32 protein-coding genes (1 of these 32 only partly in view) are annotated in these 41,820 nt (G+C 54.3%); 16 read left to right on the top strand and 16 right to left on the bottom strand.

What is annotated here, in order from left to right:
- Positions 1-59: 59 nt before the first annotated feature.
- The 3 genes from thiM to AM379_RS24035 are packed head-to-tail and all read left to right on the top strand — an operon-like array spanning position 60 to position 2,416.
- Positions 60-830 (top strand): hydroxyethylthiazole kinase, encoded by a 771-nt coding sequence (gene thiM / locus AM379_RS24045; protein ID WP_106504339.1) that lies wholly within the window; start codon positions 60-62, stop codon positions 828-830.
- On the top strand, positions 827-1,627 hold the full coding sequence (gene thiD / locus AM379_RS24040; protein ID WP_106504338.1) for a bifunctional hydroxymethylpyrimidine kinase/phosphomethylpyrimidine kinase: 801 nt from the start codon (positions 827-829) through the stop codon (positions 1,625-1,627). The genes thiM and thiD overlap by 4 nt, the downstream gene beginning before the upstream one ends.
- A 42-nt stretch (positions 1,628-1,669) precedes the next feature.
- Positions 1,670-2,416: a GntR family transcriptional regulator gene (locus AM379_RS24035; RefSeq protein ID WP_014170861.1), complete on the top strand. Its 747-nt coding sequence runs from the start codon at positions 1,670-1,672 to the stop codon at positions 2,414-2,416.
- Here AM379_RS24035 and AM379_RS24030 read toward each other — a convergent pair.
- The 3 genes from AM379_RS24030 to AM379_RS24020 are packed head-to-tail and all read right to left on the bottom strand — an operon-like array spanning position 2,390 to position 5,618.
- The gene (locus AM379_RS24030; protein WP_106504337.1) at positions 2,390-3,343 is read right to left on the bottom strand and encodes a PfkB family carbohydrate kinase; all 954 of its coding nucleotides are present in this window, start codon (positions 3,341-3,343) and stop codon (positions 2,390-2,392) included. The genes AM379_RS24035 and AM379_RS24030 overlap by 27 nt on opposite strands.
- Entirely contained in the window at positions 3,340-4,344 is a 1,005-nt protein-coding gene (locus AM379_RS24025) for an ADP-ribosylglycohydrolase family protein (RefSeq protein WP_020883237.1), read from the bottom strand. Before AM379_RS24025 ends, AM379_RS24030 begins: the two co-directional genes overlap by 4 nt.
- Positions 4,341-5,618 carry a nucleoside permease gene (locus tag AM379_RS24020; protein ID WP_106504336.1) on the bottom strand — a complete coding sequence of 426 codons (1,278 nt, stop codon included), beginning with the start codon at positions 5,616-5,618 and terminating at the stop codon, positions 4,341-4,343. The genes AM379_RS24025 and AM379_RS24020 overlap by 4 nt, the downstream gene beginning before the upstream one ends.
- Before the next feature lie 251 nt (positions 5,619-5,869).
- Between AM379_RS24020 and fbaB the strand changes: the two genes are divergently transcribed.
- On the top strand, positions 5,870-6,922 hold the full coding sequence (fbaB, locus tag AM379_RS24015; RefSeq protein ID WP_014170857.1) for a class I fructose-bisphosphate aldolase: 1,053 nt from the start codon (positions 5,870-5,872) through the stop codon (positions 6,920-6,922).
- A 54-nt stretch (positions 6,923-6,976) separates the two neighbouring features.
- Here the strand turns inward: fbaB and yegS are convergent, their stop codons facing one another.
- The 11 genes from yegS to AM379_RS23960 all read right to left on the bottom strand — a co-directional run bounded on the left by yegS (position 6,977) and on the right by AM379_RS23960 (position 22,982).
- Positions 6,977-7,876, bottom strand: a complete 900-nt coding sequence (gene yegS, locus AM379_RS24010; protein ID WP_106504335.1) for a lipid kinase YegS — start codon at positions 7,874-7,876, stop codon at positions 6,977-6,979.
- Positions 7,877-8,058: 182 nt separating this feature from the next.
- The gene (locus tag AM379_RS24005; protein ID WP_106504334.1) at positions 8,059-8,664 is read right to left on the bottom strand and encodes a hypothetical protein; all 606 of its coding nucleotides are present in this window, start codon (positions 8,662-8,664) and stop codon (positions 8,059-8,061) included.
- 7 nt (positions 8,665-8,671) lie between these two features.
- Positions 8,672-9,637: a hypothetical protein gene (locus AM379_RS24240; protein WP_181010273.1), complete on the bottom strand. Its 966-nt coding sequence runs from the start codon at positions 9,635-9,637 to the stop codon at positions 8,672-8,674.
- 417 nt (positions 9,638-10,054) lie between these two features.
- The gene (gene trhP, locus AM379_RS23995; protein ID WP_106504333.1) at positions 10,055-11,416 is read right to left on the bottom strand and encodes a prephenate-dependent tRNA uridine(34) hydroxylase TrhP; all 1,362 of its coding nucleotides are present in this window, start codon (positions 11,414-11,416) and stop codon (positions 10,055-10,057) included.
- 154 nt (positions 11,417-11,570) lie between these two features.
- Positions 11,571-11,903: a YegP family protein gene (locus AM379_RS23990; protein WP_014170853.1), complete on the bottom strand. Its 333-nt coding sequence runs from the start codon at positions 11,901-11,903 to the stop codon at positions 11,571-11,573.
- Between the two features lie 135 nt (positions 11,904-12,038).
- The gene (gene baeR, locus AM379_RS23985) at positions 12,039-12,761 is read right to left on the bottom strand and encodes a two-component system response regulator BaeR (RefSeq protein WP_014170852.1); all 723 of its coding nucleotides are present in this window, start codon (positions 12,759-12,761) and stop codon (positions 12,039-12,041) included.
- Complete coding sequence (baeS, locus tag AM379_RS23980; protein WP_020883244.1) at positions 12,758-14,161, bottom strand: two-component system sensor histidine kinase BaeS; 1,404 nt, start codon at positions 14,159-14,161, stop codon at positions 12,758-12,760. Before baeS ends, baeR begins: the two co-directional genes overlap by 4 nt.
- Complete coding sequence (locus AM379_RS23975) at positions 14,158-15,573, bottom strand: MFS transporter (protein ID WP_014170850.1); 1,416 nt, start codon at positions 15,571-15,573, stop codon at positions 14,158-14,160. The genes baeS and AM379_RS23975 overlap by 4 nt, the downstream gene beginning before the upstream one ends.
- Positions 15,574-18,651 (bottom strand): multidrug efflux RND transporter permease subunit MdtC, encoded by a 3,078-nt coding sequence (gene mdtC / locus AM379_RS23970; RefSeq protein ID WP_106504332.1) that lies wholly within the window; start codon positions 18,649-18,651, stop codon positions 15,574-15,576. It abuts the gene before it with no gap.
- The gene (locus AM379_RS23965) at positions 18,652-21,774 is read right to left on the bottom strand and encodes an MdtB/MuxB family multidrug efflux RND transporter permease subunit (RefSeq protein WP_063924754.1); all 3,123 of its coding nucleotides are present in this window, start codon (positions 21,772-21,774) and stop codon (positions 18,652-18,654) included. It abuts the gene before it with no gap.
- The gene (locus tag AM379_RS23960; RefSeq protein WP_106504331.1) at positions 21,774-22,982 is read right to left on the bottom strand and encodes an MdtA/MuxA family multidrug efflux RND transporter periplasmic adaptor subunit; all 1,209 of its coding nucleotides are present in this window, start codon (positions 22,980-22,982) and stop codon (positions 21,774-21,776) included. The genes AM379_RS23965 and AM379_RS23960 overlap by 1 nt, the downstream gene beginning before the upstream one ends.
- 729 nt (positions 22,983-23,711) lie before the next feature.
- Between AM379_RS23960 and ecpA the strand changes: the two genes are divergently transcribed.
- The 8 genes from ecpA (at position 23,712) to AM379_RS23920 (ending at position 33,006) form a co-directional block, all read left to right on the top strand.
- Positions 23,712-24,296, top strand: coding sequence for a common pilus major fimbrillin subunit EcpA (ecpA, locus tag AM379_RS23955; protein ID WP_020883247.1), 585 nt, complete (start codon positions 23,712-23,714; stop codon positions 24,294-24,296).
- A gap of 51 nt (positions 24,297-24,347) precedes the next feature.
- Positions 24,348-25,025, top strand: a complete 678-nt coding sequence (locus AM379_RS23950) for a hypothetical protein (RefSeq protein ID WP_032680622.1) — start codon at positions 24,348-24,350, stop codon at positions 25,023-25,025.
- A 55-nt stretch (positions 25,026-25,080) separates the two neighbouring features.
- Entirely contained in the window at positions 25,081-27,573 is a 2,493-nt protein-coding gene (locus AM379_RS23945; RefSeq protein ID WP_106504330.1) for a TcfC E-set like domain-containing protein, read from the top strand.
- Between the two features lie 4 nt (positions 27,574-27,577).
- Positions 27,578-29,194, top strand: a complete 1,617-nt coding sequence (locus tag AM379_RS23940; protein ID WP_072255707.1) for a fimbrial protein — start codon at positions 27,578-27,580, stop codon at positions 29,192-29,194.
- Entirely contained in the window at positions 29,191-29,886 is a 696-nt protein-coding gene (locus AM379_RS23935) for a fimbrial protein (protein ID WP_106504329.1), read from the top strand. The genes AM379_RS23940 and AM379_RS23935 overlap by 4 nt, the downstream gene beginning before the upstream one ends.
- Positions 29,887-29,982: 96 nt before the next feature.
- Positions 29,983-30,711, top strand: a complete 729-nt coding sequence (locus tag AM379_RS23930) for a winged helix-turn-helix domain-containing protein (protein ID WP_014170839.1) — start codon at positions 29,983-29,985, stop codon at positions 30,709-30,711.
- Complete coding sequence (locus AM379_RS23925; protein ID WP_020883251.1) at positions 30,686-31,159, top strand: hypothetical protein; 474 nt, start codon at positions 30,686-30,688, stop codon at positions 31,157-31,159. The genes AM379_RS23930 and AM379_RS23925 overlap by 26 nt, the downstream gene beginning before the upstream one ends.
- Positions 31,160-31,518: 359 nt before the next feature.
- A complete protein-coding gene (locus AM379_RS23920; RefSeq protein WP_236900317.1) occupies positions 31,519-33,006 on the top strand; it encodes an EAL domain-containing protein in 1,488 nt (495 codons plus the stop codon).
- Between the two features lie 41 nt (positions 33,007-33,047).
- Here AM379_RS23920 and yegD read toward each other — a convergent pair whose 3' ends face one another.
- A complete protein-coding gene (yegD, locus tag AM379_RS23915; protein ID WP_106504327.1) occupies positions 33,048-34,400 on the bottom strand; it encodes a molecular chaperone in 1,353 nt (450 codons plus the stop codon).
- Between the two features lie 130 nt (positions 34,401-34,530).
- Between yegD and alkA the strand changes: the two genes are divergently transcribed.
- Positions 34,531-35,403 carry a DNA-3-methyladenine glycosylase 2 gene (gene alkA, locus AM379_RS23910; RefSeq protein ID WP_032681967.1) on the top strand — a complete coding sequence of 291 codons (873 nt, stop codon included), beginning with the start codon at positions 34,531-34,533 and terminating at the stop codon, positions 35,401-35,403.
- Here the strand turns inward: alkA and AM379_RS23905 are convergent.
- A complete protein-coding gene (locus AM379_RS23905; protein ID WP_025203681.1) occupies positions 35,368-38,697 on the bottom strand; it encodes a diguanylate cyclase in 3,330 nt (1,109 codons plus the stop codon). The two genes, alkA and AM379_RS23905, sit on opposite strands and share 36 nt — an antisense overlap.
- A 343-nt stretch (positions 38,698-39,040) precedes the next feature.
- Here AM379_RS23905 and udk point away from each other — a divergent pair, with 343 nt between their 5' ends.
- From udk to asmA, 3 genes are all read left to right on the top strand, one after another.
- The gene (udk, locus tag AM379_RS23900; protein ID WP_020883256.1) at positions 39,041-39,682 is read left to right on the top strand and encodes a uridine kinase; all 642 of its coding nucleotides are present in this window, start codon (positions 39,041-39,043) and stop codon (positions 39,680-39,682) included.
- Positions 39,683-39,773: 91 nt separating this feature from the next.
- Positions 39,774-40,355 (top strand): dCTP deaminase, encoded by a 582-nt coding sequence (gene dcd, locus AM379_RS23895; protein WP_020883257.1) that lies wholly within the window; start codon positions 39,774-39,776, stop codon positions 40,353-40,355.
- A gap of 22 nt (positions 40,356-40,377) precedes the next feature.
- Positions 40,378-41,820, top strand: partial view of an outer membrane assembly protein AsmA gene (asmA, locus tag AM379_RS23890; protein ID WP_025203682.1) — the 5' portion only. Its footprint extends 408 nt past the window's final position; only the first 1,443 of its 1,851 coding nucleotides appear in the window; its start codon is at positions 40,378-40,380; its stop codon lies beyond the right edge, outside the window.

Raw genomic sequence — 41,820 nt, 5'->3', positions numbered from 1 at the left:
GTAGGGAAGTCAGATGCCTTCCCGGTCATCGCTTCTTCACGCACGGCAGGAGCGATACCATGCAGCCTGACCTGCTCGATTTACACGTTTTACATCAGTTTCGAACCCGTTCCCCGCTTACCCACTGTATGACCAACGATGTGGTACAGACCTTTACGGCCAATGTGTTACTGGCGCTTGGCGCTTCTCCGGCTATGGTGATTGAAGCCGAAGAGGCCGAGCAGTTTGCCGCGCTCGCAGATGCCCTGCTGATAAACGTCGGGACGCTGACGGCGCCGCGCGCCCAGTCGATGCGCCGGGCGATTGAGAGAGCAGTGACAGCAGGGAAACCCTGGACGCTAGACCCGGTTGCCGTAGGGGCGCTGACGTTCCGCACCCGTTTTTGCCACCAAATTCTCGCCCTGAAACCGGCGGCCATTCGCGGCAATGCCTCGGAAATTCTCGCCCTTGCCGGGATGAGTGCGGGCGGGCGCGGCGTCGATACCACCGACACGGCGGCGGCTGCGCTGCCTGCCGCGCAGGCGCTGGCTCGCCAGACGAATGCCATTGTGGTGGTCACCGGTGAACGGGATTACGTCACCGACGGGCAACGCACCCGCACGGTCGTGGGCGGTGACCCGATGATGACCCGCGTGGTGGGAACGGGATGCGCGCTCTCGGCAGTCGTGGCGGCGAGCTGCTCGCTTCCCGGTGACCGGCTGGATAACATCGCCGCCGCCTGCGGATGGATGAAACGTGCCGGAACGGCGGCCGTCGCCCGGTCTGGTGGTCCCGGCAGTTTTGCCAGCGCGTTCCTCGACGCGCTCTACACTCTGGAGGAACGGGCATGAATCGGATTAACGCCCTTACCATTGCCGGTACCGACCCAAGCGGCGGCGCGGGCATTCAGGCTGATTTGAAAACTTTCTCCGCACTCGGGGCGTACGGCTGCTCGGTGATTACCGCGCTGGTGGCGCAAAATACGCGTGGCGTGCAGTCGGTTTACCGCATTGAGCCGGACTTTGTCGCCGCACAGCTGGATTCGGTTTTCAGCGATGTGCGAATCGACACCACCAAGATTGGGATGCTGGCCGAGACCGACATTGTTGAAGCGGTGGCAGAACGGCTTAAACGTTACCAGGTGCAAAACGTGGTGCTGGATACCGTGATGTTGGCAAAAAGCGGCGACCCGCTGCTGTCCGCCTCCGCCGTCGAGACGCTGCGAAATAAGCTGCTGCCGCAGGTTGCGCTTATCACGCCTAATCTGCCTGAAGCCGCTGCGCTGCTGGATGCGCCGCACGCGCAGAATGAGCGCGAAATGAAAGAGCAGGGGAATGCGCTCCTGGCGATGGGCTGCGGCGCCGTGCTGATGAAAGGCGGTCATCTTGATGATGAAGAAAGCCCTGACTGGTTGTTTACCCACGACGGTGCGCTGCGTTTCACGGCCCCGCGGGTACAGACCAAAAACACCCACGGGACCGGCTGCACGCTCTCTGCCGCGCTGGCGGCTTTGCGCCCCCGTCGTGACAACTGGGGGGAGACGGTCCGCGACGCTAAAATCTGGCTCTCCGAAGCGCTGGCAAAAGCCGATACTCTCGAGGTTGGTCACGGTATTGGTCCGGTACACCATTTTCATGCCTGGTGGTAAGCCGTATACTGGCAACACACACCAGGCCTGAGAAAAACAGAGATGGAACAAGCGCATACCCGGCTAATCGACCAACTGAATGAACGCATTGCCGCCCCGGACAACACGCCGCTGTATCTGAAATTTGCCGAAACGGTAAAAAACGCGGTACGCAACGGGGTGCTGGAGCATGGGAATATACTGCCCGGCGAGCGCGATCTCAGTCAGTTAACCGGCGTGTCGCGCATTACCGTGCGCAAAGCGATGCAGGCTCTGGAAGCCGAGGGCGTAGTGACGCGTGCCCGCGGCTACGGGACGCAAATCAATAACATCTTTGAATACTCGCTCAAGGAAGCGCGCGGTTTTTCTCAGCAGGTGGTGCTGCGCGGCAAAAAGCCCAACACGCTGTGGGTGAATAAACGGGTGGTGAAATGCCCGGAAGAGGTGGCCAGCCAGCTGTCAGTGCCGCCGGAGAGCGAGGTCTTTTTGCTTAAGCGCATCCGCTATGTGGATGATGACGCCGTATCGATTGAGGAGTCCTGGGTGCCGGTAGGGTTGATTCACGATCCGGATGCAATTGGGATTTCCCTGTATGACTACTTCCGTAGCCAGAATATCTTCCCGCAACGCACCCGCTCACGCGTCAGTGCCCGCATGCCGGACAGCGAGTTTCAGACGCATATCCGCATGGATGACAAAATCCCGGTGCTGGTGATCAAGCAGGTTGCACTTGATCAGCAGAACCGGCCCATTGAGTTCAGCATCAGCTACTGCCGTAGCGATTTATACGTCTTTGTGTGCGAGGAGTAACGCCTCGCGCCCTGGCGCGCAGTCGCCGCCGCGGTGGCTAACGACCCAGGCCGCCACTGCATTGCCAAGCGTAACGGCATCAGCCAGCGACCATCCTGCCGCCAGCCCGGCAAGCGTGCCACCGGCGTGGCTGTCGCCCGCACCGATCGTGTCGACGACGGTTGCGGGAAACGCCGGAACGTAGCCCGATTTATCACCCTCAAACCAGGCGGCACCGTCTTTATCGTGGCGAATAATCAGCGCCGAACCAAAACGCTGTAGCCACTGCGGACCGAGTGTTTCAGCTTCCATGCCAAATCGTCCCGCTGCCATCTCCGCTTCCTGGCGATTAAGCGATACCATCGGCCTACAGGCCATGATCCGCGCCATCAGCGCATCAGGAATATCGGCAATGCGCGGCCCAAAGTCGATAAACGCGGTAACGTTTTCCAGGCCTTCCAGCCAGTCCGTCAGACGCTCTCCGCACGGTGACGCCAGCTGATAGCCTGAGAGGTAGACCAGGCTTTCAGGCAGCACGTGCAGCGCATCCAGCCAGCGCTGTTGCCACTGGTTCTCCACGCCGCTAAACGACATAAAGGTCCGCTCACCGTCCGGTTCGACCAGCGCCAGACACCAGCCGTTGTCGCCCGTTTCTACTTCGACGACGCTGTGCAGATCCTGTTTGGCCATGGCGTTACGGATGATGTCTGCCCACACTCCGTGGCCGACGGGGAGCGCGTTTTGCGCGGCGATCCCGAGCCGTTTCAGCGCAATAGCAATATTCAGCGCACAGCCGCCGATATTGACACCCTGTTGTTTGAGTTCGATATCACACCCGCGCCAGGGCAGGGCATAGGCGTCGGCGATCACGTCGATGACCGCGGCACCCAACACCGTGACCGGGCGAGTGGCGTGCAGTGTTTCAAGGCGTGCAGCAAAAGCACTCATACGCCCTCCCTTTGCTCCCGGAAGTGCAGCAGTTTTTCACAGTAGTGGTTAAAGTCGAGGCGGTTTACGGCGTCGAGTTCCTCCTTGTACGCCGGGTCAATCGCCTGTACGCCGTGAAGCGCACCGCAGATTGCCGTCGCCATCGCGCCGATGGTGTCCGTATCACCGCCGAGGTTGGCGCACAAAATGGCGCAGCGGTTCGGGTCGGTGCCTGCCAGTTCGACCATCGCAATCGCCGCTGGAACCGACTCAAGCGTGCTGGTGCCCGCGCCAATAAGCTGGTAAACCTGCTCGCTGGCGGAATCGATGCCGTTGGCTTCACGCACGGTCTTAAGGGCGAGCTCAATCCGTGCCGCCAGCGATGCGCTGAAGGTGGTTGTTTTCGCTTCCTGTGCGTAGCGGGCAATGCCTGGCAGGGCATCGACGATGTTCTGCCAGCGTTCACCGTCAATGGCACGCGACACTGCCCAGGCTATCACCACCGCGCCGGCAATCGCGAGGTCGGATTTATGGGTCGGGCTGGAGGCCAGCGCCACCTCTGCGACAAAGTGCTCCAGACGCGTGGCCGGCAGCAGGCAGCCCAGCGGAGAGGCGCGCATCGCCGCACCGTTGGTGACGCCGTTGTTTTCCAGTTCACTGACCGGCTTGCCGTCACGAATAGCGTTAAGCGCAATCTTCGATGTCGGACCTAACACATTCTTGTTAAACGCATCGAACGACTCCGCCCAGTGCAGAATATGTTTGCCGATAACATCTGCGTTGATCTGCCCGTCGCATTCGATAATCGCATCCGCCAGGCATAACGCCATTGACGTATCGTCGGTGAATTCTGCCTGCTTAAAATAGCAGGCGGCGTTATTTTCAGCCGGTCCGGGTAAAAAACGGTCGATCCAGCCGAAGTGCGCTTTGACGCGCTTTCTCGGCCAAAGCTCCGACGGCATGCCCATCGCATCCCCTAACGCTTGCCCGTAAAGGGCACCGAGAACACGTTCTTGTTTCATTTAACTTCCCCTCGTGTCAGCGCGGTATCGCTTTCAACCACCTCAATTGCGGTGATCTCTTTGTCCGATTCGCGGAAAAACAGCATAAACAGCACGGCGATCACGGCAATCATGATCCCTCCGAATGCCCACATTCCGGCCCAGTTGAAGGTCAACCCATTCACCGGCTCTTTGTATGCGAACATTTTTTCCATCATCACGCCGCCCAGGCGGTAACCTAACAGGCTACCAAACCCCTGACAGCACAGCGTAATCAGGCCTTGTGCGGCGGTGCGCATATGCACCGGCGCTTTTTTATCCACGTAGATATACGCGGTCACATAGTAGAAGTCGTAGCTCACGCCATGCAGCAGAATGCCGAGGAACAGCAGGGCATAGGTGAAGTACTGGTCGGCACCACCGTAAACAAAGAAGCCATAGCGGATGGCGGCGGTGAGCAGGCCCAGCAGCAAGACCTTCTTAATACCAAAGCGTTTGGTGAAGAACGGCAGCGCCAGCATAAAGAAGATTTCGGAGAACTGGCCGAGCGTCATCCAGCCGGTGGCGTTTTTCATCCCCACTTCGGTGAGATAGCCGTTGGCAAAGATGTAATAAAAGGCCAGCGGCATTGCGAACAGAAATGAGCAGAAGAAGAACACCAGGAAGTTTTTATCGCGCAGCAGGATCAGCGCATCCAGCCCCAGCATGACTTTGAAATCCATCTTGCCGGTACTCTTCGGCGGGGTGTTCGGCAGGAACAGCGCAAAGACACCGAGCAGGGCGGAGCTCCCCGCCGTCATCAGCAGCGGAATATTGGTATCGGAAATGTCGTTATAGCCCATCATCTGCGGCAGGAAACCGCACGCCAGTCCCGAGGCGATCCAGCCGAGGGTGCCCATCACGCGGATACGCGGGAAATCAGCCTCCACATCATCCACATTGGCGAAGGCAATACTGTTGGTCAGCGCAATGGTCGGCATATAGGTCAGGGAGTAAACCAGCAGCAGCGGGAAAAAGGTGCTGAACTGAGTTTGCTGTGCGGCGAAGTACATCACAATGGCACCGGCGAACATCAGTACGGCCAGTACTTTCTGCGCAGCGAAAAAGCGGTCGGTCAGTGAACCCACCAGAATGGGGGAGAGGATCGCGGCAATCGCGGTACAGGCATAAGACCAGCCAATTTCCCCGGCGGTAAAACCGCTTTTGCTCAGCCATAACCACAGCGGTACAAACCACGCGCCCCAGATAAACCATTCAACAAACATCATGAATGACAGTTGGACTTTCGTTTTCATTGTTTAATCCTGCATGTCAGAGAGGGTACGCCTTTAACATACCACTTAATAATACCTTTTAAATACCTTTGCGGTGATTGTTTGATCAATGTAACAGTTTTGTTGTACACGAATCGAGCCAGCAGATTGTGCTGAAAAAAAATGCAAATGCTGGAAAATCTGTTAAGTCGGTACCAGGCTTAGTCTGCCCATAACGCTATGGGTCTGGATAAACACTCACCGACATCACGTCGGGCTTACGGGAGCATCACATGACTGATATTGCGCAGTTGCTTGGCAAAGACGCCGACAGCCTTTTACAGCATCGTTGTATGACCATTCCAGCCGACCAGCTTTATCTGCCTGGCCACGATTACGTCGACCGCGTGATGGTTGATAACAACCGTCCGCCTGCGGTACTGCGAAATATGCAGACCCTCTATAATACCGGGCGACTGGGGGGAACCGGGTATCTTTCTATTCTGCCGGTTGACCAGGGCGTTGAGCACTCCGCGGGCGCCTCCTTTGCGGCGAACCCGCTGTATTTCGATCCGAAGAACATCGTCGAACTGGCGATAGAAGCGGGCTGTAACTGCGTGGCGTCCACCTATGGCGTACTGGCCTCCGTATCGCGTCGCTATGCCCACCGCATTCCATTCCTCGTCAAACTGAATCACAACGAAACCCTGAGCTACCCGACCGAATACGATCAGACGCTTTACGCCAGCGTAGAGCAGGCGTTCAATATGGGTGCGGTCGCGGTCGGGGCGACGATCTACTTTGGTTCTGAGCAGTCGCGTCGCCAGATTGAAGAAATTTCTGCTGCCTTCGAACGCGCGCATGAGCTGGGTATGGTCACCGTTCTGTGGGCGTATCTGCGTAACTCGGCATTCAAGAAAGACGGAGTGGACTACCACGTTTCTGCCGACCTGACCGGCCAGGCGAACCATCTGGCGGCAACCATTGGCGCGGATATCGTGAAGCAGAAGATGGCGGAAAATAACGGCGGTTATAAAGCGGTAAACTTCGGTTACACCGATGACCGGGTCTACAGCAAACTGACCAGTGAAAACCCTATCGATCTGGTGCGTTACCAGCTGGCGAACTGCTATATGGGACGTGCCGGGTTAATTAACTCCGGTGGTGCGGCGGGTGGCGACACCGATCTCTCCGACGCGGTGCGCACGGCGGTTATCAATAAGCGCGCGGGCGGTATGGGGCTGATCCTGGGCCGTAAGGCGTTTAAAAAATCGATGGCGGACGGCGTGAAGCTGATCAATGCCGTGCAGGATGTGTACCTGGACAGCAAAGTGACTATCGCTTAAGACTTTTTGTAAAACGCTGGCCGGGTCAGGCGTTACCGCCGCCCGGCCACACTGTCAACGCAGAAGCTGGCAGTCCGGTGGCAGCCGGCACTGTAGCGCGCCCGGTAACACCTCAATGCGGAACTGCTCCCCGCTCAGCGGCTCTCCGTCAAGATTAAACGTCATGCCGTGTGGGGTATTCACTTCAAACCACGCGGATTTACCGGCAATAATATTCGGGCTCTCCTCTGGCTGGGTCAGGGTGGTAAACAGCGCAGGCAGCAGGCCATCACCCGTGAAAATACGCAGCTGTAACTGACCATCATTGATCAGCGCCTCCGGGCATAACTGCTGTCCGCCACCGGCCTGACGGCCATTGCCGATACCAATCACCAGCGCATCACCCTGCCACTGAAAGTTCTCGCCGTGAATCTCACAGCGGTCCGGCTTCAGGGTATCCATGCGCATCAGGCCATGGATCAGATACGAGACGCCGCCCAGCGCTGCCTTCAGCTTTTCAGGGGTTTCGCTGGTAATGCGCGTCCCGAATCCACCGGTCGCCATATTGATAAAACAGGTTTTTTCATTCACCTGAGCAATATCCACGGCGGTGGCTTTGCCGAGGATAGCCAGCTGCAGGGCTTTTCCCAGTTCTTCGGGGATGCCGGCGCTGGTGGCGAAATCGTTGGCCGTACCGAGCGGCAAAATGCCCATCACCGGGCGGTCGGTTGCGGGAAGATCTATCAGAGCGCCAGCAATTTCATTAATGGTGCCATCGCCCCCGCCAGAAATAATGGTTTCGACCCCGAGCTTCCGACCTTCGTCGATATAGCGTGCCGCATCACCTTTTTCCCACGTCACTCGCACGTGTATACGCGCACCGTCTTCACGCAAATCCGTCACTGCCTGGCGCAACAAATCGTTGCCCGCACTTTTGCCATTGAGAATCAATAAACTGTCTGGATAGATTGCCATCCGCGCTGCTCCCTTTTTTAGCGTTAGTAAGAGTGTATAGCAGGGAGGAAAAAAGCGGGTAAGAACAGGATGAAAGGGAAAAAAAATAAGCCTGTGTAAAGGAGATTTTTCCCCCGTATAACGTAATCTGTGCCCGGTGTCGTTTACACTTTTTACGTCTGTCAATCAATGGGCTATTGCCCTCAACGTTTGAGTCGCGACATTTGCCTTGTCTCTATTTTCAGCTGTTTACGCCAAATCCGATTATGTAGCGTTAGGGCGATTGAACGGTAAAAGAGTGATGTATTCATCCACACGACATTCATGCAGAAAAATCCCAACCCTAAAAAAGAGGTTATTTGCGGGGTGTAATTCTCAACAGAGCCGAATAAAAGTGAACTCCACGTCCAGATAAAATAAACGATGCTCATCAGTCCAGTCATCGTGATAACGGAAATATGCGCTTTAAATCCAGCCAAGGACCCCCGAGCAGTCAGAAACATAGTACTCATCGCAATCATGCAATACGCCACTGCTGCAAGAAATACACCCATCATGACTTTAAATTCGGGTAAGCCGAGCAGGCGAAATAGTAATATCCAGACAGAAACTTGTAGCATAGCGTAGCAAAAAATGGCGAGTAACATACTGATAGCCAAGGGAATGCCTGTCATATGTACACCTACAGGAACGCCAAACTGATCTTTTAAGCCATCTTTTAAAGACTCAAGCCGTTGGAGATCGTCAGTCGCCATTTGACTTGTGATCACAGTACTTAATGCCAGGCTCTTCTTGATGTATTTTATCATGCTCAGGTCAATAACTTCCTGTAAATGAAAAAGACTGGATCAAACCAAAAACGTATTTTCCAGATTGTGTAATATTCTGAGGATTCCTGATTGTACCCGAGACCGCACTTCCAACAAAAGCTGAGGAGTTGGAAATGGCATTCAACAGCTCACGCTGTAAGAGCAACTGCAGCGCTTCCGATGGGTAACGTTTAGGGTAAACCCCAGCTTTCATCGCTGCTTTAACACCTGAATTCGAGATGCCGGGATTTCGGATGCGAATAATTTCCTCCGTTAACCTCGTGCGGTCCTCTCGGCTCATTTTTTGTAATAAAGAGAGTAAACTTTCAGACGTCGAGCGATTAAGAAGGCGGTAGGTCAATACCGCGCTTTTTAGACCCGCAGCGGCCCCAGCAAGTGAAATCGCATCCAGAGCGGTATTGGTTGCAGTATACCATTCCTGGGAATCCATCCACGCTACATAGTCATTATGATTCATGGCAATAAGTGACAAGCGGCCAAGCCCGTTCGCACACTGAATTCCTGTTGCCACACCACCGGCGACAATCACGGCAGCAACAGCACCGGAAGAGCCTGCGGTGAGAGGAATGGCCATACCTGCGCCAGCAGCAAGTACGACAGTGAGAATGGCGGCTCCGCAAGAAATTGCCGTAGAACCGATTTCAGTCGCTAATGAAGGTGACTGAATCGTAGTCGTCGTTGCCTGGATGGCACTACTTGAGGAAGCATTTACTTTCGTGATGACTACATGGCTTACCGAGCTTTCGTTTGGTGTCGCAATCCGCCTTGAGGGCCTTACTAACCACTGACGCGCACCGTCTGAGTAGATGATCCCAACCTGGCTAAAGTTTCGGCTACAGTCCAGGTGACTGGCAAAATCGTTGAAATTAATATCGCCGCCGGAGGCAAGGCCCAGACTGCGTGCGAGTTCGTAATTCGGAATGTCCTTTGAAAACTGACCGGGGAATGTCATGTCGTCTCTCCGTCCATGTGAAAACGTATTGTGCTAAGAAATCAAGAGTAAAGGGCATGCTATGGTCGGGAATTAGGAATGCTCTGAATAACACTCCCGCCTACCAGATCCAATAATAGTTGTGATGAATATCATAGGTCCGTCCGATTTTCATGAACGGTATTCCGGCATACGTTATTGCGAATACACACCCTTCATATGGTGGGTCTATGCCATTGCATTCTTAATAAGTGGACTGAATTGTACAAAAAAATAAGCCCGCGTAAGGGAGATTACGCAGGCTAAGGAGGTGGTTCCTGGTACAGCTAGCATTTATGGGTTATGTTTTTCAGCGGGGGGATAATACCCGTATTGAACGAAGCGGTATGTGATCCGATTCTAAGAATTATCCCAGCGCGAAAAAATTTCCCTGCTTGACTATTTACTGTGCGGGTTACGGGTACTTTCACCGTTGAAATTACGCATCAGCAGCGCAAACTCCAGCTCCACTTCTTCGGGTACCGGCAGCCAGACGGTATGGCCGTTGCCTGGCGCCACGTCAATTGCTTCGCCTTTACCGTTTTCCAGATGTTCCAGGGTGAAGTTCATGTTGCCCTGCGGGGTCATCAACTCCAGGCTGTCGCCTTTGGTGAATTTGTTCTTCACCGCCACGGCGGCCAGCGAACCTTTGCGCTCACCGGTAAAATCACCGACAAACTGCTGGCGCTCGGAAACGGAATAGCCGTGTTCGTAGTTCTGGTAATCGTCATGGGTGTGACGACGCAGGAAGCCTTCGGTATAACCGCGATGCGCCAGGCCTTCCAGGGTTTCCAGCAGGCTGGTATCGAACGGTTTGCCAGCAGCGGCATCGTCGATGGCTTTACGGTACACCTGAGCAGTACGCGCGCAGTAGTAGTAGGACTTGGTACGGCCTTCAATTTTCAGGGAATGCACGCCCATCTGCGTCAGACGTTCAACGTGCGCAATCGCACGCAGGTCTTTGGAGTTCATGATGTAAGTGCCATGCTCGTCTTCAAAGGCGGTCATGTACTCACCCGGACGTTTGGCCTCTTCAATCATGAACACGCTATCAGTTGGCGCGCCGATGCCTAAGGTTGGCTCCACGTTGGTCACCGGGATCGGCTCATGTTTGTGGACGATATTGCCGATGTCGTCTTCTTTGCCTTCCTGAACGTTATATTCCCAGCGGCAGGCGTTGGTGCAGGTACCCTGGTTCGGGTCACGCTTGTTGATGTATCCCGAGAGCAGGCAGCGACCGGAGTAGGCCATGCACAGCGCGCCGTGAACGAAGATTTCGATTTCCATATCCGGCACCTGCGTGCGGATCTCTTCAATCTCTTCCAGCGAAAGTTCACGAGACAGAATGACGCGGGTCAGCCCCATCTGTTTCCAGAATTTCACCGTTGCCCAGTTAACGGCGTTGGCCTGAACGGAGAGGTGAATATCCATCTCCGGGAAGTTCTCCCGAACCAGCATGATTAAACCCGGGTCCGACATGATCAGCGCGTCCGGTCCCATATCAACCACCGGCTTCAGATCGCGGATGAACGTTTTCAGCTTGGCGTTATGCGGCGCAATGTTGACCACCACGTAGAATTTTTTGCCCAGGGCATGTGCTTCGTTAATGCCGAGCTGCAGGTTCTCGTGGTTGAATTCATTGTTACGCACGCGCAGCGAGTAGCGCGGCTGGCCAGCATAGACAGCGTCAGCGCCATAGGCGAAAGCGTAACGCATATTTTGCAGCGTTCCCGCCGGGGAAAGGAGTTCCGGTTTAAACATGTTTGTTCTCGTTCTGATGACAGGTCAGATCCGCATGCACCAGGTGCAGCGGTAAGGGGAGATCCCCCACTTTAAGGGCGGGCATTGTAGCGCTGAGGGACAGGGAGGTAAAGCGCCGGGTCGTACCATCGCTAACCCGGCCGGAGGCGTGTCGTCAGGTATTGTCTTTTACCGTCTGGCTTGAACCGTTAGTTTTGACCGACGCGATGCCTTTATCTCGCGACTGTTCCGAGGCATACATCTGGCTGCTGCCAATAACCTGATGATTCCCGGCCTTCAGATTGAAGTGGAATTTACCGTTGGTGGCCACTTTCTTCTCATAACGTTCATCAGAAGGGCTATTGGTGCGAACGGAGGCGATACCGTTTTCGGCGGAATTTTTGGTGGTGTAAAGCTCACTGGTCAGGATCGTTTCTCCGTTTCCTGCTTTGAGAACAAACCTGAACTGCCCATCACTGCTTTTGTTTAACTCGAACCAACCAGACATAGGAACTCCTTGAACGAAGTGGAATTATCTGCACCAGTTATCAATAAGCGAACCGGTAATGTGAGTATGGTTGATTCTTCGTTGCTTTCCAGAAATGAAAAACCCGCCAGCAGGCGGGTTCGGTAAGCTAAATGCTCAGGCTATCCTGCAGGCATCGGCTTCCCATCGGTAGCCCACGCCATACACCGCGCGGATAAATGACTGCTCCGCATCGAGCGCTTCCAGCTTGCGGCGCAGGTTTTTAATATGGCTGTCGATGGTACGGTCAGTCACGACGCGGTAATCATCATACAGACGGTTCAGCAGTTGCTCGCGGGAGAAGACCTTCCCCGGCTCGTGGGAGAGGGTTTTCAACAGGCGGAATTCGGCGGGGGTGAGATCCAGCAGCTTGCCGCGCCAGCTCGCCTGGAAACGGCTTTCATCGACGATAAGTGGGCTTTCCGCGTCCAGTACCTGCAGTTCACGATGGGGCTTACAGCGGCGCAGAATGGTTTTTACGCGCGCGACCACTTCACGCGGGCTGTATGGCTTGCAGATGTAATCATCCGCGCCAATTTCGAGGCCCAGCAGGCGGTCGATCTCTTCGATTTTCGCCGTCACCATCACCACCGGCACGTCTGAGAAGCGACGAATTTCCCGGCACAGGGTCAGGCCATCGGTTCCGGGGAGCATCAGATCCAGCAGGATCAGGTCCGGCGGCGTCTGGCGCACATAAGGCAGCACCTGATCGCCATGGCTGATAAGCGTGGGGGCATAGCTTGCCGCGCGTAAATAGTCGATCAGTAACTGCCCGAGCTTCGGCTCGTCTTCGACAATCAAAATGCGTGGCGTGTTTTCGTCAATCGGTAACTCGGTCATGCTTCTCTCGATAAATCCCGTTCCAGAGGTAACTCTACTGTAATGCTTACCCCGCCAAAAGGCGAATGGGCGGCGCGGATCGTGCCATTATGGGCCTCGACGATGTTAACGCAAATCGCCAGTCCCAGACCGGACCCGCCGCTGGCGCGATTGCGGGAGCCTTCGGTGCGATAAAATCGCTCAAACAGTTTTTCCAGCTGTGCATCCTGCACGCCGGGGGCGGAATCGGCAAAGGTCAGGGCAAAATGCCCGTTTTCTTGTTTGCCGGAAATATGCAGGCCACCGCCGCTGTCGGTGTAGCGCAGGCTATTTTCCAGCAGATTGTTGAACAGCTGCATCAGGCGGTCTTTGTCGCCAAACACCACGGCGCTGTCAGGCAGTGAGAGATCGATTTTCAGGTTGCGGCTGGCGAAACGTTCGCGGAAGGCACCGCTTACCACCTCCAGCACGTTTATCACATCGACGGGCGCTTTCTGATAGGCCAGCGCGCCTTCGTCCGACATGGAGAGCTGGTGGAGGTCATCGACCAGTTTGGTCAGCGTGCCCACTTCCGCCTGCAGCGAGGCCACCGATTCGGGAGTGAACTGACGCACGCCGTCCTGGATAGCTTCCAGTTCGCCGCGCAGCACCGCCAGCGGCGTGCGGAGTTCATGGGAAATATCGGCCATAAAATCGCGTCGCATCTGCTGGTTTTTTTCCAGGGTGCTGGCGAGCTGGTTAAAGTCCTGCGCCAGCTTGCCGAGTTCGTCCTGGCTACGGGTATCGACGCGGGTGGAGAAATCCCCGGCGGCCAGCTTATGCGTCCCTTCCACCAGCCGTTTAACCGGCGCGAGCAGACCGCGGGCCAGCGGGAAGGTCGCGAGCGCGGCCAGCAGGGTGGAGAGCGCGACAATCAACCAGCTGGTGCGGCGCTGCTGGCGATCAAAGTTGATATCGGTGTTGCGCGTCAGGCGTTCAACCGGCGAGGCGATCACCCAGCCGACGGTGGCGTTATTCACTGTGATCGCCCGCTTTGTGCCATCCGGCGGAATGGGCGCGCGCGGGCCAACCAGTACGCGCATATCCTGGTCTATCACCCAGAACTGGGTGCGCCAGCCGTGCGGCGGCATCCCGGGGCCCGGGCGATCGTCACCGGTATCATGCTCAAGCGAGCGCAGGATCTGGAATACGAAGCGGTCGTTATTGCGCAGAAAACGCCAGTTACCGTGCAGGGCATACTGATCGCTCAGCGCATCGCTCAGCCCCTGTAAACGCTGTTCATTTCCATGCTTGATGTAATCAATAAAACCCCGTTCGAAACTGACCCGCACGGCCCAGTGCATGGTGACCAGCAGCACGATACAGGTGGCAAATATCGCCACAAAGAGTTTACCGGTAATGCCCGGACGCCAGAATTTCATGGTGCACTCCTTTTGCCGTGTCGGATAACGACGTTCTTACGGGTATCATCCGGCACTCTGGCGAAGATGAACGCGGGCAGGGCGATAATCACCGCCATGCTGAGATAGGTATACAAAAAGACCTGATGGGCGACCGGCGTGTCGACGCTGAGATGATGCTGTCCGTACATGCCGAGCAGTAAACCGGCAAGGGTCACCCCTACGCTCATGGAGAGCTGCATGATCATCGACAGCAGGCTGTTTCCGCTACTCGCCAGGTCATCCGGGAGTGCTTTTAACGTCAGGGTATTCATTGATGAAAAGCGCACAGAGTTAATTATGCCCTGGCAGAACAGCACCAGCGGCAGCGCGTAGTACCAGCCCAGCAGCGCCACGGCCATAAACAGCAGGCTCACCAGGGCCAACCCAAGCGTCGCGGCAACCAGGACGTGGCGATAACCAAAACGGTTAACCACCTGCACCACGATGCGTTTCATTCCCATGCTGCCAAGTACCATCGGGATCATCATCAACCCGGCGTGAAACGGTGAAAATCCCATTCCAATCTGCAAAAAGACCGGCGTCATAAAGGGCAACATGCCGCTGCCGACGCGCCCGGCAAAGCTCCCGAACAGGCCCAGACGATAGGTGGGGTTTTTAAACAGATCGAGCGTGAACAACGCGCTCTCGTTACCTCTGGCATGCCAGAGGTACCACAGGATAGCGGTAATGCCGAGCGCCACCAGAAGGCCAAGCGTCAGGGCGGAAATCCCGAGGCCTTTTTGGCCATCAAGCGCGAGGGTGAGCATCGCCATCCCCGCCGCCAGCAGGATAAAACCCAGGAAATCAAAGCGCCGGGTCTGCATGGTGTAGTTAGGCATCAGCATCAGGGTGGCAATCGCGCCGATGATGCCCACCGGCAGGTTGATTAAGAAGATCCAGTGCCAGGAGGCATACTCCACCAGCACTCCGCCCAGCGCCGGGCCAAGCAGCGGGCCGACCTGGCCTGGCAGGGTGACGAAGGTCATCGCGGCCATATACTGCTCGCGGGGCACAATCTTCATCACCGTCAGCCGCCCGACAGGCACCATCATCGCCCCGCCAATGCCCTGTAACGCGCGGGCCATCACCAGTTGATCCAGCGTATTCGCCTGGGCGCAAAACAGCGAGCCTGTGGTAAACAGCACGATGGCGGTGAAAAAGATATTCCGCACGCCCACTTTGTCCGCCAGCCAGCCGCTGGCCGGAAGCATAACGGCCACCGTTAATACATAGGAGACAATCACCATATGCATATGCAGCGGACTCTCCCCCAGGCTTTTTGCCATCGAGGGGAGGGCGGTATTGACGATGGTTGTATCCAGCGACTGCATAAAGAAGCCGAAGGCGACAATCCACAGCTGCCAGCGTACGTGACGTGGGAGGTCGGTCATTTATTCGGTTACCATCGTTCTGTTTTTACGCGAAAAACGCACCCGCAGACGGTCAAAGAACAGATAGACCACCGGCGTGGTGTAGAGCGTCAGCAGCTGGCTCATCACCAGCCCCCCGACAATGGTGATCCCCAGCGGCTGGCGCAATTCTGAGCCGTCACCGCCGGAAATCACCAGCGGCAGCGCGCCAAACAGCGCCGCCAGCGTGGTCATCATGATCGGGCGAAAACGCAGCAGACAGGCCTGGAATATGGCCTCTTCTGGCGTCAGGTTGCCATTTCGCTGGGCGTCCAGCGCGAAGTCCACCATCATGATGGCGTTTTTCTTCACGATGCCAATTAACAGCATGATACCAATCAGCGCAATCAGGCTGAAGGGCGCGCCGAACAGCTCCAGCGCCAGCAGCGCCCCGACGCCCGCCGACGGCAGCGTGGAGAGAATGGTCAGCGGATGGACGTAGCTTTCATAAAGCACGCCCAGCACGATATAGACCGTCGCAATGGCGGCCAGAATCAAAATCACCTGCGAATTCATCGTCTCCTGGAACACCTGCGCGGTACCGGCAAAACTGCCGCGTACCGTGGACGGCACGCCAAGCTGGGTCATCGCACGGTTGATCGCATCGCTGGCCTCAGAGAGGGACGAACCGGCTGGCAGGTTAAAGGAGATGGTCGATGCCGCCGAAAGGCCCTGGTGGTTCACCGACAGCGGCGCGTTCGCCGGCTGCCAGCTGGCAAAGTAAGAGAGCGGGATCGCCTTACCGTCGTTATTAATCACAAACATGTTGTCCAGCGCGCTGATGTCCTGGGTGTAACGTGGGTCCACCTCCATCACCACCTTGTATTGGTTCATGGGCTGGTAGATGGTGGAAATCTCACGCTGGCCGAAGGCATTGTTCAGCAGGCTGTTGGCGGCATCGACGTTAATCCCCAGACGTGACATGGTTTCGCGATTGTAGGTCAGCGCCATTTCTGCGCCGTTGTCCTGCTGATCGGAGTTAACGTCCGCCAGCTGTGGCAGAGCGGCCAGCGCCTTGCGGATCTTAGGCTCCCACTCGCGCAGGGCGGCTAAATCGTCAGAGAGTAACGTGTATTGATAGCTGGCGTTAGCCTGACGCCCGCCGACGCGGATATCCTGAACGGCCATCAAAAACAGATTAGCGCCCGGCTCTTTGGCGAGCTTCACGCGCAGGCGGTCGATAACCTGCTGGGCGGTTTCATTGCGCTCGTCACGCGGCTTCAGGGTGATAAACATCATCCCGCTGTTCACCCGCGAACCGCCGGTAAAGCCGGTCACGTTATCTACCGCTTTATCTTCGCGGATGATCTTCATAAAGTCCTGCAGCTTGCCGCGCATGGCCTGAAACGAAATACTCTGGTCTGCCTGGATCCCGCCCATCAGCACCCCGGTGTCCTGCTCCGGGAAGAAGGTTTTCGGGATAGTAATGTACATCCAGACGTTGAGCACGATGGTGCCAATCAGCACCAGGCCGACAATGCGCGTATGCCTCAGCACCCACTTCAGGGACTTGCCATAGCTCTCTTGCATCGCCAGCAGGAAGCGACCAAACCCCTTACGGCGCGGCTGAGAGTGGGGCTTGCTGCGTTTTAACATCCAGCCGCACATCATCGGCGTGAGCGTGAGGGACACGATCAATGAAATACCGATGGCGACAGAAAGCGTGACGGCAAATTCCCGTAACAGCCGGCCAGGCAGGCCGCCCATCAGCAGTAACGGCAGGAACACCGCCACCAGCGACAGGCTCATCGACAGTACCGTAAAGCCCACTTCACGCGTTCCCTGCAGCGCGGCCTGCAACGGTTTCATCCCCGCCTCCAGATGGCGCGAGATGTTCTCCAGCACCACAATGGCGTCATCCACCACGAAGCCGGTGGCAATCGTCAGCGCCATCAGCGACAGGTTGTTAAGGCTAAATCCGCACAGATACATCGCCGCGAAGGTCCCTATCAGCGAGACAGGCACAGCCACCGCAGGGATCAGCGTGGCCCGGCCTGAACGCAGAAACAGGAAGACCACCAGAATCACCAGCGCAACGGAGATCACAAGCGTCTGCTCCACCTCTTCGAGCGAGGCGCGAATGGTGGGGGAACGATCCTGGGCAATCTGCAGATCGATTGCCGCCGGGATGGTCTGCTGGAGTTCCGGCAATCTCGCGCGGATACTGTTCACCGTCTCAATAATGTTGGCTTCCGGCAGCTTGCGGATCATCAGCAAAATGGCCGGTTTAGCGTTGGTCATCCCGGCATTGCGCACGTCCTGCACCGAGTCGGTGACGCTCGCGACATCGCTCAGGCGCACCGCCGCACCGTTGTTGTAGTGAATGATCAGCGGCTGGTATTCCGCAGCGGTTTTCAGCTCATCGTTAGTCTGGATTTGCCAGCGGTGGCTACTGTTCTCGATGGCCCCCTGCGGTTTGCGCACGTTTGCATTGCTGATGGCAGAGCGCACATCGTCCAGTGAAACACCCTGGTTAAACAGCGCCTGCGGGTTTAAGCCCACGCGCACGGCGGGCAGAGAGCTTCCGCCAACGCTGACATCACCCACGCCGTTAATCTGGGCGAGAGTCTGTGCCAGTTGGGTGGAGGCGAAATCGTACAGCTGCCCCTGCGAATAGGTGTCCGAGGTAAGCGTCAGGATCATGATCGGCGCATCGGACGGATTCGCTTTACGGTAGGTCGGACGGCCCGGCATCCCGCTCGGTAGCAGGTTCTGCGCGGCGTTGATCGCCGCCTGCACATCGCGCGCGGCGCCGTTAATATCCCGGTCGAAGCTGAATTCCAGAATGATGCGCGTGCTGCCAAGCGAGCTGCTGGAGGTCATCTCGTTGACCCCGGCAATTCGCCCGAGTGAACGTTCCAGCGGTGTGGCAACCGACGAGGCCATGGTTTCCGGTGATGCACCGGGCAGCGAGGCGCTGACCATGATCACCGGGAAATCCACCTGCGGCAGCGGGGCCACCGGCAGCAACCGGAAGCCCAGGACGCCGCACAGGGTGATGGCGAGTGAGAGTAAAATCGTCGCCACCGGGCGATAAATGAAGAGGGCGAAAAACTTCATTTACGCCTCCTCTTCACGTTTCGGGAAGCGGCTTTTCGTCCACAGCGCCAGACGGTCAAACAGCAGATAAATGACCGGCGTGGTGAACAGGGTCAGGACCTGGCTTACCAGCAGGCCACCGACCATACCAATCCCCAGCGGACGACGCAGCTCGGCACCAACACCGGTACTGAGCATCAGCGGCAGGGCACCTAGCAGGGCGGCGAGCGTGGTCATCAGGATCGGGCGAAAACGCAGCAGACAGGCCTGGAAAATTGCCTCACGCGGCGACATCCCCTGCTCGCGCTCGGCGGCAAGGGCAAAGTCGATCATCATGATGGCGTTTTTCTTCACGATCCCGATAAGCAGGATGATCCCAATGATGGCAATCACGTCCAGCTCGCTCCCCGCCAGCATCAATGCCAGCAGCGCCCCCACGCCCGCCGTTGGCAGGGTGGAGAGGATGGTAATGGGGTGAATGAAGCTTTCATACAGCACACCGAGCACGATATACATCGCCACCACGGCCGCGACAATCAGCCAGATGGTGTTGCCCAGCGCGGCCTGGAACGCCAGCGTGCTGCCCTGGAACTGGGTCTGAATATCAGACGGGAAGTTCAGCGTCTTCTCTGCGGCCAGAATGGACTCCACCGCTTCGCCCAGTGAATAACCGTCCGGTACGTTAAACGAGATGGTGGTGGACGGGAACTGATCCAGATGGTTAATCGACAGCGGTGTGTAGCGCTCTTCCACCGTCGCGATGGCGCTGAGGGGCACGATGCCCCCGTCTTTGCTGGTCAGGCGCACCGAATCGAGCGCGGCCAGGCCGGGCGTGTTTTCCGTGTTGTGTTCCAGCACCACGCGATACTGATTCGCCTGGGTATAGATGGTGGAGATCAGACGCTGACCGAATGCGTTATACAGCGCGTTATCCACGTCGGCCATGGTGATCCCAAGCCGGCTGGCGGTATCGCGGTTGACGTTCACATATGCCGCCAGCCCTTTGTCCTGCCAGTCGCTGCTGACGTCCGAGAGCTGCGGCAGGGCGTTGAGTTTATCCACCAGTTGCGGTACCCAGGTGCTGAGCGCATCAAGGGTGGTGGCCTGCAGCGTGAACTGGTACTGGGTACGGCTCACCTGGGTATCGATGGTTAAATCCTGAATCGGCTGGAGGTACAGCTCAATACCCGGCACGCGCGCCACGGCAGTTTGCAGGCGTTCGATCACCGTTTGCACGCGGTCGTCGCGATCGTCAAGCGGTTTAAGGTTGATCTGCAGGCGGGCACTGTTCAGCGACGGGTTGGTGCCATCGACACCGACATACGAGGTCAGGCTCTCTACTGCCGGATCTTTCATGATGATCTCTGACACCTGCTGCTGACGCTGCGCCATGTTAGCGAAGGAGACCGTCTGCGGTGCCTGAAGCGTGCCCTGGATAATGCCGTTGTCCTGAATCGGGAAGAAGCCTTTCGGGATGAAAATCCACAGCATAACGCTGAGCGCCAGCGTACCAAGCGCCACGCCAAGGGTTGCCCATGGATGGTTAAGCACTTTCGCCAGCACCCGTCCGTAAGCGGCAATAATGCGTTCGAACATCCGCTCAGAGGCGCGCGAGAAGCGGTTTTGCTTGCGCAGGGAGGCGTGGCTCAGCATACGGGCGCACATCATCGGCGTGAGGGTCAGTGACACCACGGCGGAAATCAGAATGGCGACGGCCAGCGTCACGGCAAATTCGCGGAACAAACGCCCGACGATATCGCCCATAAACAGCAGCGGGATCAGTACCGCAATCAGTGAGAAGGTGAGGGAGATAATGGTAAAGCCGATCTCGCCCGCCCCTTTCAGCGCCGCGGCTAACGGTTTTTCACCTTTTTCGATATAGCGCGAGATGTTCTCGATAACAACGATAGCGTCATCGACCACAAAGCCGGTGGCAATGGTAAGGGCCATCAGCGTCAGGTTGTTTATCGAAAAATCGAGGAACACCATGACGGCAAATGTTCCCACCAGTGAGAGCGGCACGGCGACGGCAGGAATGAGGGTCGCCGGCACGTTACGCAGGAACAGGTAGATGATCATCACCACCAGCGCAATCGCCAGCATCAGTTCAAACTGGGTGTCAGTCACGGACGCGCGAATATTGGTGGTCCGGTCAGACAGCACTTTCACGCTCACTGACCTGGGCAGGCTTTCAATCAGTTGCGGCAGCATAGTGCGAATGCTGTCTGCGGTTTCAATGATATTGGCACCCGGCTGGCGCTGGACGTTCATCACGATTGCCTGCTGTTTGTTGGCCCAGGCGCCGAGCCAGCTGTTTTCCGCACCTTGCTCAACGGTTGCCACATCGCCCAGACGCACCGGCGCACCGTTCTGGTACGCGACGATCAGCTGTCGATATTCATCCGCGGACTGCATTTGATCGTTCGCCGAGAGGGTGACGGCCCGGGTTGGGCCATCAAGCGAGCCTTTCGCCGAGTTGACGTTGGCATTACTGATGGCGCTGCGGATAGTTTCGCTGGTAAGGCCCAGCGCGGCAATGGCCTGGGCATTGAGCTTCACGCGCACCGCCGGACGTTGACCGCCGGCAAGCGTAACCAGCCCCACGCCAGAGACCTGTGAAATTTTCTGCGCCACACGCGTTTCGACCATGTCTTCGACCTGGGTCATCGGCATGGCGGAGGAGGTGACGGCGAGCGTCATGATCGGCGGATCCGCCGGGTTTACTTTGCTGTAGACCGGTGGGTTGGGCAGGTCCGATGGCAGCAGGTTGGTGGCTGCGTTAATCGCGGCCTGTACTTCCTGTTCGGCAACGTCGAGTGAGAGCGTAAGCTGGAACTGCAGCGTCACCACGGATGCTCCGCCGGAGCTTTGCGAGGACATTTGCTTCAGGCCAGACATCTGACCAAACTGGCGCTCCAGCGGCGCGGTGATGGCCGACGTCACCACATCCGGGCTCGCACCCGGATAAAGGGTGACCACCTGGATGGTGGGATAATCCACTTCCGGCAGCGCCGAGACGGGCAGGAAGCGATAGCCAATAATCCCGGCCAGCAGGATCGCCACCATTAACAGCGTGGTGGCAACAGGGCGCAGAATAAACAGGCGTGAAGGCCCACCTGTAGAGCTCGGGGGCATAACCTGCATCAGGACGTCGCTCCCTGCTTAGCAGGCTGTTGCTGGCCTTCAACCACTTCGACTTTCGCCCCCTCGGTGAGACGATCAATACCGTCGGTAACCACGCGGTCACCTGCGGAAAGGCCGGCGCTGATCACCACCGTCTGGCTGTCCTGAATGCCGGTTTTCACCAGATGCTTGCTGACGTTATTCTCACTGTTAAGCACCCAGACAAAGTTCCCTTCGTTGCCCATCTGCAGTGCCGCCGTCGGGATAACGACCGCATTTTCCTGTGTTGCGACCAGCATCCGCGCATTCACGAACTGATTCGGGAAAAGCGCATCATCCTGATTGTTAAAGCGGGCTTTTAACTTGATGGTGCCGGTGGTGGTGTCAATCTGGTTATCCAGACTGAGCAGGGTGCCTTCGCTCAATTTTTGCTTGTTGGCGCGATCCCAGGCCTCCACAACCAGCCCTTTGCCGGCTTTTTGCGCCTGAACCACGGTTGCGATGTCGCTCTCCGGCAGGGTAAAGACTAAATCGACAGGATGCGTCTGGGTGATGACCACGATACCGGTGGTATCGCCGCTGGAAATCTGGTTGCCAATATCAACCTGCTTCAGACCGACGCGGCCGTCAATCGGGGCGGTGATGCGGCTCCAGTCGAGCTGCAACTGTGCGCTGGCCACGGCGGCTTCGTCGGCTTTAAGGGTGCCCAGCGCTTCGCTGACCAGAGACTGCTGCGTATCCAGTTCCTGACGCGATACCAGGTTGGTTTTCACCAGTTGCTGATAGCGTGCCAAATCGCGTCGGGCGTTCGCGAGCGTGGCCTTGTCTTTCGCGAGCTGGCCCTGCGCCTGCGCGAGGGTGACTTTAAACTGGCTTGGGTCAATTTCCGCCAGTAAGTCCCCGGCTTTAACCTGCTGGCCTTCCTGGAAGTGAAGCGCCATCAGCTGCCCGTCCACACGGCTGCGAACCGTAACGGTGTTGGCGGCGGTAATGGTTCCCAGCCCGGAGAGATAACGGGGCACCGCTTTATTTACCGCAGTAGCCGCCTGAACGGGAGCCAGCGCACCGCCGCGCATGCCGTGACGCCCGCCACTCGCGGGACGCTGTGATGGACTGCTGGCACCTGCGGAAGTGTCAGAAGAGTGATTGTGCCAGAACCAGGCGGCGGCAAGAGCCACCACAATGATGCCAGCGGCGATTGCCCAGCGGGATTTGTTACTGCCTTTCATCGTTATACGTTCTCATCCTGAATACTTCGGGGAATGATACTAGTTTAGTCAGGCAACACGGCAGAAAAATGGAGGAAATATGGAAGACTGTCTGGATTTGTCTGATTGGCAGGGGGAGGGGCGCGGCGTGAGACGGCCTTCAAATCGGAACAATTGCCAGTGCATAATTTACCAGGAATATTCCCTGCCACCTGAAATATTCTTATTATTTATCTGCCGGGTGAGAAACGGAGAAAGATAACAATTGGTTTTATTATTTAATTTGTCTTTAGGAAAATTTCATTATTCATCATGTAAGGATCGGAATATTCTCTGTTATACCAATATTTTTCATTTTGTTATCAAATCATTAACAAACTAATGATTTTTTGCAATGTGACGTATTTATTTGATTTGAAATATGTTTTTGTTATTCCTTTCATTGCATCACTTTTGATTTGTATCAAAAAGCTAAAACAGTTTAAATTACCTAAAATTGCGATAATTATAGATTTTTATTTTAAAAATGTTATTTAAATGGTTTTATATTTTTATTTAAGCGATCTCGTTATGAATGATTATGAGAAAAATCCTAGCGACGGAGGGTTTTTTCGTCATTCGATTGGTTGTCCTGAAACATAATTCAAATAATACTTTTTCGGCGCGGTAAATCCCGTTCGCATTTAAATGGAGCTTCCAGGTTATTTATTAAATGGCACCTGGCAGTACGTTTGTTCTCAGGAGATGAAAATGAAAAAATTATTACTGGTGGCCTCTCTGGTTTCTGTATTTGCTGCTGCAAATGCTATGGCTGATGTTACGGCATCTGCCACCGCATCATGGGATGCAACGGCAACGAAAGATACAACCAGCCTGCTGGTCGTGACCCCATTGAACTCGCTGACGTTCCAGTATGCAGAGGGCCTGAATGGGTTTAACACTCAGGATGGCGCTTTTGATGTGACGATTCAGGGACAGGAAAGTGCAACCGATTTTGAACTGACTGCTCAGGTCATCAGCAATACGCTGACCAATGCAAGCGGTGATGCATCTACCCTGAATGTGGGCGTGGCATGGAATGGTCAGGCGCTGTCTAACTCTGCCGAAACCGTTCTGGTGAATGCGGCTTCCACTTCAGGTCTGGAAAGCCTGCTGGCCGATGGCGCCTATAACGGCGCTGAGCGTGTAAGCGATCAGTCCAGCTTCAAATTCTCCATCGCTTCAGCGACTTCTGACGGTTCGACTGCTGTAACTGACTATTCTGCGCTGCCGGATGGTTACTGGACGGGTGACGTAAAAGTTCAGTTCAATGCAACCTGGACCACTCCAGCGTAATGAATATTAATTCGGGAGAGGCTCTCTCCCGAATTTCGCAGGAATGCACTGATGAAGAAATATTTGCCACTCGCAGCGCTGGCAGGGATGGCTATATCCTTTTCCAGTCTGGCGATTAATGTGGGTGATATCACGTCAATAATGACGGCCGATCAAAACGCGTTATCAAAAGAAATTATTAACACCACTGATTCCGCCCGCTATGTGAGCGTTACCGTAAAAAGGCTCTCTTCACCGCTGCCTGACGGAACAGAAATGCAATTTGAAACGTCGGGAGAATTACTTTCTACACCGGCGAGCCTTATTTTACCCGGTGAGGCGAAAGATGTTTTTCGCTTTTTCTATAAGGGCCCTGAAGATGACAAAGAACGTTATTACCGGCTGCAGTGGGTTGACGAACCCGTAAGCGAAAGCGCATCGACTAAGGCTGGCAAAGCCGCGATTGCGACGGCGTCGGCAGAAATCGGGACAATTCTGGTCGTGGCGCCACGCAAGGAGCGATTCGAATACGGTCGTGACGGGGATGTCATCACCAACAAAGGCAACGTCTCGTTTCGGGTCATTGCTTACGGAGCCTGCAAAGAGGCGTCACAGGATCGGGGACGAGGGTGTCGCGAGCGTTATTACGTCATGCCAGGCACAAAAATAAGATTGCAGAAAAGCGATGTGTCAAACAGTCGCACCCGCATTGGGATTTGGCATGGCAAGCAATTTATTACAGTGAAGTAATACACGGCGTCATTTCCGGTACCAGTAATAAAAATACCGAAAAGTAAGGATGCGTATGTCTTTTAAATATCTTATAGGAGGGAGTTTATTACTCTCTTATGCGCTAACATCAGGGGTTGCGCATTCTGCACCGGTTAAGATTGGTAATTATGTTATTCCAGGGGCATTCGCGCGTTCTCTTGAACAGGGGATGACGGTCCCCGTTTATATCCGCTACCAGGAGACGGATACAAAAAGCCAACAAAAAATTGCTGATGCGGTCATCTCGCTGGTTGAGGGAAATATCGTTGTAAAATCCATTATGATTGCCGATTTGCCCAATAACGCGGTGCTTTCAGAGAAAACGCGCGAGATGGTGGAAAAAATAGGCGATGCGAAATTTATCGACAATACCTTTCTTGCCCTTTCGCGAGACGCACGGCTGAAATTAAACGTCTCCTCTTTTCATCTGGAGATGATTGTCAGCCGGGATGCCCTGACTGAAGCGGTGGTCGCCCGCAGTTCATTGCTGGGACCGTCCAGCGTTGACCGACTGTCTACTGTGCTGAATTACAACTTTGGTACCTATTACAATGACTACCGCAATGGCAGCAGCTCTCGCAGTTATTTAACACTCGATAACACCACCTCGTTGAGAGAGCACCACCTCAATATCAATGGCTCGGTCTATGGTATTGGCGAGAGTAACCGCTCCAGCAAACTGTATCGTGCCATGTATGAGCGCGATTATGAGGGTTATCGTCTGGCGTTGGGCATGCTCGACACCTGGAACGTTCAGTCGATCGCCAGCCTCAATGCGCTGAATGGCGGCAAGATCTACGGCGTCAGCTACGGCAATAAAGGCAGTACGGTGGTTGAAAACACCTCCCTGTCCTTGATCCCAATAACCATATTTTTACCGTCTGCCGGTGAAGTGCATGTGTTTCGTGATGGGCGCTTGTTAAGCGTTCAGAACTTCAACATGGGCAGCTACGAAATTGATACCAGCCGGTTCCCTTACGGTGTGTATGACGTCACGGTGGATGTCGTGGTAAATGGCCGGACGGTGAACACCCGCGTCAGTCGGGTGAATAAAATTTTTGCCCGCCAGCAGGCCGCAGGCCTGCATGAAGTCGCATGGCAAATTTTTGGCGGTTCACTTGATTACGACCGCGTGAGTTATAAGCGCAATCATTACCGTGATGCCGGCAGTGAACAGACCTGGATTGCGGGTGGTGCGGCCTCGTTAACCCTGGCAATGCTCTCCGGGCTCACCCTGAAAACGACAGGCTATGGGTTTGATGACAATGCCGTCAATGAAACGGACATTACTCTTAACGTCAACGAATATGCCAGCGTCGGGACACAAACGCTGGTGGCGAACGACGGAACATGGCGCAACGTCAGCAGCGCCAGTCTTAATGCTCCAGGCGGGTTTGGATCGCTGTGGGCGTCGCGGGAAGACAGCAAAATCGGTAACCGTCTGCCGGTGCAGGAGCGGGATAACTATTCGGTTGGCGCAACATTGAACCTGAGCCGGTTTATTCCGCACGGTGGCACGTTAACTGTCAGCCAGACCGAAAACCGCTATTCCGGTAATACCTACCGAAACCTGGATTACAGTACTACCCTCTATGCGGGACGGTACGCCACAGTGGGGTTACGGGCCGGGGTACAGCGCTATTACTACAACAATACGAATGATGACGGACGTCAGGAACGCTATGTCAGCCTGGATTTATCGCTGCCGCTGGCCTCGTGGATGAGTGTCGGGGTTTCACGCGATCGTTACGGCGCAACACAGGGCAATATCAGCGCGCGTAAACAATTTGAGGATAGCGTCATTACGTCTGCAGGCATTTCCGCCTCGACTCGCCTGAGTGGAGAGCAGAACTACGACAACAATTACGCTGTAAATGGCAACCTGAGTTATGACACCCGCTATAACGGCGGTACGGTTTCGGTGACCCGTTCAGCGGACAACTCGACCAATATGAACTTCTCCTCTCAGGGTTCCGTTGCCTGGGCGGGTGGGGATTTTGGTCTGAGCAAAGAGCGACAGCGCTCGGGCATTATTGTGAAAACCGATCTTGTGGGTGACGGAAAGCTGGCCGCAAAAATAAATAACCGAAATTATATTCTTAGCGGCAAATCGAGCTTTATTGCACTCCCGCCTTATGCGCAATACAAGCTGGAAATTATGAATGATAAAAACTCTGAAGACAGTTTTGACATTGTCTCGGGCCGTAAACAGGCGCTTAACCTTTATCCCGGTAACGTCGGCGTGGTGTCACCTGAGGTGAAAAGCATGGTGACCGTGTTTGGCCGGGTGCGATATCCGAATGGTGAACTGGCGTCAAATACGGACATTCATAACCACATCGGCAAAACGCGCACCGACGCGAAAGGTGAGTTCGCTATTGATATTGATAAGAAGTATCCCGTTATTACCCTGGTGTCCGCCAACGGTAATATCTGCGAAGCGGATTTAGATCTGGAAAAAGCCAGGGGCGCTGCGTGGGTAGGGGATGTTAAATGTGCACCGCAAACCACGATGGCGCAGAGATAATGCTATGAAAAAAAGTGCTTCCGTTTTTATTTCGCTCCTGTTTTTGGCGGGGTTAATTCCCTTCTCCGCAAGGGCACTGACTGCCTCATCGTCAGGGGCGATCAACAACACGTTTTTATTTATCGAGAACGACATTGACGGTGAGTATTTCATTACGCCGTCCGCGTTAGATCCCCGTTTCAGCGGGTCAAATACCTGGGTTAAATACGGTACCTCCCAGGTCAGCCTCGGTTATCTGGGTTATGTCATTTGGACTGCGCCGGCCAATAATTATCAGGATATGTGGATTGATAATTCGCCCATTGATGCTCCTTTCACAGGAATACGCTGCTACCGAGGTTCGCAGTGTCCGACGACGGGCTACATTGCCGGGCAGGGGGTGGATAACAATGGTTTTTACCACGCGCAGGTTGGATCCGTGGCGGGGGTTATTGGCGGAGCGTATGGCTTTGCTTCGCTGAGCAACTCAGCCTATGAGTATTTTCGTAATATGCCGACGGGTGGCAGCGAAACCTATGTTTTTAACCGCTGCTATACCTCGGTTAACTATGATTACGCCTCAGGACAACGCTGTAAGGATCAGACAACAGGTCGCTGGAATTACATCAATTACACGTTAAACAAGCGGGGACATCTGGCGCTGGAATCAACAAGTGCCTTTCAGGAGCTGTGGATCGCCAGTGATGGAACCCCAAGTATCACAAATGATTCCGGATCCTGTGAGCTGGGTGTCGTCAGTAACGTTGATGGCGTAATTTGTAAAATGGTCAAATACAACCTTGAGCAGACACAAAATTTGACGGCATCGTTGACATTCAGAGCGTATATCGATTCTGCTGCGTTGGGTTTTACCCCTTCCGCAACCACCGTGAAATATTCAGGAAATGGCTCGACATGGTATAACTTCAGCGCCTCGACGGCGTATTACAACGTCTTTTCGACATCTGGCCAGTATATCTATGTCTTTTTGTCGAAAACATTCCTTAAGAATCTGGTGGATGCAGGCGTCAGTATTACCAACAGCCAGCCCTTTACGTTTGCGTTTACGAATGCATTAACCCCGGAGTCAGGCTATTACCAGTTTACCCCCTCTTTGCAGCTCAATATTGTGCCGAAGGAGTATGGGATTAGCATTGTCTCATCGAATAATACGGCCTCTGCCAGTGGAAGCGGCACCATCGGAGATGACGCGCCGATCGAGATGGATTACGTCGTCACCGTATCGGGACCCCGTCAGGCCGACAGTATTACGGCCCAGGTTATCGGGGACAGCACGACAATCAACGATACCCCTTACTGCCTGTTTACGTCGGCACAGGGGGGAATAAACGTGCCTGTCCCTGCCTATCTGCAATACAACACCGCGTCGGGAAGCCCTACTCAGGTGAGGAACAGCTGCAGTGAAAATGCCATTAGTCTGAACGATGCGTTATGGCAACAGGTGCCATGGGATGCCAACAACACGGATGATGGCAGCTTTTTCAGCACCAACTTAACGCTGCTGTTCCCGATGAATGATTCCCGCTCAGCACTGACGGTGGCTGGCGCTGACTGGGAAGGCGTGGTCAGCGCCAGTGGTGAAATCAAAGTCACCGCGAACTGGCTGGGAGTAACAAAATGATGCGCTGGCGGAAGGTCACGGAGGGTGTGGTGGGACTCTGCATTGCGCTTTACACGCTTTCTGCCCACGCGCTGTATCTGGACTCCACGATCTATGATATCCCCGCAGAGCGGTCGTTCATTAGCAAACGTATTTACAACGACAGCCACAAACAGAATGTGTACAGCATTTCGGCGATTAAAATCGACCGTCCAGGACCGGGTGGGGAAAAGCGTCTGCCAATAGAGGACGGGGAGTTGCTGTTTACACCGCTCACGTTTTCGCTCGCCCCGGACGCCGGGGAGTATTTTAAGATCTTCTATCGCGGGCCCGAGGATGACAAAGAGCGTTACTACCGGATTCAGTTTCGCGAGATGCCGGTAACGCTGTTTGCTCAACGTCATTCAGGCAAAGCAAGTGAAGCTGTGCCCGCTATTGCATTGGATACGATACTGGTGGTCAGGCCCAGAAAGCTGACGCTAGGTTATACTCTGGATGAGCAAAAAGGGGCGCTGACAAATACTGGCAATACGTTTTTCAGGATCATCGTACACAAGGGATGCCAGTCAACCGATGACGAGGCGACGATGCGCTACCTGCTGCCTGGAGAGACCTACCGAAGCGGCGCGTTAAACACTAAAAATAAAAAATTCATCGTTGCGTTGAAAAAATATATACCGATAGGCGATGGTTGTTTTAAAAATAACAGTTAAAGTTTAAAGAAACAGTTCTTATATTGCTAACTGAACTCTGGGAATATATTCTGTACTGCGTGCTGGCACTGCCGCCGATAATAAAAGAGTTCCCGGATGAAAAAGATAATCAATGATCATATTGTATACGATTCAGAGACCAGAGCGCTAAGTGTACAGGGAGAAAGAGTGGTTCTGTCCGCTGCAACGGCAAGATTACTGGAGCTCTTTATTGCGAATAACCGCAAACAATTACATCGGGATCTGATTATAGAAGAAGTGTGGGGAAGGTATGGGTTGATCCCATCAGGTCACAGTCTGAATAAAAATGTCAGTATTTTGCGCAAAACGTTAGCAGAACTGGGAATGGATAATCTGATCGCAACTATCCCCCGAGAAGGATTTGTTTTTCAGGCGCAGATCGAAAACGTAAAAGAAGATGCGTTGCCGCATAGCATCACTGCATTAACCTCCGCCACCAAACCCGGGTTAAGGCGATACGGTAAAACGATCGTTGGCGGAATGTTAGGCATCAGCCTGGTGATATCTGGCTTTGTCCTTCTGCCAAAATTATTACGAGATACCGATGGTGTAGTGCATGTACAAAAATCCGGTTCCTGTGAAATATTTACGACAGATGATAATTCAGTTGAGAAAATATCCACTTTTTTGAATTCATCCCGATGGCAGCAATTCAAATCTATCTGTAAGGGAAGAAATAAGGTCATTGTGTTTTATGATGACAATGGATTGTCTGCGGGTAATAAACTAAAGGAATCATTTTTCAGTATATGTACGTTAGGCTCCCGGGGAGTTGCACATGCGTGCGAAAATTATGTATTTTAGTCTTGCCGTAGCGCTTGTTATCATTTTTTTGTTTTTATTTAAACGTCATGAGGTTCCGGCAGCGCTGGTATGCTCAGCGAAGAACCATCTTGTGCTCAATACGCAAAAAACAGGTATGCACATCGAAGGGGAGGTATTGCTGGTTTTCAGGATATCATCTGCTGAAGAGGGGGTATTGTCACAAGTGGGCGTGATTAATGTTAATGGGAAAAGCTACGCCATTAACCGTTCCACGATGCTTAAATTTTTAGGTAATGATAGTGACGGCTACATACGTACCCAACGGGTTTCTGTGATCAAAAATGATAATGATGATTTGCCTGATGAGATCACGGGATTAATTATGTCTAAGCAACACAACTTCTATTATAAAATAATGCATATTGCGCACAATGTGTACGGTATACGCGATTTGCGACGCACCCTGTTGGTGTGTCGGGCAGCGTAATCCTCAGAATAGGGTATCGTCTTATTCTGAAATAATAACCTATGTGTCGCATCATTTATGGTTTTTTATTCTGTTAAAATAGTGTTTATTATCACTAAAGTTTGTCCGAATGTGAATATAAGCGCATAAGTTTGTACTCATTTCGGACCTCAGAATTCGCTACCGATACAGCAAGAATATTCTTATCATTTCCCCTGCGCTCAGTTTTATTGCAAGGGGGATGAGCTACTACACACTATGCAATCTAAAGGCATTTTATTTGTTTTACCTTAAGTCTATGTGAATACCAGGTCAATTGTGAATACACTTTCCTGTTCGGGAAGGCTGCGTTTTACAATGAAAACGTGATGGTGATTATTATGAATAAGAAAAAGGTCTTCCTGCTCAGTTATGACATTTATCTTTTCGCCGGGCTTAGGGCTTTTTTGCCTAATCTGGTACTGGTCGACAGTCAGACATTTATATCAGAGTCAGACCTTTCTTTTCAGCAATACAACTCCTGTCTGTTAATTGTTGATAACCGGATGCCCTTTTTCCTGGTGAAGAAATGGCTACATCGTAACAGTAGCCAGTTTATCATGGTAAACAGCGTTGTTCTCAGGTTGAGCGAAAATGAGTGTATTAATCGAGGCTATGAATACAGTACCTCAATTGATGTAACACTGCATTATACGACCGTCATCGATATACTCACGCGTATACTGATGACCACCCCGCAACCGGAATCACGCGTAAAATCAGATGAGCTGGACGTTTTCGCGTTAACCGAATTTGAGGCAGACATGCTTAATGCCATGATGACGAAAGAGGGGCAGGCCGAATTCTGCCGGGCAAATTCATTGACCACAAAATCCCTGTATCGCTACCGGGATAAAATAACGCACAGGCTTGGTTTTAAAAATTTTATTGAATCTATTATTTTTCTTATCCGCAATGGTTTCCTGACTGAAAGAGATGTGGGGCAGAACAGTACGTTAATGCGCAAATCCACCGGGCGTAGTTATGATAATAATGATGCGGGGCGTCTGAGTCTGGCACTCAAAAATGATGAAATTTTACCTTATTATCAACCCGTTGTCGGTGCAGGTGGTGAGCTGTGTGGTATAGAGATTTTGGCCCGCTGGCCATTAGGGCATAATTACACGATTTCGCAGCGAGAATTTATTCCGCTGGCAGAAAGCTGTGGCCTGATTAACGAACTCACCAGCTATTTAATGCATAAAGTTGCCAGTGACTTAAAGCAAAAGAATAACGGGTTAAATACACCGCTGTTTGTGGCGTTTAATGTCAGTCCAACCACGTTAAGTAACCCGGTGTTTTATTGGGAGTGCCTCAATTTTTTAGAGCTGACAGAATCGTTACCGGTGAAGCTCATGATTGAGATCACCGAAAATCAAACGCTGGCCGTGACGCCTGCAATAAAAGAACTGATACGTTCACTGCGTAATCGCGGGGTGATGTTTGCGCTGGATGACTTTGGTACAGGATACGCGAATTTATGCTATCTGAATGAACTCGAACTGGATGTCATAAAAATTGATAAGACCTTTATCAACGCTATCCAGGCTGATAACCAACCGCTGCCGATGCTGGAATCGATTATTAATCTGGCGATGATTCTGGGGCTGCGTACCGTGGCGGAAGGGGTGGAGTACGCTTATCAGCGAGAGTGGCTTATCAGCAAACAGGTGGATTACCTGCAGGGGTATCATTTCCTGCCCCCGGTGCCGTTCGCTGATTTCCGGCGATTTGTCGAGCAAAGCCAGCCGACGACACGAGAAGCGGCATGCAAAAAGGGCAGCGTGCTGCCGAGTAAAAAGGAAAATGTGCGTTTTAACGCGCTGTAAACAACGGAAGCCCTGCGCATTTCGAGGGCTTCCGTCGGGGCTTAACGGAACATCACCTGTGCCCAGCGGGCCAGACCTGCCGTTACGGAGCCAAAGTCATCGCCACCGGCAATCGGAATACCCGGAAGCTGTTCCGCCAGCGCTTTCTTGATAAGCGGTGAACGGGCGCTACCGCCGGTCAGGTAAATCACATCCGGCTTCTCTTTGCCATTCTCCAGCGCCAGTTGCACCTGCTCGAGGATCCGCTGCAGCGGCTGGGCGAGTGCCGTTTCCAGCCCTTCCTGCGATATCGCGGTCACCAGCTCATCACTGATAAAAGGTAATGAGACAGCGTGTTCAGCACGGTCAGAGAGGGCGATTTTGCTCTCTTCAGCGGTACGCACCACGCGATAGCTGAGACGCTGACGCCACACTTTATAGAGCAGGGCGACTTTATCCGCGTACTGCGCGTCGCGTACCAGATCGTTCAGGAAGCGCCCGTTCGCGGTGCTGTAAAAATCACTCTGCGCCGGAACGTCGTTGATGGCGATGGCGTTCCACCAGGGCAGAATTGGCAGGGCAATGCCTTTTTCGGTTTGTCCGCCCATGCCGAGCAGCGGCATCAGGCTTTTAAATGCCAGAGCAATGTCCAGGTCGTTACCGCCTACGCGGCAGCCGCTGTGGCCCAACAGGCTAGTTTCGCGGTCACGACGCTGATGCCATTGTGGCCCCATCAGCAGTAAAGAGCAGTCGGTGGTGCCCCCGCCGATATCCACAACGAGCACGCGTTGCTCTTGCGTTAATGTGGCTTCAAAATCCAGTCCTGCCGCTACCGGCTCATACTGGAAGACCACGTCACGGAAACCGGCTCGGTGTGCGGCGCGCTCGAGGATCCCCTGCGCTTGCTGGTTAGCCTCTTCACCGCCCAGACCCTGGAAGTTGATCGGGCGACCAATAACGGCCTGGGTGATGGGATCGGGTACCTGGGTCTGCGCCTGGTTACGGATGTGCAGCATCATGGCGCACACCAGGTCTTCGAACATCGCCACCTGCTGTGGTTTTAATCCGCTGGCGCCCAGAAACGACTTCGGGGATTTAACGAAGTAAACCTCTTCCGGATCGTCAATGTAATGGCCCAGCGATGAGAGGCCAAACTGCACGCTGGAAGGGGTCACGTCGATATCTTCGTCGCGGTTAAAACTGACCGCCCGGCGCAGCAGCGCCTGGGTTTCCGCCGCGGTAGCGGGCACCTGATGATGACGGAACAGCCATTCGCTGACCGCTTCGCGAGTGGGTGCGCAGAGCATTGATGGCAGCAGTGTGCTCTCTTTTTCCATCTTCAGGAGCTGTGGTTGCCCGTTTTGCATAATGGCAACCGAACAGTTTGCCGTACCGTAGTCAAATCCAATAAACACGATTAATCCCCATGCCAGTGAGAAGGGGCGAGACTTTAGCGAAATGTCTGCCTGGCGACAACAGGAATATGAAAGCAAGGCGAAACAAGGCCTTTCGGTTTATGCTGAGGGGAACAAAAAAGGAGCGATGATGTATACCCTGACCTGGCAACCCCCTTACGACTGGCAATGGATGTTTGGTTTCCTTGGCGCACGTGCGGTAGCGGGCGTAGAGACCGTCACGGACCACTATTACGAGCGCAGTTTCGCCTGTGAGGGGCATCAGGGGATATTTCGCGTTACGCCGGACAGCCAAACCCCTACGCTTACCGTGACGCTCAGCCCGGGCTTGATTCCGGTTGCGCAGAGCTGTCTTGAGCGTATCGGGCGACTTTTCGATCTTGACTGCGATCCTCAGGCGATCCGCTCGACACTGGGGGATCTGGGGGCCGCACGGCCAGGCTTACGGTTGCCGGGGGCGATGGATGCCTGGGAGCAGGGTGTGCGGGCGATACTCGGGCAACTGGTTAGCGTGGCGATGGCGGCAAAATTGGCTTCCCGCGTTGTCGCCCTGTGCGGGGAGCCGGTTGAAGACGCCCCGGGTTATCTCTGCTTCCCGACCCCGCACGCGCTGGCCGCAGCGGACCCGCTGGCGTTGAAAGCGCTTGGAATGCCGGTAAAGCGGGCGGAGTCGATCGTTCATCTGGCTCAGTCTGTGGTGGACGGGACGTTTCCGCTTTCCCCTCCTGCGGATATTGAGGCGGGAATGAAGGCCTTACAGCAGCGGCCCGGGATAGGACGCTGGACGGCAAACTACCTGGCCCTGCGCGGCTGGCAGGCGAAGGACGTTTTTCTGCCGGATGATTATCTGATTAAGCAACGTTTTGCCGGGATGACGCCTGCGCAAATTCGGCGCTACGCCCAGCGCTGGCAGCCCTGGCGCTCGTATGCGTTGCTGCACATCTGGTATACCGATGGCTGGGCGCCATCAGTTGATGGCGAAATAGCTGGTATTAAGCAGTAGATCCAACGGCTGCGGCTCGGCGATGGTGTCGCCGTAAATAAAATCAATGCCGATGCCGGAGAGCGTGTCCATCATGATGGGCTGGTTACACGGACCGGCGATGGTTTTCATGCCCAGGCGCTGGGCGTGCCCCTGAACGATCGTCACCATCATCTCATCCATCAGGTTGCCATAAACATTCGTCACCATTTCCGTATCAAGCATCAGATAATCGGCCATATTGGCGCTGAGGTGGCTAAAGACGTTCATATCGCGTCCCACCTGGCTGAGCACGACACGGCAGCCAGCATGGCGAAGCTTTTGCAGGCCCTGCTGCAGGTTCTCATCCGGGTTACATACCACGTCGGCAGCGATAACCAGATGCAGCAGACGGCCCGGCATGGGGCTCTTCTCCAGCAGGTCGACAAGTTCATCAACCAGCGTGACGCTTGCTAAACCCGCTTCAGACAGCGGAAACCCGACCCCCATGCCTTTGTGGGCGACCTGTGCGGCGGAGGTGCGGAAAAACTCGTTGAAGATACGTCTGTCAAGGGCGTGCAACAGTTCAGGCTCCGCAAGTCCGGAGCGGAACGCATGCTCTTCCTGCACTTCGCCCTGGCTGGTCCACAGGCGTAATGAAATCAGCCAGAAGTTGCAGCTTTCCGGTATCCGTGGAGACGCGACGCTGCGGGCAATCATCATCAGGTGATTGTCTTTAATCATGTGCCACTGCTCATCAAGCGACATCATGCTGCGCATGCCGTGGTCCCGTTCCTGCTGGGGTTCGTAAACCGTGACGACACCGCGTCCGCTGTTTTTCGAGGCGTAACAGGCGATATCCGCCTGCGACATGATTTCTGAAGCCTGATGGTTATTTTCATCAATCAGAGTGATACCCGCGCTGGCGCCGATCCGGTGCAGACGTCCTTCCCACATAAAGTGATAGTCATTGATGGTGTTAATCAGGCGGCCGGTAATATAACGCGCGCTTTCGATATTGCAGTCCGGGAGCAACAACCCGAATTCGTCCCCGCCGAGACGAGCCAGCACGTCGCTGGAGCGGAGCATGGTCAACATTAATGACGAAAGCTCCCGCAGCAGAGCATCACCCGCCGCATGGCCTGCGGTGTCGTTGACGGCTTTAAAACGATCGAGATCGATAAACACCAGCGCATGACGCTGGCGTGTCTCCTGTACGGTCTGTAAGAGACGTTTGAGATGATTTTCGAAACTGACCCGGTTTGCGAGGTGGGTGAGGGCATCGTGCGAGGCACTGTAACTGAGCTGACGCAGCATTTTGCGCGATTCCGTCACGTCCTGAATCACGATCACGGAGCCAATGTTTTGCCCGTCCAGCGTACTGAGCGGGGTGATGCTGTAATGGATATCGTAGTTGCCGCCGGTACGGCAGTTCAGCACCACGTCCTGGTCTATATCGGAACGGGACATATCGCCGCTGTGAATATTCTCCATCAGCGGTCCCTTTTCACCAAAGGTGATGTGCAACACCTTCAGGACAGGCTGCCCGATAGCCTCGGTCTGCAGCCAGCCGCTCATTTTCTCGGCAACCGGGTTCATAAAGGTGACATTCATGTCGATATCGGTACACAACACCGCTTCGCCGATGGAATCGAGGGTAATGTGCAAACGCTCTTTTTCCTGGAACAGCGCTTCGTTGAGCTGCTTCACCTCGGTCATGTCCATGTTGATGCCGAGCAGGCGTTCGACTTCACCCTGTTTGTTCAGTACCCGGTTCGCCAGAGAGCGTATATGGCGCACGCCTTCTTTAACACGAATGCGGAACTCAAGCTTAAACGGCAAACGTGAAATGAGGGAATCCCGGAGCACCTTTTCAGCGTGAGCGCGGTCTTCCGGGAGCATCGTTTCGTGCCAGAGCTGCCAGGTGGGCTTGATGTGGGGCGGGATCTCATACAGCTCAAACATCCGCTTATCCCAGCTGATAATGTCTGGCTCCAGATCCCACTCCCAGATGCCGATACCGCCCGCTTCGTTGGCGAGGGTGATGCGCTCCATCAGGCGTTTATTGACCCACTCGGTCTGCTTCAGGTCGTTAATATCTTCAATCTGGGCGATAAAATAGAGCGGTGAACCGTCGGTGTGGCGCACCACGGAGACGGCAAGCAGGGCCCAGACCACTTCACCATTGCGGGTGTAGTAACGCTTCTCAAGGGTGTAGGTGTTGATGTCGCCGTTGACCAGCTGCTCCAGCTGTTCGAGATCGGTATTCAAATCTTCCGGCCAGGTTAACTGCTGGAAGGTGAGGGCCTGAAGCTCCGTCTGGCTGTATCCCAGGAAGTTACACAGGGCTTTATTGGCCTGAAGCCACTGCCCCTCAATGCTGACCAGCGCCATGCCGATGGCGGAATACTCCATTGCGTTACGAAAACGCGCTTCACTTTCGGTGATATGTTTGCGTTCGGCGCGAAAGGCATACATCACCATGGTCATAATATTGGCCGGCAACAGCATCATCAAAAAGGGCAGCCAGGGCGCGTTTAGCGTCACCAGCAGGTTTTGCGGCGTCATGGATGCAGGGTTACGCGTCATGATCAGCGAGACCATCATCACGGTGACCAGAAACACCAGAAACGCCTCCATTCGTGGCAGGCGCACGGCGCTCCACATAAGCAGAACGATAACGCAGGTGAAGGGCCACGGCAGCCAGGTAATCGCCATCCAACTGAGAGCCAGCGTCACGGCCATGGTGGCCAGCGTTTCCAGCAGCAATTTTGGGTTGCGGTGACGCAGCAGATAATGTGGTTTAAACAGTAACCCTAACGGCACCAGCGCCAGCGCACCAATGGCTTCTGATAACACCCAGACGAGGAAATTACGCAGCGGCTCCGGACCCGGCACCAGAAGATACACCAGCACCCCGCCAACCAGCGGTGGCACCAGCGCACTACCGATGGACAGACGGATCCAGTCATTCAGATTCTGCAGGGGGTTATACCACGGGAGCAGTTTACGCAGTAACACCGCGCCAATCACGGCTTCAACCACGTTGATAGCGGTATAGGTCGGGTTGATCGACGACCAGGAGAAAAGCATCCACGCGGCCAGGATATTGCCAAACGAGCAGGCCAGAGCGATACCCGGCCACATCTTTCCTGCATGACGGTAAAAGGCCACCATCATGATGGCGGTAGGGAACCAGAGCGGGGCGAGCAGGGTGCCGAAGCGGGTCAGCTCCAGCGAAAATAAGGTAAAGATAAAGGTGACCAGGCCCAGACAGACAAGTCGCAATAAAGGATGTGGGGTGGTAACCAAAACCCGCTGGTATTGTTTATTCATTACCGCTTTATCCAGAGACGCCATGCCGTCAGGAGAGAAATCCGGACGAGTGAATTTGATAATTTGGTTTATGCTAGTACAAACAATTTACAATTCATATGGCGACTGCTCATAATTTGACATCATAGACTTATTAAATAGTTACTCAGTAAAAAATCCCCGACAAACGCTGAAAAAACGTGCGTTTAAATTTCACAAAGGGATCATTTCGTCGCTTTTCACCCTGTCTCGCAGAACCTGCGCTTTCGACTGGTATCATGCCCGCGAAATCCCTATAATTGCCGCGTTTGACGCTCCGGCGTCGTCCTTCCTTAACATCCAGGTTAATCAGGTCGCTAAATTTATGACTGATAAGTCTCATCAGTGCGTCATTATAGGCATCGCCGGCGCATCGGCTTCAGGTAAAAGTCTTATTGCCAGTACGCTTTACCGCGAACTGCGTGAACAAGTTGGTGATGAGCATATCGGCGTCATTCCCGAAGACAGCTATTACAAAGATCAATCCCATCTGTCGATGGAAGAACGCGTAAAAACTAACTATGACCATCCTAATGCGATGGATCACAGCTTACTGTTCCAGCATTTAGAAGCACTTAAAAGCGGCCAGGCAATAGAACTTCCCGTCTATAGTTATGTAGAACATACCCGTACGCAGGAAACGATCCGTATCGAACCGAAGAAGGTCATTATTCTTGAAGGTATTTTGCTTCTGACCGACTCCCGTCTGCGTGAATCAATGAACTTCTCGATTTTCGTCGATACGCCGCTGGATATCTGCCTGATGCGCCGCATTAAGCGTGACGTCAATGAGCGTGGACGTTCGATGGACTCCGTGATGGCGCAATACCAGAAAACTGTCCGCCCGATGTTCCTGCAATTCATTGAACCATCCAAGCAATACGCCGATATCATCGTGCCTCGTGGCGGTAAAAACCGCATAGCCATTGATATCTTAAAAGCGAAAATCAGCCAGTTTTTTGAATAAGCCGCGCGAATTGTGTACCGTTCAGGGATAACCTGGTTTTGCCCTGAGTCTTTATGGCTTCAGGGTACGATGCATGAAAGGAGAAAGTGCGATGCGTCTTTGTGATCGCGATATTGAAGCCTGGCTGGATGAAGGCCGTCTGTCTATTACACCACGTCCACCCGTGGAGCGTATCAATGGTGTGACTGTTGATGTGCGCCTGGGAAATAAATTCCGCACCTTTAGCGGCCATACCGCACCGTTCATCGACCTTAGCGGGCCGAAGGATGAAGTCAGCGCCGCGCTTGATCGCGTGATGAGTGATGAAATCGTTATTGACGAGGGCGAAGCCTTTTATCTGCATCCGGGTGAACTGGCGCTGGCGGTGACCTATGAGTCCGTGACGCTGCCTGCGGACCTGGTCGGCTGGCTCGATGGCCGTTCTTCTCTGGCGCGACTGGGGCTGATGGTTCACGTGACCGCGCACCGTATTGATCCAGGCTGGTCGGGCCGTATCGTGCTCGAGTTCTTCAATGCCGGTAAACTGCCTCTGGCACTGCGTCCCGGGATGATGATCGGTGCGCTGAGTTTTGAACCGCTAACCGGTCCGGCAGATCGTCCTTATAACCGCCGTCAGGACGCTAAATATCGCGACCAGCAGGGTGCGGTCGCGAGCCGTATTGATAAAGACTGATCGTTAGTCCACTGAGGATGCTATGAGAAGAGTTCTGACAACGCTGATGATTTTGCTGGTGGTTCTGGTTGCTGGCCTTTCGGCGTTAGTCCTGCTTGTTAACCCTAATGATTTCCGTGCTTACATGGTGCGGCAGGTCGAAGCGCGTAGTGGTTATCAACTGAAGCTTGATGGGCCGCTGCGCTGGCACGTCTGGCCGCAACTCAGCATTCTCTCAGGCCGCATGTCGTTAACCGCGCCGGGTGCCTCCCAGCCGCTGGTCTCTGCCGATAACATGCGTCTTGATGTGGCGTTGATCCCGCTCTTTTCACACCAGTTGCAGGTCGACCAGGTGATGCTGAAAGGGGCGGTGATTCAGCTGACGCCGCAAACTGAAGCCGTGCGTGACTCGGATGCACCGGTCGCCCCGCGGGAAAATACGCTGCCCGACGAGCCGACGGATACGGGCTGGTCATTTGATATAGCCAAACTGAAAGTCGCCGACAGCGTGCTGGTTTTCCAGCATGAGTCCGACGAGCAGGTAACCGTCCGTAACATCAACCTGAAGATGGAGCAGGACGCCCATCATATTGCCTCGCTGGAGTTTAGCGGAAGGCTGAACCGCGATCAGCGCGATCTGAATCTGTCGCTGAACGCCAACGTGAATGCCTCGGATTACCCCCATCAGCTCACGGCGGATATTCAGCAACTGAACTGGCAACTGATGGGAGCCGATCTTCCTGCCCAGGGGATCACCGGTCAGGGAACGCTGCAGGCCGTGTGGCGCGAAGAGCAAAAACAGCTTGAGCTGGATAACCTCAATCTGCAGGCGAACGACAGCAGTCTGACAGGGCAGGCGAGCGTCACGCTTGAGGAGAAGCCGAAGTGGGTAATGAATCTGCAGTTTGATAAGCTCAATCTGGAGAACTTACTTCCGCCTCAGCCAGCAGGTGCAACCGACGGTAACGCTGCTCAGAATGGGCAAAGCCAGCCGTCCAAGCCGCGTCCGGTCATCTCCTCGAGTCTTGATCAGCCAGACTATAACGGTCTGCGCGGATTCACGGCCGATATCTTACTGAAAGCTAACAGCCTGCGCTGGCGCGGTATCGATTTTACCGACGTGAGCAGCCAGATGTTTAACCATAACGGTTTGCTGGTGATCTCCGAACTGAGCGGCAAAATGGGCGCCGGACATCTTTCTCTGCCGGGCACGCTGGACGTGCGTAAAGAGACGGCCAGCGCCGAATTCCAGCCGCGTCTCGACAACGTTGAGATTGGTACCATCCTTAAAGCCTTTAATTACCCGATCTCCTTAACGGGCCAATTGACGCTGGCGGGTGACTTCTCGGGGACGAAGATTGATGCTGAGGCTTTCCGCCGCGAATGGCAGGGGCAGGCCCATCTTGATCTGAAAGATTCCCGTATGGAAGGGCTTAACTTCCAGCAGCTGGTGCAGCAGGCGGTGGAGCGCAGCAGTGATGTCAAA

It is taken from the genome of Enterobacter cloacae complex sp. FDA-CDC-AR_0132, from assembly GCF_003010695.1.
GTDB classification, from domain to species: Bacteria; Pseudomonadota; Gammaproteobacteria; order Enterobacterales; family Enterobacteriaceae; genus Enterobacter; species Enterobacter ludwigii.
This window is presented reverse-complemented; position numbering and strand designations above follow the sequence as displayed.

Excerpts from the sequence above, each read along its gene's own strand:
- thiM (WP_106504339.1), top strand. The coding sequence starts at position 60 with ATGCAGCCTGACCTGCTCGATTTACACGTTTTACATCAGTTTCGAACC.
- thiD (WP_106504338.1), top strand. The coding sequence starts at position 827 with ATGAATCGGATTAACGCCCTTACCATTGCCGGTACCGACCCAAGCGGC.
- AM379_RS24035 (WP_014170861.1), top strand. The coding sequence starts at position 1,670 with ATGGAACAAGCGCATACCCGGCTAATCGACCAACTGAATGAACGCATT.
- AM379_RS24030 (WP_106504337.1), bottom strand. The coding sequence starts at position 3,343 with ATGAGTGCTTTTGCTGCACGCCTTGAAACACTGCACGCCACTCGCCCG.
- AM379_RS24025 (WP_020883237.1), bottom strand. The coding sequence starts at position 4,344 with ATGAAACAAGAACGTGTTCTCGGTGCCCTTTACGGGCAAGCGTTAGGG.
- AM379_RS24020 (WP_106504336.1), bottom strand. The coding sequence starts at position 5,618 with ATGAAAACGAAAGTCCAACTGTCATTCATGATGTTTGTTGAATGGTTT.
- fbaB (WP_014170857.1), top strand. The coding sequence starts at position 5,870 with ATGACTGATATTGCGCAGTTGCTTGGCAAAGACGCCGACAGCCTTTTA.
- yegS (WP_106504335.1), bottom strand. The coding sequence starts at position 7,876 with ATGGCAATCTATCCAGACAGTTTATTGATTCTCAATGGCAAAAGTGCG.
- AM379_RS24005 (WP_106504334.1), bottom strand. The coding sequence starts at position 8,664 with ATGATAAAATACATCAAGAAGAGCCTGGCATTAAGTACTGTGATCACA.
- AM379_RS24240 (WP_181010273.1), bottom strand. The coding sequence starts at position 9,637 with ATGACATTCCCCGGTCAGTTTTCAAAGGACATTCCGAATTACGAACTC.
- trhP (WP_106504333.1), bottom strand. The coding sequence starts at position 11,416 with ATGTTTAAACCGGAACTCCTTTCCCCGGCGGGAACGCTGCAAAATATG.
- AM379_RS23990 (WP_014170853.1), bottom strand. The coding sequence starts at position 11,903 with ATGTCTGGTTGGTTCGAGTTAAACAAAAGCAGTGATGGGCAGTTCAGG.
- baeR (WP_014170852.1), bottom strand. The coding sequence starts at position 12,761 with ATGACCGAGTTACCGATTGACGAAAACACGCCACGCATTTTGATTGTC.
- baeS (WP_020883244.1), bottom strand. The coding sequence starts at position 14,161 with ATGAAATTCTGGCGTCCGGGCATTACCGGTAAACTCTTTGTGGCGATA.
- AM379_RS23975 (WP_014170850.1), bottom strand. The coding sequence starts at position 15,573 with ATGACCGACCTCCCACGTCACGTACGCTGGCAGCTGTGGATTGTCGCC.
- mdtC (WP_106504332.1), bottom strand. The coding sequence starts at position 18,651 with ATGAAGTTTTTCGCCCTCTTCATTTATCGCCCGGTGGCGACGATTTTA.
- AM379_RS23965 (WP_063924754.1), bottom strand. The coding sequence starts at position 21,774 with ATGCAGGTTATGCCCCCGAGCTCTACAGGTGGGCCTTCACGCCTGTTT.
- AM379_RS23960 (WP_106504331.1), bottom strand. The coding sequence starts at position 22,982 with ATGAAAGGCAGTAACAAATCCCGCTGGGCAATCGCCGCTGGCATCATT.
- ecpA (WP_020883247.1), top strand. The coding sequence starts at position 23,712 with ATGAAAAAATTATTACTGGTGGCCTCTCTGGTTTCTGTATTTGCTGCT.
- AM379_RS23950 (WP_032680622.1), top strand. The coding sequence starts at position 24,348 with ATGAAGAAATATTTGCCACTCGCAGCGCTGGCAGGGATGGCTATATCC.
- AM379_RS23945 (WP_106504330.1), top strand. The coding sequence starts at position 25,081 with ATGTCTTTTAAATATCTTATAGGAGGGAGTTTATTACTCTCTTATGCG.
- AM379_RS23940 (WP_072255707.1), top strand. The coding sequence starts at position 27,578 with ATGAAAAAAAGTGCTTCCGTTTTTATTTCGCTCCTGTTTTTGGCGGGG.
- AM379_RS23935 (WP_106504329.1), top strand. The coding sequence starts at position 29,191 with ATGATGCGCTGGCGGAAGGTCACGGAGGGTGTGGTGGGACTCTGCATT.
- AM379_RS23930 (WP_014170839.1), top strand. The coding sequence starts at position 29,983 with ATGAAAAAGATAATCAATGATCATATTGTATACGATTCAGAGACCAGA.
- AM379_RS23925 (WP_020883251.1), top strand. The coding sequence starts at position 30,686 with ATGCGTGCGAAAATTATGTATTTTAGTCTTGCCGTAGCGCTTGTTATC.
- AM379_RS23920 (WP_236900317.1), top strand. The coding sequence starts at position 31,519 with ATGAATAAGAAAAAGGTCTTCCTGCTCAGTTATGACATTTATCTTTTC.
- alkA (WP_032681967.1), top strand. The coding sequence starts at position 34,531 with ATGTATACCCTGACCTGGCAACCCCCTTACGACTGGCAATGGATGTTT.
- AM379_RS23905 (WP_025203681.1), bottom strand. The coding sequence starts at position 38,697 with ATGAATAAACAATACCAGCGGGTTTTGGTTACCACCCCACATCCTTTA.
- udk (WP_020883256.1), top strand. The coding sequence starts at position 39,041 with ATGACTGATAAGTCTCATCAGTGCGTCATTATAGGCATCGCCGGCGCA.
- dcd (WP_020883257.1), top strand. The coding sequence starts at position 39,774 with ATGCGTCTTTGTGATCGCGATATTGAAGCCTGGCTGGATGAAGGCCGT.